Consider the following 43,856-nt stretch of genomic DNA (forward strand, 5'->3'; position numbering starts at 1 on the left):
CGTCGGCGACCCGGTTCAGCTCCGGCGAGGCGCCGAGCAGGTACACATCCTGCGGCGCGTCCGGGTGGGCGCGCAGGTTCGCCATCAATGCGGCCGTCGCATCCCCGCCCGCGGCGCCCGCCAGCGGCTGGGTGGCCAGCACCGTCGGCGGCGCCTCCGGATCGCCGTCGGCCGCACCCACCAGCGACAACGTCGCGGTCGCGTCGTCCATCACCAGTGCCGCCCCGGGGCGGCCGGCCGCGCGCATCAGGGCGGCCACCGCCTGCGATTCCGAGAGCACCGCGACGTTGTGCACGCCGGAATCTTCCAGCGCCCGCCGCAGTTGGTCGGCGGCGGGATGGTCGGTCCAGCACAGCCGGGTGCCGACCAGCCGGTGGTTCTCGTCGGCCAACAGCCGATTGGTGCCGACCACGGTCTCGGTCAGTGTCCCGATCGGATTGTCGGCGAGGTCGACGACGGATTGGTCGATCACGTCGGTCCCCTGCGCGCCCACCCGGACGCGCCGCAGGATGTGTACCTGCTCGGCGCCTCGCCGGAGCTGAACCGGGTCGCCGACGAGCTTCGCGACGCCTCGACCATGCGGGTGCGGGTCGCCGAGGACCCCACCTTTGCGCTCGCCCGCGGCGCCGCGATAGCCGCCGCCGTGCCGGCGGCGGCGCTGGCTGCCGGAGACGCGACGGCCATGGCCCCCGCGGTCGGACTGACCGGCGATGCGACGGCCATGGCGCCGGCGGCCGGGGACGCCACCGCGATGGCCCCGGCGTTCGGGGATGCCACCGCGATGGCACCTGCGGCCGGAATGACCGGGGACGAGACGACGGTCGTGCCGGCCTCGGAGTTCGCGGATCCGCACGCCGAGGACCAACAGCTGGCCTATTCGATGGCCGACGAGGGCGAGGCGTATCCGGGCGAATTCGACGACTACGACGGCGAATTGGACGACTACGAATACGGCGACGTCGACGAGGCCGAGCCGGCCAAGCTGTCCCGGCGCTCGTTGGTGATCGGCAACGCCGTCATTGCGTTCGCGGTCGTCGGATTGGCGTCGCTGGCAACCGCGATCGCGGTCGCCGTTGAGCCGACCGCCAGCCGGCAGCCGGTGGTGGGAGTCCAGAACGGCACCCCGGGCAAGTTCATGCCGATCTTGCCCAGCCAACAACAGGCGCCGCTGCCCCCGCCGCCAGCCGATGCGCCCACCGCCGGATTCCAGGGCGGCACGGTTCCGGCCCCCAACAACGTCCCGGTGCCCGAGCAGGTCGCACCGCCGTCGGGAGGCGGCGTGCCGGCCGCACCCGTGCCCGAGGTCCCGGGTAACCCCGGTGTCCTGCCCAACCCCGCTCCGGGCTGGGCGCCTCGACCGAATCCTATTGTGCCCGTTCCTATTCCGATTCCCCTTCCGATCCCCGGGTGGGGACCGAACTACCCGCCCTACCACCCGCCGTACAACCCGCCCTTCACCCCGCCGTACAACCCGCCCTACACGCCGCCGAGCACCACGCCGTATACACCGCCGAGCACCACGCATGAGCCGCCGACGACGACGTATTCACCGCCGAGCACCACGCACGAGCCGCCGTCGACCACGCACGAGCCGCCGTCGACGACGTATTCGCCGCCGAACACCACCCACGCACCGCCGAGCACCACGTATGAGCCGCCGAGCACCAAGGCCACCCAGGCGCCGATGCCGACGCAAACCCAGCAGACGGTGCCGCCGACACATCAGCAGCCGCAGTACCCACAACAGCCGCAGCAGCCGCAGCACCCACAACAGCCGCAGCAGCCGCAGTACCCGCACCCCCGCCACGGGTTCTGAGCGTGCCCACCGCCGACGGTCTGGTCACGGTGGTGTTGCCCTGTCTCAACGAAGAGGAGTCGCTGCCGGCGGTGTTGGCGGCCATTCCCGCCGGCTACCGGGCGCTGGTGGTCGACAACAACAGCACCGATGACACCGCCGGGGTCGCCAGGCGGCACGGCGCCCACGTCGTCACCGAACCGCGGGCCGGGTACGGGTCGGCCGTTCACGCCGGTGTGGTGGCCGCGACGACGCCGATCGTGGCGGTGATCGACGCCGATGGCTCGATGGACGGCGGCGATCTGCCGCGGCTGGTCACCGCGCTCGAACAGGGCGCCGACCTGGTGACCGGCCGCCGCCGGGCGGTGCCCGGGCTGCGCTGGCCGTGGGTGGCCCGGGTGGGCACCGTCGTGATGAGCTGGCGGCTGCGTACCCGGCACGGTCTGCCGGTGCACGACATCGCGCCGATGCGGGTGGCCCGGCGCGACGCGCTGCTGCAGCTGGGTGTCGCCGACCGGCGATCGGGTTACCCGCTGGAATTGCTGGTGCGTGCCGCGGCCGCCGGATGGCGGGTCGTCGAACTCGATGTCAGCTACGGACCGCGCACCGGCGGCAAATCGAAGGTCAGCGGTTCGCTGCGGGGCAGTATCACCGCGATCCTCGATTTTTGGAAAGTCATCTCGTGAGTGTGCTGCCGGTGACTCTGCTGGTGGTCGCCAAAGCGCCCGAGCCGGGCCGGGCCAAGACGCGGCTGGCGGCGACAGTCGGCGACCGGGTGGCCGCCGAAGTCGCCGCCGCCGCACTGCTGGACACTCTCGACGCGGTGGCCGCCGCGCCGGTGGCGGCGCGAGTGGTGGCGCTGGCCGGAGACCTGGACGGCGCCGCGAACGCTTCCGAACTTCGCCAACGGCTGGCGTCCTTCACGGTGATCCCGCAGCGCGGTGACGATTTCGCCGCACGGCTCTCCAACGCACACGCCGACGCGGGCGCATCATCCGGCCCGGTGCTGCAGCTCGGGATGGACACTCCGCAGGTGAGCGCCGATCTGTTGGCCGGTTGCGCGCGCCGGCTGCTCGAGGCGCCGGCCGTGCTCGGATTGGCCCGCGACGGCGGCTGGTGGGTGCTCGGCGTAGCGGAGCCTGCCATGGCGGAGTGCCTGCGCACCGTTCCGATGTCCATCCCCGACACCGGTGAACTGACATTGAAGGCGTTGCGCGACAACGGGATCGACGTATCGACCGTCCAGGTACTCGCCGACGTGGACGTCATCGACGACGTCGCGGAGGTGCGCGACGCCTGCGCGCCGGACAGCCGGTTCGCGCGCGTCACCCGCGCCGCCGGCCTCTAGCGGCCGCTACCAGTTGGTCAAGATGATCGTGTTGAGCGCCAGCGCGCCGACGGCGTTGAGCGCCAGCCAGATTCGGTGTGTCCGCACCGGCAGTAGCGCGGCCGCCGCGGTCAGCCAGATGGTGAACGGCAGCCAAATGCGTTCCACCTCGGCCTTGCTGAGCATGCTCAGGTCCGCAAACACGATGGCGGCCAGCATCGCCAGCAGCAGCAGGTGAAAACCGGAGCGGCGGCGGATGGCGGGCCAGTCGAACACCCTGCTGATTCCGGCGACGCCACCCAGTCCGATCGCGCATACCACGCACGCGAGATTGGCCCAGCTCCAATATTGGAATGGCCGGTCTTTGGCGATGCCCTGCCAATAGCGTTGCTGCACCAAGGTATAGCCGTCGAACCAGAAGAACCCCGCGACGGCGAAGGTTACCGCGACCGCGATCGCGGCCAGCGCGGCCGGGCCGAGCGCCCGCAGGATCGCTCGCCAGTGCGCCAAGCCACTGGCCGGCTTTTGGGCGGCGGCCAGCACCGCCAACGCCGGCAATCCCATCAACATCAGGCCGTAGTTGCAGAACACCCCCCAGCCCAGCAGCAGACCCGCGCCGGCGGCCGTCAGCGCAAGGAATCGCACCGGGCGGTGCACCGCCAGGGCCAACAGTGCGATGCCCCATGCCGCCACCCCGGCGAAGTAACCGTCGGCGGAGACCGCGACCCAGATGGCCGTCGGCGCCAGGGCGACAAACGGCGCCGCCCGTCGCGCGGTCGCCTCGTCGGCCAGTGCGCGAACGGCGATCACCACCGCGGCCGCCGCGCTCGATCCGACCAGCAGGCACAGCAGTCCGGCCCAGGCGCCGCCGTGCAGGCCGAGCCGGTCCAGCCAGACGAACGTCAGCAGCGCGCCGGGCGGATGCCCGGACACGTGGGTGGTCCACGAGTTGGGCTGGTAGTCGACGATCCGGCTGGCGAATGTGCGCAGCGTTGCCCCGATGTCGGTGATGCCCCCCACCTGCGACAGGTATTCGTCGCGAGTGGTCAGCCGGCCGGCGAAGCCGCGCTGCCAGCCGTCGATCATCGCCAACGCGAACGCCCACCCGCACGCGGTCGCCCAGCTGCCCAGCGTCAGTGTCCGCCACGAAAGGCGTTGCGCCAGTGTCGGTCCCCACGCGACGATGGCGATGGCGATGGCGATCGCCGGACCGGTTCCCCAGCCGGCGTGGATCAGCCATTCGCCGAAGATCGGCGCGGCGCCGGCGTGGGTGGCGAACTCCTCACGGCCGACGTCAAGACGCGGACGCACACCTGCGTTCAGCCGCGGCAGCACGAACGCCGCCGCTACCAGAACCACTCCGACCGCCACCGCTACCGCTTGGGCCACGGCCTCCCGTCGCGCGATCCTCACGGACGAACAGCTTATTGATCGCTCGCCCCGCCGAACCGGCGCACCAACGCCGGCCGGTCGACCTTGCCGATGCCGCGGCGCGGCAACGCGTCCACGATGTGCAGTTCGCGCGGCGCAGCGGTGGCATCCAGGGTGCGAGCCAGGTGCGCGCGCAGCGCGTCCAGGCTCGGCGCGGTGGATCCGTCACGCAGCACGATGGCGGCGACCACCCGCTGGCCCAACCGGTCGTCGGCCAGTCCGAACACCGCGCAGTCGCTGACGGCCGGATGGGTGCACAGCGCCGCCTCGACCGGTTGCGGCAGCACGGTCAGCCCGCCCGTGCTGATCGCGTCGTCGACGCGGCCCAGCACGGTCAGTCCGCCCGCATCGTCGATGACGCCGACATCGTCGGTCTTGAACCAGCCCGGCTCGGCGAAGGGATCCGGGTCGACCGGGTTGCGGTAGCCCTTGGCCACCGTCGCGCCCCCGATGACGATCCGCCCGTCGGCCACTCGTAGCCGCACCCCGTTCAGTGCAACGCCGTCGTACACGCAGCCCCCGGCGGTCTCGCTCATCCCGTAGGTGCGCACCACCGTGATGCCCGCCGCGGCCGCGGCGTCGAGGACAGGCCGCGGCGCGGGTCCGCCGCCGAGCAGCACGGCGTCCAGTTCGGCGAGGGCGGCCGCGGCCTCCGGGTGGTCAAGCGCCTTGGCCAACTGCGCGGCGACCAGCGAGGTGTATCGCCGTCCGGGGTCCAAAGCCCCTATCGCACCGGGTAATTCGGCGGCGTCGAACCCCGCGGAGACATCCATCTCGACCGGCGCCGAGCCGGCGAGCACGCTGCGCACCAACACCTGGATCCCGGCGATGTGGTGGGGTGGCAAGGCGAGCAGCCAACTGCCCGGGCCGCCGAGGCGGTCATGGGTGGCAGCCGCGCTGGCGGTCAGGGCGGCGGCGGTCAGCAAGGCACCCTTGGGTACACCGGTGGTTCCCGACGTCGCGGCGACCAGCGCCACGTCGTCGTCGATGGCCTCCCCGACGCGCAACCCCGCCCGCAGTGCTTCCGATTCGCGAAAGTCGTTGGGGTTCAACGCGACCAGTGCGGGGTCACGCCCGGCGAGCACCCGTTCCAGGGCCGGCAACAGCGACGAGGCCGCCGAGCCCGGCGGGACGTGCAGTGCGCGCAGTACGGCTATGCCGGATCCTCGGCTTCGTCGACGTCGTCGATGTCGTCGATGTCGTCGATGTCGTCGGCCTCGTCGACCTCGTCGAACGGCCAACCCTGGGCCGCCAACCGGACCCGTACCCGCTCGACGTCGGCGGGCGACGGCAGTTCGTCGGTGATCTGGGTGATCAGCACCCCGATGTCGACATCGTCGAACTCGCCGCGGCGGACCAGCTCACAGGCAACGTCCCTGACTTCGTCGCAGGATAACCGGCGTGCCAGCAACGCGAGCACCGGGAAGGTATCGGTCGGTGGCACGCCTTCGGGATATCCTGCCCGCAGCCAGGAGACGATCGAATTCAGGAATCCGTTCACGCTTTGACAACACCCCCCGGTGTTTGGCTGAGCAACTCCGTGGGCACCAATCGATGCTACTTGGCTTTGGCTCCGAGGAACGGGTAGCCAGTGTGGTGGGCGATGAAGTCGCGGGAGATGTACAGCAGAGCCAAGGCGATCACCAGGACTACCAGCGCATAGATCGCAAAGGCGACTGCCAGCAGCGCAGGGTTCTTGTGTGGTGTGCTGCCATCCGTGCTGACCTGTCCGGTGCCTACCGCGTGGACTCGAAGCCCCAGCGCGAACAGTCCCGGCAATGCGGCACCGGCCAGCATGGCAAAGACCAGGATCTTCAGGGAGGCCTGGTAGTTGAACCAGTCACTGAAGTGGCTCATCAAGCGCTCGCCTTCATCGTGGGGTCGTCGGAGTCGTGCCGGCGAGATGTTGTGCGGCCGGCATCCGAGGGCGGGTGCTGATGGTCGGCCCCTTCGAGCCCGCTGGTCAGGTCGCCCTTCCATTCGGCGTTGACGTTCTTGTGGTCGACCTTGACCTTGCGCGACCGGATGTAGATGGTGGCCGACACCGCGATCAGCAGCGCGAAGCCGACGATAGCGCCCGGGTAGCCGCCGATCATGTGCACGATCCAATACGTGACCGCACCGACCAACCCGGCCAACGGGAGCGTCACCAGCCATGCGACACCCATCCGGCCGGCGACCCCCCAGCGGACCTCACCGCCGGGCTTGCCCAACCCACTGCCCAGCACCGAGCCCGTGGCGACCTGGGTGGTCGACAGCGCGTAGCCGAAGTGTGCGGAGAGCAAAATTACCGCGGCCGAGGAGGATTCGGCCGCCATGCCTTGCGGTGACTGGATTTCGACCAGCCCCTTGCCCAGGGTGCGAATGATCCGCCAGCCGCCCAGGTAGGTGCCGAGCGCCATCGATACCGCGCAACCGACGATGACCCAAAGCGGCGGCATCGCGGCGGTTTTGCTGACTGAGCCGTAGGACATCAGCGCCAGGAAGATGATGCCCATCGTCTTCTGGGCGTCGTTGGTGCCGTGTGCCAGTGAGACCAGCGACGCCGAGCCCCACTGGCCGTACCGGAAGCCGGCTTGGGTGCGCTCGGTCGGGATGCCGCGAGTGATGCGGTAGACCAGCCAGGTCGCGACCGCGCCGATCACGATGGCCAGGATCGCCGACACCACCGCCGGGATGATGGCCTTGGACACCACGCCCTTCCAGATCACCCCGTGCGCGCCCACCGCGGCGATGGTGGCGCCGACGATGCCACCGATCAGGGCGTGCGACGAACTCGAGGGGATACCGAGTAGCCAGGTCAGCAGGTTCCACACGATGCCGCCGACGAGGCCGGCGAATACCAGCTCCAACGTCACGATGTGTCCGTCGATCAAGCCTTTGGCGATCGTCGCGGCGACTGCGGTGGACATGAACGCACCCACGAGATTCAGCACCGCCGACAGCGCGACCGCTGCTTTGGGCTTGAGCGCCCCACTGGCGATCGAGGTCGCCATTGCGTTGCCGGTGTCGTGGAAGCCGTTCGTGAAATCGAAAGCCAATGCCGTGATTACGACAATGATTAGGAGGAACAATTGGATGTTCACAGCGCCTGATTCTGGTGGTAGGGGGATTCCATTGTCGAATGCTGAGGCGGCCGAATCGCGGGTGTACCTTGAACCGTCGCCAGATGTTACCTCTCAGTTAACCGGAATTTCCCTGTCGTTCACCTCGAGTGTCGCGCCGTAGCGGGTGCTCCGGCGGCACCTCGACGAAAATGAGCGTCAAGCCATCCGGATCGGTCACATGCATCTCTTTCAAGCCCCATGGTTCCTGGCGAGCCTCGCGAGCGATCGCCACCCCGCGGCCTGCCAATTCAGCTTGGGTGGCCTCGATGTCGCGGACCTGGAGCCACAACGCACCCGGGAAGGCGGCCTGCGAGGCGTCGGGCGCACCATGACCTGCCAGCTCCAGCAAGGACTGGCCCGCGAAAAAGACTGTGCCAGCGCCGTAATCGCGCCAAATCGCCAGCCGAATCTCGTCGCGGTAGAAGGCTAGCGACCGCTGATAGTCCGACGGCCGCAGCAGCATCCGGCTGGCCAGGATCTCCATGGAATCGTGTCTACCACGTGGCCGAGTCAGCCATCGGTGTTGCGGTTGGGCTGAATGCTCTGGCGCGACATGAGGGCGTTGACCCAGCGCGGGCCGAAGATGTCCAGCGCCCTGCCGGCGATCGCGATCCGCGGCGCGATGCGCACCGGACGGGTGCGGGCCGCGGTGAGCATCCACTCGCCGGCCTCCTCTGAGGTCAGCGCGGCGACTCCCTCGTAGGCTTTCGTGGGCGCGATCATCGGGGTGGCCACCAGGGGGTAGTACAGCGTCGTCGAATGCACACCCTTGCTGCCCCATTCGGTTTCGATGACCCGGCTCACCGTCGACAGCGCGGCCTTCGAGGCGTTGTACACCGAGAACAGCGGCGAGGCCTCTGACATCACTCCCCAGGTCGAGACGTTGATGATGTGGCCGTCGCCGCGCTCGAGCATGCCGGGCGCCAGCCCCCGCACCAGCCGCAGCGGCGCGTAGTAGTTGAGCACCATGGTCCGCTCGACGTCGTGCCAGCGTTCCAGCGATTCGGCCAGCGGCCGGCGGATGGAACGGCCGGCATTGTTGATCAGAATGTCGACTCCACCCAGCCGCTTCTCGACGTCGGCGACCAGCTCATCGCACGCGTCCATGTCGGAAACGTCGCACGGGATCGCTATGGCCTCACCGCCCGCGGTGGTGATCCGCTCGGCCAGTGCGTCCAGCAGCTCATGGCGGCGCGCGACGACGACCACCGTGGCGCCCGCCCGGGCGAACTGTTCGGCCGCGGCTTCGCCGATCCCGGAAGATGCCCCCGTCAGCAGGATGCGCTTGCCGGCCAGCTCGATCGGCTTGATAAGCGGGCGGTTGACCAGTACTTGCGGCGCCATGGGTGGTCGCATGATGGTCAGGGACATCTGGTCGGCGAACCGGCGGAGGGGACTCTTACTCACGTGACGCGAGTCTAGGTGGGCGCCCGACCTCAGAAATACCGGGGAAACCGGCTCCAGTCCGGGTCGCGCTTTTCCAGGAAGGCGTCGCGGCCCTCGACGGCTTCGTCGGTCATGTACGCCAGCCGGGTGGCCTCGCCGGCGAACAGCTGCTGACCGACCAGGCCGTCGTCGAGCAGGTTGAATGCGAATTTCAGCATGCGTTGTGCCTGAGGGGATTTGGCGTTGATCTCGCGCGCCCACTGGACGCCGACGCGTTCCAGGTCGGCATGGTCGACGACCTCGTTGACCGCGCCCATCTGGTGCATCTGCTCGGCGGTGTAGGAACGGCCGAGGAAGAAGATCTCGCGGGCGAACTTCTGGCCGACCTGACGGGCCAGGTATGCGCTGCCGTAGCCGCCATCGAAGCTGCCGACGTCGGCGTCGGTCTGCTTGAAGCGGGCATGCTCGCGGCTGGCCAGGGTGAGGTCGCAGACCACGTGCAGGCTGTGTCCGCCGCCGGCCGCCCACCCGTTGACCAGGCAGATGACCACCTTGGGCATGAACCGGATCAGCCGCTGGACCTCGAGGATGTGCAGCCGGCCGGCGCGGGCGGTGTCGACGGTGTCGGCGGTTTCGCCGCTCGCGTACTGATAGCCGCTGCGGCCACGGATGCGCTGATCCCCGCCGGAACAGAATGCCCAGCCGCCGTCCTTGGGCGACGGCCCGTTGCTGGTCAGCAACACCACCCCGACGTCGGGAGACATCCGGGCATGGTCGAGCACCCGGTAGAGCTCGTCGACGGTGTGCGGCCGAAACGCGTTGCGCACCTCGGGCCGGTTAAACGCCACCCGCACCGTGGCGTCGTCGACGTGCCGGTGATAGGTGATGTCGGTCAGGTCGCCGAACCCGTCTACCGGGCGCCAGGCCTGCGCATCAAAGGGGTTGTCGCTCAATCTGTTTGAACTCCTATGCCGGGTCCAACCGGAATACCGGACACACGCCGGCCAGCGCCTCGAACTCCTCGGGGCGACCGTCGGTGACCAGCCCCAAGCGCTTCATGAAGCCGACACCGGTGGGCACCTCGGTGGGGAACGCCCGCAGGAATGGCCGCGCCGCGTCGGCGGGTAACTCCACCATCTGCACCCGCTCGGAGTGCCGGCCGCGGGCCAGCGTCGCGTACTTCGCGGCGCGGACGTTGCGGATCCAGTCCGCACCCGGAAATCCGCCCACCACATAACGTTTGCCGTCCACCGTCATCGGTGTCACCGGCGTCGAGCGGGGCGTTCCGGACTTGCGACCGGGCACGGTCAGCACCACCGGGCTTTCGCCGCCGAAGCTGAGGCCCAGCCGCGACAGTTGGATGAAGACCTTGTTCGCCGGCTTCAGCCACCAAGGTGGTTTGAGCCCGTCGGGCGTACCCATGCCTGACACAGTAGTCAGGTCTGCGGCGCCTCCAAGAAGGGCTCGACGCCCTGCGCCCAGGGGTCGGCGCCGGGCGTGGCGACGGCGTCCAGCCGGGCGAGCGCCTCGGGGCTCAGCGTGACGTCGGCCGCGCCCATGTTCTCCTCGAGGTGCGCGATCGATCGGGTGCCCGGAATCAGCAACGTGTTCGACGCATGCACCAAGATCCAGGCCAGCCCGACCTGTGCCGGTGCGACGCCGAGTTCGCCGGCGATGTCGATGACCACGGGGTTGTCGGTGGCCTTGGGGAAGCCCGGGAACGCCGACCCCAGCGGGAAGTATGGAACCCAGGCGATGCCCTCGTCCGCGCAGACATCGACCATGTCTTCCTGCGAGCGGTCCAGCAGGCTGTAGGCGTTCTGCACGCACACGATCCCGGCGGGCAGCGCGTGCCGCAGCACGTCGAGCGGCACGCTGCTGATCCCGATCGCGCCGATCTTGCCCTCGTCGCGCAGCGCGATCATCTCGGCCAGCTGGTCGTCCAGGCCGACGATCTGGTCGCCCTCGGCGGCCATACCGATCCCGGCGTCGAGCCGCCGCAGGTTGACCACCGGGATGCGGTCGAGCCCGAGTTGAGTCAGGTCGTCTTCGACGGCGGCACGCAGCTCGGCGGGCCGCTGCGCTGGAGCCAGCGGGATCGGTTGTTCGCCGGTGTATCGCGCGCCGACCTTGCTGACGATGACGAGGTCGTCCGGGAAGGGTGCCAGCGCCGCGCGGATGCGCCGGTTCACCTCGCCGGGGCCGTAAAACGATGCGGTGTCGATGTGGTTGACGCCGAGTTCGACGGCGCGGCGCAGCACCGCGGCCGCGTTCTCCGGCGACGTGTCGAACAGTTGCATGGCGCCGTAACCGACGCGGGCGACCGCCGCCGTGCCGAGGCTGCCGATACCGCCGGGCTGTGGTTTGTTGGTCATCATGCTCCTTGGCTCGTGCCACACTGGAGGAAAATGCGGAGGAGCCTCCGCTTCGGTCAGCGTAGCAGAAACGGAGGAGTCTCCGCTTTGGTCGGACGGTCGGATGCGCGTCGCAATCGGCAACGGCTGCTCGAAGCGGCCACCGCGGCGTTCACCGCGCAGGGCGGAGCGGTGTCGCTCGAGTCGATCGCCCGCGACGCCGGCGTCGGAATCGGCACGCTCTACCGCCATTTCCCGACCCGTGAAGCCCTGGTCGAGGCGGTCTACCGCGCCGAGCTCGCCGAGGTGGCCGCGGCCGCCGGGCAGCTGCTGAAGCGCCACCCACCCAAGGCCGCGCTGCGACGCTGGATGGATCGGTACGCGGGCTTCGTCGCCGCCAAGCGCGGAATGGCCGAATCCCTGCAGGCGATTTTCGCTTCCGGCGCCATGGAACCCACCCAGACGCGCGACAGCATCGTCGGCGCCGTCCAGCTGCTCTTGCAGGCTGGTGCCGACAACGCGACGATGCGCGCCGACGTGCAGGCCGACGACGTGGTGTCCAGCCTGATCGGCATCTTCCTGGCCAGCGGTTCGCCGGAGCAGACCGGCCGCATGCTCGACCTGCTTGTCGCCGGCGTAAGCGCGCCCCGAACGTGAAGCTCGTTCACGCTCGGGCGCGAGCGCGAACTTAATTTCACGCTCGGCGCTGAAGACTTAGCCCACGGAGCGCGCGGCGCCCTCCCAGAACTGCGCGCGCACGGCCTTCTTGTCCGGCTTGCCCAGCGCGGTCACCGGCACCGACTCGACGACGATCACCTGTTTGGGCGACTGCACCGAACCCTTGCGCTCCTTGACCGCGGCCTGGATCTCGGCGGTGACCTTGGCCACCGCCTCCTCGTCGGAGGGATGGTCGGGTCGCAGCACGATCACGGCGGTGACGGCTTCGCCCCACTTCTCGTCCGGCGTGCCGATCACGCACACCTGCGCGACGGCCGGGTGCTCGGCGACGACGTCTTCGACCTCGCGCGGGAACACGTTGAACCCACCGGTGACGATCATGTCCTTGACCCGGTCGACGATGAACCAGAAGCCGTCCTCGTCCTCACGGGCCATGTCGCCGGTGTGCAGCCAGCCGTCCTTGAACGTCTTGGCCGTCTCCTCCGGCAGGTTCCAATAGCCGCCGGAAAGCAGCGGCCCGGACACGCAGATCTCGCCGACCTCGCCCTGCGGCACCGGGTTGCCGTCGGCGTCCAGCAGCGCAGTGCGGGCGAACAGGGTGGGCCGCCCGCAGGAGGTGAGCCGCTTCTCGTCGTGGTCCTTCTTGGCCAGGTACGAGATCACCATCGGGGCTTCGGACTGCCCGTAGTACTGGGCGAAGATCGGCCCGAAGCGGCGGATGGCCTCGGCCAGCCGGACCGGGTTCATCGCCGAGGCGCCGTAGTAGACCGTCTCGAGCGACGACAGGTCACGGGTGTGCGAATCCGGATGGTCCATCAGCGCGTAGATCATCGACGGCACCAGCATGGTGGCGGTGATCTTCTGCTCCTCGATCACCCGCAGCACTTCGGCCGGGTCGAACTTGGTCAGCACCACCAGCTCGCCGCCCTTGATGATGGTCGGCACGAAGAACGCCGCCCCGGCGTGCGACAGCGGGGTGCACATCAAGAACCGCGGGTTGTCCGGCCACTCCCACTCGGCGAGCTGGATCGTGGTCATCGTGGTGATCGACTGCGCGGTGCCCAGCACGCCCTTGGGCTTGCCGGTGGTGCCGCCGGTGTAGGCCATCCCGCCGATGTGATCGGGCGGAAGGTCGGCCGCCACCAACGGCTTCGGCGAATACTTCGCGGCTTCGGCCACCAGGTCCACCGCGGAATCACCCAGCGCTTCGGGCACCGGGCCGATGGTCAGCACCTGCTTGAGGCCGGGCACCTTCTCCAGCAGGCCCAGCGCCCGCTCCACGAACATCGGGTTCGGGTCGATGATCAGCGACGTCACGCCGGCGTCGCCCAGCACATACGCGTGGTCGTCCAGCGAGCCGAGGGGGTGTAACGCCACGCGCCGGTAACCCTGGGTCTGTCCGGCGCCGATGATCATCAGCACCTCGGGCCGGTTCAGCGACAGCAGCCCGACGGTGGCGCCGGTGCCCGCACCGAGTGCCTCGAACGCCTGAATGTATTGGCTGATGCGCTCGGCGAGCTGACCACCGGTCAGCGTGGTGTCACCGAGGTACAACACCGGCTTGTTCTTGTTGCGCTTGAGCGCACCGACGGTCAGGTGTCCGGAATGAATGGGATGGCGCAACAGATCGTCACTCATGTGGCCAGACTAGAACGTGTTGCAATTCCAGTCAGCCACCCCCTCGCGGACACCATCAATCAGTACGATTCCTCCCTATGGCGCAGGCAGATCTCGTCGTCACCGGAACCATCCTGACCGTCGACGACGCCCGGCCCACCGCCGAGGCGCTCGCCGTGGCCGACGGCCGCATCGTCGCCGTCGGAACCCGAACTGAGGTAGCCGAATTCACCGGCCCCGACACCCAGACCCTCGACGTCGGCGACGGCTGCGTCATGCCGGGTTTCGTTGAGGCACATGGGCATCCGCTGATGGAGGCGGTCGCGCTTTCGGACCGCATCGTTGACATCCGCCCGGTCACCATGCGTAGCGCCGACGACGTCGTCGCGGCGATCCACTCCGAGGTGGCCCGACGCGGATCCGACGGCGCCTACCTCAACGGCTGGGATCCGCTGCTGCAGCGCGGTCTTCCGCAACCCACGCTGAGCTGGCTCGACGACATCGCGCCGGACAGCCCGCTGGTCATCCTGCACAACTCCGGACACAAGGCCTTTTTCAACTCGCGCGCCGCCAAGCTGCACGGCCTCAACCGCGACACCCCGGATCCCAAGGGCGCCAAGTACGGCCGCGACGCCAACGGGGAGCTCGACGGCACCGCCGAGGAGACTGGCGCGGTGTTCCCGCTGCTGAGCGGGGCCATCGACTTCGCCGACTACCCGCAGATGCTGCTCGCCGAGTGCGCCCGGCTCAACCGCGCCGGCCTGACCACCTGCTCCGAGATGGCCTTCGATCCCAACTTCCGCCCGGTGGTCGAGCAGCTGCGCAACCGGCTCACGGTGCGGCTGCGCACCTACGAGATCTCCAACCCGCAGATGACCACCGCCGCCACCCCCGGCCAGGGCGACGACATGCTGCGCCAGGTCGGCATCAAGATCTGGGTCGACGGCTCGCCCTGGATCGGCAATATCGACCTCTCGTTTCCCTACCTGGACACCGAAGCCACCCGCATCATCGGCGTCGTGCCGGGTTCGTGCGGATGCGCCAACTACACCGCCGAGCAGTTGCGCGAGATCGTCGGCGCCTACTTCCCGCAAGGCTGGCCGATGGCCTGCCACGTGCAGGGCGACGCCGGCGTGGACACCATCCTCGACGTGTACGAGGAAGCCTTACGGCGCCATCCGCGCGACGATCACCGGCTGCGTCTCGAGCACGTCGGCGCGATCCGGCCCGAGCAGCTGCAGCGCGCCCACGACCTCGGCCTGACCTGCAGCATCTTCGTCGACCAGATCCACTACTGGGGCGACGTGATCGTCGACGGGCTGTTCGGCGAGGAACGTGGAACCCGTTGGATGCCAGCGGGATCCGCGGTAGCGACCGGAATGCGCATCTCGCTGCACAACGATCCGCCGGTCACGCCCGAGGAGCCGCTGCGCAACATCAGCGTCGCCGCCACCCGCACGGCACCCAGCGGCCGGGTGCTGGCGCCCGAGGAGCGGTTGACGGTCGACCAGGCGATTCGCGCGCAGACAATCGATGCGGCCTGGCAGCTGTTCGCCGACGACGTGATCGGCTCGCTGGAGGTGGGCAAATACGCCGACCTCGTGGTGCTGTCGGCCGATCCGCGCGCGGTGCCGCCCGAGCAGATCGCCGACCTGCAGGTGCGGGCGACCTATCTGGCCGGCCGCCAGGTGTACCGCGCGTGACGCCGACACTCGAGGACCTACTGCAGCGCCTGCACGTGGTGGCGCTGCCGATGCGGGTGCGGTTTCGCGGCATCACCACCCGCGAAGTCGCGCTGATCGACGGCCCGGCCGGCTGGGGCGAGTTCGGGGCGTTCGTCGAATACGGCCCGCGCGAGGCCGCGCACTGGCTGGCCTCCGGCATCGCGGCGGCTTATCGCCCGCCGCCGCCCATCCGCCGCGACCTCGTCCCGATCAACGCCACCGTGCCGGCCGTGCCGGCCGCACAGGTGGGCGAGGTGCTCGCCCGCTTCCCCGGCTCCAGCACGGCCAAGGTGAAGGTCGCCGAACCCGGGCAGACGCTTGCCGACGATGTCGCCCGGGTGAACGCCGTGCGCGAACTGGTGCCAACCGTGCGGGTGGACGCCAACGGCGGCTGGAGCGTCGAGCAGGCGAGCGCAGCGGCGGCCGCATTGACCGCCGACGGCCCGCTGGAATACCTGGAGCAGCCCTGCGCGACGGTCGCCGAACTCGCGGCGCTGCGCCGACGTGTCGACGTGCCGATCGCCGCCGACGAAAGCATCCGCAAGGCCGACGACCCGCTGGCCGTGGTCCGCGCCGGCGCCGCCGACATCGCAGTGCTCAAAGTTGCTCCGCTAGGCGGGATTTCGGCCATGCTCGAGATCGCCGCGCAGATCGACATCCCGGTAGTGGTCTCCAGCGCGCTGGATTCGGCGGTGGGCATCGCTGCCGGCCTGACCGCCGCCGCGGCCCTGCCGCAGCTTCGCCACGCCTGCGGGCTCGGCACCGGCGGGCTGTTCGTGGAAGACGTCGCCGAGACCGCCGCGCCCGTCGACGGCAACCTGGCGGTGGGGCCGGTGACGCCCGATCCGGAGCGGCTGCACGCCCTGCGGGCGGCACCGGAGCGGCGGCAGTGGTGGATCGACCGGGTCAAGGTGTGCCATCGGTTGCTTGTACCGTCGACCGGGTGATTAACCTGGCTTACGACGACCGCGGCTCCGGTGAGCCCGTGGTTTTTATCGCCGGCCACGGCGGCGCCGGACGAACCTGGCACCCCTATCAAGTACCGGCGTTTCTGGCGGCCGGATACCGCGTCATCACCTTCGACAATCGCGGAGTCGGCGCCACCGAGAACGCCAACGGCTTCTCGACGCAAACCATGGTCGCCGACACCGCGGCGCTGATCGAGGGCCTGAACGCGGCGCCGGCCCGCATCGTCGGAATGTCGATGGGTGCGTTCATCGCCCAGGAACTCATGCTGGCCCGCCCCGAGCTGGTCAGCTCGGCGGTGCTGATGGGCACCCGCGGCCGGATGGACCGGGCGCGGCAGTTCTTCCGCGACGCCGAGGCCGAGCTGGCCGACACCGGCGTCGCGCTGCCGGCCGCCTACGAGGCGAAAATCCGTCTGCTGGAAAACTTTTCGCGCAAGACGCTCAACGATGACACCGCGATCGCCGACTGGATCGCGATGTTTTCCACCTGGCCCGTCAAGTCCACCCCGGGGATGCGGGCGCAGCTGGACGTCGCGCCCACCACCAGCCGGTTGACCGCCTACCGCCGCATCGCCACCCCGGTGCTGGTGATCGGCTTCTCCGACGACGTGCTCACCCCGCCGTACTTGGGCCGCGAGGTCGCCGACGCGCTGCCCAACGGGCGGTATGTGCAGATACCCGACACCGGTCACCTCGGCTTCTTCGAGCGGCCGGACGCCGTCAACGCCGCCATGCTCAAGTTCTTCGGCGACGCCAAGGGCTGATTGCCCGCTTCCTCACCAGCCCACTGCGTGGGCTGCATCGTCAGCGGGCTGTGGTCCGATTGCCCGCTTCCTCACCAGCCCACTGCGTGGGCTGCATCGTCAGCGGGCTGTGACACCCTGTAGGAGTGAACCCCTCGACGACCCAGGCTCGCGTCGTCGTTGACGAGCTGATTCGCGGCGGTGTCCGCGACGTGGTGCTCTGTCCCGGTTCGCGCAACGCCCCGCTGGCCTTCGCGCTGCAGGACGCCGACCGGTCCGGCCGGATCCGGCTGCACGTCCGCATCGACGAGCGCACCGCGGGCTATCTGGCCATCGGCCTGGCCATCGCCGCCGGCGCGCCGGTATGCGTCGCCATGACGTCGGGCACCGCGGTGGCCAATCTCGGCCCGGCCGTGGTGGAGGCCAACTACGCGCGGGTACCGCTGATCGTGCTGTCGGCCAACCGGCCCTACGAACTGCTGGGCACCGGCGCCAACCAGACCATGGAGCAGCTGGGCTACTTCGGCACCCAGGTGCGGGCCACCATCAGCCTGGGCCTGGCCGAGGACGCCCCCGAGCGGCTGGATGCCCTCAACGCCACCTGGCGATCGGCCACCTGCCGGGTGCTCACGGCGGCCACCGGATCGCGTACCGCCAACGCCGGCCCGGTGCAGTTCGACATCCCGCTGCGCGAGCCCCTGGTGCCTGACCCCGAGCCTCAAGCGGCGACTCCGCAGGGCCGCCCGGGTGGCCGGCCGTGGACCTACACGCCGCCGGTCAGCTTCGACCAGCCGCTGGACATCGACCTGGCACCCGACACGGTCGTCATCGCCGGACACGGCGCGGGGCCGCAGCCCAACCTGGCCCAGCTGCCGACCGTCGCCGAGCCGACGGCCCCGGCCCCGGCCAACCCGCTGCACCCGCTGGCACTGCCCCTGCTGCGGCCCAAGCAGGTGATCATGCTCGGCCGCCCCACTCTGCACCGGCCGGTGTCGGCGTTGCTGGCCGACCCGCATGTGCCGGTATTCGCGCTGACCACCGGGCCGCGCTGGCCGGACGTCTCGGGCAACTCGCAGGCCACCGGGACGCGAGCAGTCGTGACCGGCGAACCGAGCGGGGCGTGGTTGCAGCGCTGTGCGGAGACCAACCGGCACGCGCTTGCCGCCGTGCGCAGCCAGCTCGCGGCGCACCCGCTGACCACCGGCCTGCATGTTGCGGCGGCCGTGGCCGACGCGCTGCGGCCCGGCGATCAGCTGGTGCTCGGGGCGTCCAACCCGGTCCGCGACGCGGCACTGGTCGGCCTGGACACCCACGGCATCCGGGTGCGGTCCAACCGGGGAGTCGCCGGCATCGACGGGACGGTCTCCACGGCGATCGGGGCGGCGCTGGCGCACGAAGAGCAGGGCGGCCCGGACGGCCCGCCGCGCACCGTAGCGCTGATCGGTGATCTGACGTTCGTGCACGACAGCTCCGGGCTGCTGATCGGCCCCACCGAGCCCATTCCCCGCCGGCTGACCATCGTGGTCTCCAACGACAACGGCGGCGGCATCTTCGAACTGCTCGAACAGGGCGATCCCCGGTTCTCCGATGTGTCGTCCCGGATCTTCGGCACACCGCATGACGTCGATGTCGGGGCGCTGTGTCGCGCGTACCACGTCGAGAGCCGGCAGATCGAGGTCGGCGAATTGCAGGCCGCCCTCGACGAACCCGGACCGGGGATGCGAGTGCTGGAGGTCAAGGCCGACCGGTCATCGCTGCGGCAGCTGCACGCCGCAATCAAGGCGGCCCTGTGAGGCGCACCTAGATGGCAGTTGATCCAAAAGCCCTGCTGCGCATACTGCTTCATGGACGCAGTGACGAACGGCCGAAGACGCGCGCCAGAATCGCGTTGCGGTGGGCCAGGATTGCGGTACTGATCGTGACCGGCCTGGTCACGTTGCAGTCCGTGCTACTGGTGGCCGGCGCGTGGCGCAACGACATCGCCATTACCCACAACATGGGTGTGGCACAGGCAGAGGTGCTCAGTGCCGGGCCGCGGCGCTCCACCATCGAATTCGTCACTCCCGAGCGGGTCACCTATCGACCCGAGCTCGGTGTGCTCTATCCGTCCCATTTGGCCACCGGGATGCGGATCTATGTCGAGTACAACAAGAACGACCCGAATCTGGTTCGCGTGCAACATCGCAATGCCGGGCTGGCGATCATCCCGGCCGGATCCATCGCCGTGGTGGGCTGGCTGACTGCGGCGGCCCTCCTGATCATGCTTGCGCTGCTGGACAAGTGGCTGGACCGTCGCGACGGACCGGATGACCCGGTCGCCGAAAGTGCCGGACCTGCAACATTCGCGTGACGTATACATACAGGCAACCTTGTCGACAGCCGACGCTGACACCGTGATGGTGTGCGCGTTGCCATCGTCGCGGAATCCTTCCTCCCGGAAGTCAACGGTGTCAGCAACTCGGTGATCCGGGTACTCGAGCATCTGCGCCGGACGGGCCACGAAGCCCTCGTCATCGCTCCCGACGCGCCTCCGGGTCAACCCCGGGCGGATCGCATCCACGACGGTATCCGTGTTCACCGGGTGCCATCGCGGATGTTCCCGAAGGTGACCACCCTGCCGCTCGGCGTGCCGACACCCCGGCTGGTGAAGGTGCTGCGTGGATTTGATCCGCATGTCGTGCATCTGGCGTCACCGGCACTGCTGGGCTATGGCGGGGTGCGTGCGGCCCGGTGGCTGGGAGTGCCGACGGTCGCGGTGTATCAAACCGACGTTCCGGGTTTCGCGGCGAGCTACGGCATTCCGATGACCACGCGGGCCGCGTGGGCCTGGTTCCGTCATCTGCACGGGCTTGCCGACCGCACCCTGGCGCCATCCAGTGTGACAATGGAATCACTTGTCGCTCATCGCTTTCCGCGAGTGCATCGATGGGCGCGCGGCGTCGACTTGCTGCGGTTCGCGCCGTCCGCGCGCAGCGACGCGCTGCGGCAGCAGTGGTCGCCACAGGGCAAGCCGATCGTCGGGTTCGTGGGCCGGCTCGCGCCTGAGAAACACGTGGAGCGACTCATCGGGCTGGCCGCCGATGGTGCGGTTCAACTCGTCATCGTGGGCGACGGCGTCGACCGCAACAAGTTGCAATCGGCAATGCCGACAGCGGTTTTCACGGGTGCGTTGTACCGCGACGAACTCGCCGCAGCGTACGCCAGTATGGACGTGTTCGTGCATCCCGGTGAGCACGAGACGTTTTGTCAGGTCGTGCAAGAAGCGCTGGCGTCGGGGTTGCCGGTGATCGCCCCCGACGCCGGCGGCCCACGTGACCTCGTCACCTCGTGGCGCACTGGTCTGTTGTTGGCCGTCAACGAGTTCGAGTCCCGACTGCCCGACGCGGTCGCACACCTGACTTCCGAACGGCCGCGCTACGCCGTGGCCGCCCGGCGCAGTGTGGTCGGCCGGAGTTGGCCGGTCATCTGCGACGAACTGCTGGGCCACTACGAGGCGGTGCTGTCACCATTTACCCGGCGGCAACTCATCGCGACGCGTTACGCGCAGGGCGAATGATCGGTCACGGCCCGTGCGCCCGATTCACCTCTGAGTTCCCACGGGACACCCGGGCGTGAATCGGACCGGCATCGAGTGAATGCCGTTGATCAACGTCGATGCCATCCGCTCGACAGGCCCGGCCGGCTCCAGGTTCTTCATCCGCATCAACACCTCAGCTATCAGCGCGGATGACTCCACTCTGGCCAAGTTCGCGCCCAGGCAGAAGTGCGTACCGCCCGCGCCAAATGCACAGTGATGATTGGGATTCCGAGCTAGATCGAGTCGGTCGGGGTCGGCGAAGTGTGCCTCGTCCCGGTTAGCCGACGGGTAGAACATCGCCACCCGGTCGCCCTTCTTCACCGGTGTCCCGCGCAATTCGGTGTCCTTCATGGCGGTTCTGGCGAACGCTATCACCGGGCTGACGTAGCGCAATAGCTCCTCAACCGCCGTAGGCAGCAGCGACGAGTCGGCATCCAACATCGTTCGCTGCTCGGGGTTCTTCATCAACGCACATATGGCGCCGGCGACCAGGTTGCGGGTCGTGTCGCCGCCCGCGTTGATGAGCAACATGAAAAAGGAGTTGAATTCCAAGTCGGTGAGGCGCTGGCCGTCGACTTCGGCATGCAGCAGCGACGTTGCGATGTCATCGTCGGGATACGCGCGTTTACGGGCCATGAGTTCGGTGGAGTAAGCCATCATCTCCATCGCCGCCTGTGTGGCGTGCTGATCGCCGAGCACGCCGGTGTTCATGATCTCGGTCAGCTCGTAAAGCCGGTAGCCGTCTTTCAGCGGAATGCCGAGAAGTTCGGCGATCACGTAGGAGGGCAACGCCCCCGCTACTTCCGTGACGAAATCGCACTCACCCCGTTCGATGACGGTGTCGACCACTTCTCGAGCCATCTCCGTAATGCGCTCATTGAGCTTGGTAACCTGCCGCGGCGTGAAGCCCCTGCTGACCAGGCCCCGCAGCGCGGTATGCCGCGGGGGGTCCATCGTGATCATCATGATGCCCCGCATATCGAACAGGTCGTCTGGACCGGGCGTTTCAAACCACACCGCGGTGGCCTCCGACGACCACGTGGCGCTGTCGCGCGAGACGGCAAAAACCTCGTCATAGCCGGTCAGCGCGAGGAATCCCGGGCCGTCTTTATATGGGTGCCATGCCACCGGCATGCGTTGCCGCAGCGTGCGATAGGCCTCGTGCGGTACGCCTTGCGCATAGGTGTGTGGATCGGCGAGATCGACTCCACCAATGCTGATTGCGTCTTCGGTCACGGTTTACCTCCGACTGGTGATCACCCTTTGGCGCTGGAAATGCCTTGCGCATCAAGCGGACCGCAACGGATTTGGAATCGCTCCCGGACGGTGTCGAGAACATGGCGCTGGCGCTCGCATTCCCGGCGGTGCGTGAGCACGAACCGGGCCAGGCCCGGCAAGCGACGCGGTAGCGGGTACCACCTATCGAAATCGAGGCCGTTCTCGCTGAACACGCGACTGGGAACGTTGTCGTAGATCAGGCTGAGGTTGTGCTGCAGCAGTGCGAAGAGCACGTACGGGAATGCCAGCGGAGCCTTTTGCCGAAGTTCCTGCCAGTCGACTTCGTACAGCGGGATCTCTCGCAGCTTGTCCAACAACAGCAAGTGGCCCAGGAAATATCCCATGAACGCAGGAAGGTGCAGCATGGCCGACCGCACGTTGACGGAAACGATTGCGCCACTTGGCGAAACGTATGGCTCGTAGGGGTAATCGTCGCGGATTTTGACGTATCCCGTGCAGTTGACGATCCAGCTGCCCGGTTGAATCGTCTTCGTCGATCCGCTCCGGAACCTCAACTCGGTGGTGCCATTCTGATCGACCGCATCCTCGAAATAATCCATGACGACGTCGTTCAGCCCGGCCGAGATCGTCCGGTTCTCGGCCTCAGACAGCACCCCGAACACGAAGTTGTCCGCTTGCGGGGTCAAGAACGTTCCATAGGTGGCGCGGAACCATTCTTGGACTTCCGCTTCGTTCGTGCCGTCGTACCGGCGACTCATCTGTGCGGCGACGGCGTTCAGCGGTGTGCCCTTCCACCAGCGGCCCACGCCGCTGGGTAACAGGTTGTCGCGGTTGGAGAAGAACGTTCCGTGGCCGGCGACCAGGTTGACCGGCCGACCGGGGTATGCGGTGATCAGTGCGTGTGCGGTGTCCATCGCGGTCTTTCCGCCGCCGATAATCCACACCGGCGCATCGCTTTCGCTGATGTCACCCGCCCGGACGTCGCAGTAGTCGGGCGATACCGAATGGATGCGGCTGCTGGAGACCTCGAGCGGTTGGTTGGGCGCGACTGCCAGCCCATAGGCTTTGATCAGGCGCTTGGTGTCGATGACGAGCACCCGGCCGTCGGCAGCCCTACAGGTGACCCGTACAACGCCGTTCCCTTCTTCTTCGGACTCGAAGTTCCAGCCGAAGTAGTCGTCGACCTGGACCCGCTCCTTTATCACCTCGACACAGTGTTGGAAGTGGTCGAGCACCTCTGACTTGGTCGCCAGGTAGCTGGGTTCCTTGCCGAGTGTCCACGGGATGTTGCCCGCCGTGAACATCGGGTGCGGTTGGTGCAGGCGCACGTAGGGGTAGGCATCGACCCACATGCCGCCGACGCGCGCCCGGCGATCGATCAGGATCACCTTTTGATCGCGCGACAGGTATCTGCTAGCTGCGAACAGGGCGTTCAGCCCGGCGATGCCGGCTCCGACGATGCAGATCTCGCAGGTTTCCACTGGCGGGCCCTGGGGTGCGGACATCGGACCACCTTTCCTCGCAGAGGTGATAAGTATGTGTCCGCACCCGCCGTCGGGCATGAGTAATCGACTACTTAACTTTCGGCGAGTCACCTCTCCAAAAGTTTGCTGGGTGTCCGCAGGGCGCCCGCCTTCTCAGTGGCGCCGAATAGGCCGCGGCTCCGATCAACCCTGCGCCAGCTCCGCGACGGGCTGCCATTCCTCCCAGTTCTTCAGCCGGCTCTGGTAGTCCGCCTTCGCGGTTTCCAACGGAGAAGCGCCGAAAAACACTCGCAGCGGCGGCTTTTCGGCATCGACCACTTTCAGTAGCGCGGCCGCGGACGCCGACGGGTTACCCGGGCTGGCCCACCGGCGGCTTCGCTCGGCCTGGACGGCGGCGCGAACCTCGTCGTAGGCCGGAATCTGATCCGCATGCTTGGCCGAGTCGCCGGCCCAGTCGGTGTCGAAACCGCCCGGCTCGATGAGGGTGACGTGCACACCGAACGGCGCAACCTCCTGCGCCAGCGCCTGCGAGAAGCCCTCCAGTGCCCATTTCGACGCGTGGTAGATGCCGACCAAGGGGAATGCGGTGATTCCGCCGATCGAGGACACCTGAATGATGTGGCCGCTGCCCTGCTCGCGCAGATATGGCAGCGCGGCCTGGGTAATCCACAGTGCCCCAAAAACATTGGTCTCGATCTGATCGCGTGCGTCTTGCTCGGAGAGCTCCTCGACGAATCCGAATTGCCCGTATCCGGCGTTGTTCACCACGATGTCGAGCCGGCCGAAGTGGTCGTGCGCCTGCTTGACCGCCGCGAAGTCCGCTGCCCGGTCGGTGACGTCAAGACGAATCGGCAGTAGCGCGTCGCGGTACTGCTGCGCCAGGTCGTCTAGCGACTCCGTGTTGCGTGCCGTGGCAGCGACCTTGTCGCCCCGCTCCAGCGCCGCAATTGTCCAGGCCCGACCAAAACCTCGCGAAGTACCGGTGATAAACCAAACTTTTTCAGTCACGCCCCCCTACAACGCCGACTGCGCCACCTCATTCCCCGAACAGGTAGCGTTTGTCGCGTGAGTCGCGCGGAATTGGACAAGGATCCCCGGGATGTCGCGTCGATGTTCGACGGCGTCGCCCGCCGGTACGACCTGACCAATACCGTGCTGTCGATGGGCCAGGATCGCTACTGGCGGAAGGCGACCCGGTCGGCGCTGGCCATCGGGGCGGGGGAGAAGGTGCTGGACCTCGCCGCGGGCACCGCGGTGTCCACCGTGGAGCTGAAGAAGTCCGGGGCGTGGTGCGTCGCCGCCGATTTCTCGGTCGGCATGCTCGCGGCCGGCGCCGCGCGCAATGTTCCCAAAGTCGCCGGTGATGCCACCAAGCTGCCGTTCGCCGATGGTGTATTCGACGCTGTGACAATCAGTTTCGGGCTGCGCAACGTCGTCGACACCCAGGCCGCGCTACGCGAGATGGCCCGCGTCACGCGCCCGGGCGGCCGGTTGGTGGTGTGCGAGTTCTCCACGCCCACCAATGGGCTGTTCGCCACCGTCTACAAGGAGTACTTGATGCGGGCGCTGCCGCGGGTGGCGCGGGCGGTGTCCAGCAATCCCGAGGCCTACGTGTACCTCGCGGAATCGATCAGGGCGTGGCCCGATCAGGCGGCGCTGGCGCAGCAGATAACCCAGGCCGGCTGGTCGGGGGTGCGCTGGCGCAATCTGACCGGCGGCATCGTCGCCCTACACGCGGGTCACAAGCCCCTGCGCTGAGACGGTTCTAGTGGTTGCCGGCGGCTTGCACGAAGCCGACCTGGTCGGGGCAGTAGTGGTCGACCGCGGCGCCGAGGAACTGGAATGCCTGGCCCTGAGTGGTGCCACGCGGCAGGTTGCGCTGGATGAAAGTCGCCGACTTGTATGCGTCGCCGTCTACGCCCCTGCCAATCCGTTCGCAGGTGATCTTGCCCAGCCACGCCAACTGGTCCTGCGGCTGGTAGATGCCGAAGCCATTGACGGTGTTCTTGAACGGCGCGTCATAGTCGCTCGGCGGCGACGGCGTCCGTGGGGTGGGAAATGGCGCAGTCGGCGGCGGATCCGCCTGCGCCGGCGCGGAGAGGTGCGCCGGCCCGGCCAGCGCAATAGCAGCAGCAGCGGCGGCAGCAGCGGCTCCGATAGTAGCCAGCCTCGTTCCCTTCATTAGCTGGACTATACACGCCTCGCTTCGGGTGCGCGGCCGAAAGTCAATCGCCGATCGACGGCCCCGGCCAGCAATGTGAAGCTCGCCGACCTGCGGCGATGCGCCGTCCGCGGTCAGCTGAAAGGCGGTCGGCGATCGAGCAGCCGCGACAGCCGGCCGCCACCGCGCCAGGCGCGCGCCACCCAGTCCGCATCGTCGTCGGTGACCAGGTTGGCCATCACCCGCACGGCAATGGTCATCAGCGACGCCGAGCGCATCGCGATCGGTCCGGTCGAGGGCAGGAACCGCTGGAAGGTCAGCAGCAATGCCAGCCTGCGCGCCACCGAGAACCCGCGCCCGTAGTGCTGCTGCAGCAGCGACGGCCACACCCGCGACAGGTCGGGGCAATCCAGCAGCGCCGCGGCCAGCCGCCCGGTCTCCAGCCCGTAGTCGATGCCTTCGCCGTTGAGCGGGTTCACACAGGCCGCGGCGTCGCCGATCAGCATCCAATTGGCGCCCGCCACCCCCGACACCGCGCCGCCCATCGGCAGCAGCGCCGAGGCCACCGCGCGCGGGTGGCCGGTAAAGCCCCACTCGTCGCGGCGCAGATCGGTGTAGTAGTCGATCAGCGGCCGCAGCGCCAGATCGGCGGGCCGTTTCGACGTCGACAATGCTCCGACGCCGATGTTCACCTCGCCGTTGCCCAGCGGGAAAATCCAACCGTAGCCGGGCAGCACTTTGTCTGTGGAGCCGTCGGGTCCGCGTAGTTCCAGGTGCGAGGTCAACCAGGGGTCATCGGCGCGCGCGGTGGTCAGATACCCGCGGGCCGCTACGCCGTACACCGTTTCCTGGTGCCAGCGCCGGCCTAACTTTCGCCCCAAAGACGAACGGGCCCCGTCGGCCACGATCAGCTGACGGCAGCCGACCTCGGTGCCGTCGGCCAACATCACCGAAGTCACCCTGCCTGATGAATCATGTTGCACGGCAACGACTTTGGTACCGAGTAGCATCCGCGCCCCGGAATCTTCGGCGACTTTGCGGATCCGGTCATCCAGCTCGAAGCGGGCCACCGCGCTACCGGTCGACGGGAATGACGGGCCGGGCCAATCGACTTCCACCTCGCCGCCGAATCCGCTCATCCGCAATCCCCGGTGCCGGATGCGGGTGTCCAGCCAGTCGCCCAGCCCCAACCGTTCCAGCTCGGCGACCGCGCGCGGGGTCAGCCCGTCACCGCATGCTTTGTCGCGGGGAAAGCTCGCCGAATCGATGACCAGTACCTCGTTGCCGGCGCGGGCGGCCCAGGCTGCCGCCGCCGAGCCGGCGGGTCCGGCACCCACGACCACCACTTGAGCCTTGAGGGCTCGGGTCGCTCCCGTCTTCATGCACACCAGTATGTTTGGTCCCGTGAGTACTCCGGCGACTGTGGTGGCGGGCGTTGACTTCGGTGACCCCGGTTTCGCGGCGACGGTACGGGACGGTGTCGGACGGATCGAGCAGCTCATGGACACCGAGCTGCGCAGCGCCGACGACATCATGACCGAGTCGCTGACGCACCTGTTCAAGGCCGGCGGCAAGCGATTCCGGCCGCTGTTCACCGTGCTGTCGGCGCAGATCGGACCCGACCCCGACCACACGGACGTCACCATCGCCGGCGCCGTCATCGAGCTGGTGCACCTGGCCACGCTCTACCACGACGACGTCATGGATGAGGCGGAGGTTCGTCGCGGCACCCCCACCGCCAACGTGCGCTGGGGCAACAACGTCGCGATCCTGGCCGGCGATTATCTGTTTGCCACGGCCTCCCGGTTGGTTTCCCGGCTGGGGCCCGAGGCGGTGCGGCTGATCGCCGAGACGTTCGCCCAGTTGGTGACGGGGCAGATGCGCGAGACTCGCGGCCTGCAGCAAGAGGCGCAGGGAGCCGACCCGATCAAGCACTACCTGAAAGTGGTGTACGAGAAGACCGCGTGCCTGATCGCGGCGGCGGGCCGGTTCGGTGCGATGTTCTCGGGTGCCGACCCCGATCAGGTGGAGCGGCTGAGTCGCCTCGGCGGCATCGTGGGGACCGCGTTCCAGATCTCGGACGACATCATCGACATCGACAGTGACTCCCACGAGTCCGGCAAGCTGCCCGGCACCGACGTGCGCGAAGGCGTGCACACCTTGCCGATGGTCTATGCGCTGCGCGAACCCGGACCCGAAGCGGCGCGACTGCGCGAGCTGCTGGTCGGGCCGATCGACGATGACGAGGCGGTGGCCGAGGCGCTGGCGTTGCTGCGGGCGTCGCCGGGTATGGCCAAGGCCAAGCGCTCGCTACAGGAGTACGCCCAGCAGGCACGTCAAGAGCTGGCTTTATTGCCCGACGTCCCCGGCCGGCATGCCTTGCAAACGCTGGTCGACTACACCATCAGCCGGCACGGCTGAGGCCGCCTGCGGCGTCCCTGCGGAACCAATGGGGCCATCTCGGGCGTTCAATGAGCGGTAGTCGCATTAGCGGGGCCCGAGCTTGCAAGGAGGACACTGATGACTTGGCATCCGCATCACAACACGTTCAAGACGTTCGCGTTGTTGGTCGGCATGTCGGCGTTGATCGTGTTCGTCGGTTCGTTGTTCGGCAGAACCGCGATGTTCCTCGCGGTGCTCTTCGCCATCGGCATGAACGTCTACACCTACTACAACAGCGACAAGCTGGCGTTGCGGGCGATGCGCGCGCAGCCGGTATCCGAGTTGCAGGCCCCGGCGATGTATCGCATCGTGCGTGAGCTGGCCACCGCCGCGCACCAGCCGATGCCGCGGCTGTACATCAGTGACACCAACGCGCCCAACGCATTCGCGACCGGGCGCAACCCCCGCAACGCCGCGGTCTGCTGTACCACCGGCATTCTGGACATCCTCACCGAGCGTGAGCTGCGCGCCGTGCTGGGACACGAGCTTTCGCACGTCTACAACCGCGACATCCTGATCTCGTGCATCGCCGGTGCGCTGGCGTCGGTGATCACCGCGCTGGCCAACATGGCGATGTTCGCCGGCATGTTCGGCGGTAACAACCGCGATGGTGAGAATCCCTTTGCGCTGCTGCTGGTTTCGTTGCTGGGACCGATCGCCGCGACCGTGGTGCGGTTGGCGGTATCGCGGTCACGCGAATATCAGGCAGACGAATCCGGCGCGGTGCTGACCGGTGACCCGCTGGCGTTGGCGTCGGCCCTGCGCAAGATCTCCGGCGGGGTTCAGGCGGCCCCGCTGCCGCCGGAGCCCCAGCTGGCCAGCCAGGCGCACCTGATGATCGCCAACCCGTTCCGCGCGGGTGAGCGGATCGGGTCGCTGTTCTCGACGCACCCGCCGATCGAGGACCGTATCCGCCGGCTGGAGTCGATGGCCGGGCGGTAGGCGGAGATCGCAAGTAGCATCGGATTTGGATGTGATTGCGATGCCGGACTCTGACTCGATGGATATTCACGAAGCCGGGCTGGCACTGGATTTGCCCGATTTGATCTTCGAAACACGGGCCGGTGCCGGAATGAACCAGGGTCAACTGGCCGAGGCGCTGGGTACCACCCGGGAAGCCGTTGCCGCGTGGGAGAGCGGTGCCGAAATGCCGCGCGTCGACGTGCTGCAACGCCTGGCGCAGGTCTGCGGCAAGCGACTGCATATCAGCATCGACGTCGACTGACCGACCGGGCAGGTGGATAGCCCTGTTTCCGTGAGGATGTGTCAGTTACAAATCCGCTAGCACATGCGCTAGCGGATTCGATGCAACCCACATGATCCACAGAGCCGCGCGGACGTCCCCAGGCTGGCCATCGCAATTATGCTGCGGCGCCAGGCCTTTCGGCTTCGACCAGCGGCTCGTGCGGGTCGCGGTGCCCGGTCTTGACCACGCCCTGGATGTGAACCGTCCCGCCCGTCGCCTCATGCTGTTGCTGCCAGTCGGTAATCGTCTGGTGGGCCGCGTGATCGAGGTAATGGACCGCTATGGCCAGTGTCACCGTCGCGCCCTGCGGAACCGCTGCCAGCACCCGCGTCAGCCTCGGCAGTGCCAGGAAAGTGCAAGCCGCGCCCTCGATGCTGATCCGCCATTCGTCGTCCACCGGCTCGGCTTCGATCTTGACTCGGATCACTCGCCATCCGGTCAACGCGATGGCCAGCGCGAGCCCGATCATCACCCCGTGCAGCAGGTTGAGGAAGATCACGCAGACGGCCGTCACCACATACACCGCGAGATCGCCACTCTTCATGGCGGTTTCGATGTGGGCCGGCTTCAGCAGCTGCATCCCGATGACGATGAGTAGGCCGGCAAGGGCGGCGGTGGGAATCTCTTCGACCAACCCGGCGAACGGGATGGTGAACAGCAAAACCCAGAAGCCGTGCATTATCGACGAGGCACGAGATTTGGCGCCCGCGATGACATTTGTCGAGCTGCGGACGATGACGCCGGTCACCGGCAGCCCGCCGATGCCGCCCGACACGATGTTGGCGGCTCCCTGACCCACCAGCTCGCGGTTGAAGTCGGTACGTGGTCCGTTGTGCATCCGGTCAACCGACACCGCCGACAGCAGGCTTTCCACGCTGGCGATGAGCGCCACGGTGATCACCCCGATGGCGAACGCGCCCCAGTTGCCGTGGGGAAGTTCGGGCAACTGCAGCGCGTCCAGCGGTGACCCCTCAAGGTTGATCCGGCGCACGTGGAACGGAAAGACCACCGAAATCACCGTCACCGCGACGATGGCGACCAGGGGACCGGGAATGCGGCGCACCTTGGCCGGAACCCATCGCCAGCCGACCAGAATGACGATCACCAGCACCCCCAGGATCACCCCGGGCCGGTGCGCACCGATGATCTGGCCCGGTAGCCCGATCAGGTTGTGCCAGGCGGTGCTCTTCGATTTCCCGCCGAGCAGCACATGGGTCTGTTGCAGGGCGATGGTGAGGCCGATGCCGGCCAGCATCGCGTGCACGACGACCGGTGAGATCGCCAGGGCGGCACGCGCAACACGGCTGAGTCCCAACAAAACCTGCACGACCCCGGCCGCAACGGTGATCAAGCACGTTATGCCCCAACCGAATTCGGAAACGAGGTCGGCGACAACCACCGTCAGCCCGGCCGCCGGGCCACTGACCTGCAGTGGAGAGCCACCCAGCGAGCCGACGATGATGCCGCCGACGACCGCGGCAATTAACCCGGCAAGCACCGGGGCGTTAGAAGCGATCGCGATCCCCAACGACAGGGGCAGCGCGACCAGGAAGACCACCAGCGATGATGGCAAGTCGTGCCGGATGACGGCGCGCAACCGATCGATACGCGCTTCGGTCCGGCGTTGCACACCGGCCTGACCATCCGACTGTTCAACGTTGTGCATCGGTCGCGTCCCTCGTTAGGTGTTAGCGGGGGATGTGCGATACCCGCCCCAAGTCCCGTTTGGTTACCTCTTCGTAACCTATTGGCGTACAGGCGGTTACGGCCGGGCGACTCGCATCATCGCGCCCGGAAACCCTGGCTGCCTGGAACGACGGTATTTTGCTGGCGAAGCGCCGGTCAAGCCGACGGGCCTTGCCCATAGAGAATGCAAAGATTTGAATTCGCTAGCGGTGAAACGCCCAGGTCAGAAGCCGGAGCCGTGCACCTCATGGCCGGGGACCTCGGCGATCAGGCCTCGGTAGGCCTGCTCCACGGACGAGCCGTGGTTGATCACAGCGTCGACTTCACGGGCGATCGGCATAGTGAGGCCGAATTCGTTGGCAAACTCCATGATCACGCTGGCGGCCTTGACGCCCTCGGCGACCTGGTTCATCGAGGCGATGATCTCGTCGATCGGCTTGCCCGCCCCCAGTTGTTCACCGACGTGCCGGTTACGGCTGCGCTGGCTGGTGCAGGTGACGATGAGGTCACCCAGGCCGGCCAGGCCGGGGAAGGTGTCGGGGTTGCCGCCCATGGCGACGCCGAGCTTGGTCATCTCGCGCAGCGCGCGGGCGATCACCAGCGCCCGGGTGTTTTCCCCGATGCCCAGTGAGTAGCCCATGCCGACCGAGATGGCGTAGACGTTCTTCAGCGCCCCGGCCATCTCCACCCCGATGACGTCGTCGCTGGTGTACACGCGGAAGCGCCGGGTGCGGAACAGGCCCGATAGCCGGGTGGCCAGATGCTGATCGGGCATCGCCAGCACCGCCGCGGCGGCGTAGCCCTCGCCGACCTCGCGGGCGATGTTCGGTCCGGCCAGGATGCCCGCCGGGTGGCCGGGCAGGGTCTCCTCGATGATCTGCGACATCCGCATGTTGGTGCCCTGTTCGAGTCCCTTGACCAGCGACACCACCGGTACCCACGGTCGTAGCTCCTTGGCCAGCTCACTCAGCACGCCTCGAAAGCCGTGCGAGGGAACGCCCATCACGACGACGTCGGCCGAGTTCGCCGCCTCGGCGAAGTCGGTAGTGGCGCGCAGGGTGTCGCTCAGCACGACGTCGTTGCCCAGGTACCGACTATTGCGGTGGTGCTCATTGATGTCGGAGGCGGTTTCCGCGGAGCGCACCCATTGCAGCGTCGGCCCGCGGCGCGCACAGATTGATGCCACGGTGGTGCCCCAGGAACCGCCACCGAGGACAACGACTTTGGGTTCGCGCTTCTCAGATGCCATGGCGATCAGCGTATTGCCGACACCTGGGATTTAGTAGCAGTTCACGAACACCCGTCCGGGCCGATCCGGCTACCCCGCCAATGCTGCCCGATCCTCGACCCGGCCGAACACCATCGCCTCTTCGATCCGGTCGAAGCGGTAGTCGATGGCGTCGGCGAGATAGTTCTGCCGCACGTTCCACGGCCGCTTGGTGCCCGACTTCGGCAGCGCATGCAGCGACCGCAGCACGTAGCCGGCATTGATGTCCCAGGACGGCTTCTCGGTCATCGGCTCGTTGCCGCGATGCGGCGCGGCGTGGGTATAGCCGTGAGAAGCCATGTGCTCCATCAGTTTCGCCGTGGCCCGCGCGGTGATGTCGGCCCGCAGCGTCCACGACGCGTTGGTGTAGCCCACACACCAGAACAGGTTCGGCACGTCTTCGAGCATGTGCGCCTTGTAGACGAAACGGTCGCTGGTCTTGATTTCGTTGCCGTCCAGGCTGATCACCGCGCCGCCCAGTGCCTGCAACTGCAGCCCGGTGGCGGTGACGATGATGTCGGCGTCGAGGTGCCCACCGGATTTGAGCGCGATGCCGGTCGCGTCGAATTTGTCGATTTGGTCGGTGACCACCTCGGCGTCTCCCGCGGTGATGGCGTTGTACAGATCGGCGTCCGGAATCAGGCACATCCGCTGGTCCCACGGGTTGTAACGCGGCTTGAAGTGGGTGTCGACGTCATACCCGGCCGGCAAGCTGCTGATCGCCTTGCGCCGCAGCAGCCACCGCACAAACCCCGGTGCCTTGCGGGACAACGCAAAGAACACCGCCTCGGTCAAGGCGCTGTACATGCGGACGACGAGATGAGCCAGCTTGCGGGGCAGCAGCTTTCGGGAGATCGCGGCGACCCTGCCGTACTTGGATGCCGATATGAGATAGGTCGGCGAGCGCTGCAGCATGGTGACTTTGGCGGCGCGGTCCGACAACGACGGCAGCAGCGTCACCGCGGTCGCCCCGCTGCCGATCACCACGACCTTCTTGCCGGCGTAGTCCAGGTCTTCGGGCCAGTGCTGCGGATGCACCACGGTGCCGGTGAACTCCTCGATGCCGGGGAAGTCGGGCGTGTAGCCCTCGTCGTAGTTGTAGTAGCCACTGCCGAAGAACAGGAAGCGGCCGCAGTACAGCTTGCGAGCCCCGTCCTGCTCGACGGTGACCGTCCAGGTGTCGGTCGAAGAGTCCCAGTCCGCTGAGCGCACGTAGCTGTTGAATCGGATGTGGCGGTCGATGCCGTATTTGCGCGCGGTGGCGACCAGGTACTCGCGGATGTGCACGCCGTCGGCCACGCCCTCTCTGCGGGTCCACGGCTCGAAGGGGAACGACAGCGTGAAGATGCTGCTGTCCGAGCGCACGCCGGGATAGCGGAAAAGGTCCCATGTCCCGCCGATCTGGGCGCGCCGCTCCAGCACGGTGTACGTCAGCTGTGGATTGCGCTCGGTGATCCGATAGGCCGCGTCGATGCCGGAGATGCCGGCTCCGACGATGATCACGTCGGAGTATTCGGCCTCGGTCGCACCGTTATCGGCGGCCTCCTTGGGAGTCACGGACATCGTCAACCTCGCTCACATTGTGGGACTCGTCAACAGCCTAGAGACCCACCGGTTGGTTGGGCCAGAAACCGGCGAATCCTCGCCGCAGGGTCAGCGGTAGTTGACGAACTGCAGCGCGACGTCGAGGTCGGCCTGCTTGAGCATCGCGATCACGGCCTGCAGATCGTCACGCTTTTTGCTGGTGACCCGGATTTCGTCGCCCTGGATCTGGGTCTTGACGGTTTTGGGCCCGTCGTCGCGGATCAGCTTGGTGATCTTCTTGGCGTTCTCGCTGCTGATGCCCTGCTTGAGGGTGCCGTTGATCTTGTAGGTCTTGCCGGATGCCTGGGGTTCGCCGGCGTCGAAGGCCTTCATCGAGATGTCGCGGCGAATCAGCTTCTCCTTGAAGACGTCGACGGCCGCCTTGACGCGTTCCTCGGTGGACGACGTCAGCTCAATTGCCTCGTCGCCCTTCCAGGCGATTGTGGTGTCGGTACCGCGGAAGTCGAAGCGGGTGGCCAGCTCCTTCGCGGCCTGGTTGAGCGCGTTGTCGACCTCTTGGCGATCCACTTTGCTGACGATGTCGAACGATGAGTCCGCCATGCAATCCGTTCCTTCCTCCTGTGACAGCCGTTTGTGCTTTGTCTACTCGCTCGTTGTAACCTGTCTGGCGGCAGGTTGCCCGAGCGGCCAATGGGAGCGGACTGTAAATCCGTCGCGAAAGCTTCACAGGTTCGAATCCTGTACCTGCCACCACAGGTCAGCGGCTGTTTCCCCGGAAGCTACGGGTCTGAGCCGCCGGCCGCGGCGCAACCGGCTCACTGCTCCGGTGCAGGCGGCGGTGGTTCCCCACAATCGGTGAGTCGCGGCGGGGAAAACGTCACTGACCCCACACCGCCGAGGGTCATACCGTTGTCCGCGAGTGTCATCGTGGTCGTGTACGGGCAGGTCTGGATTCCGGTCAGCCCGGTCAAGAACTGGACCTCGTACGCATACAGGAACGAACGCACGAGCTGATCTGCATTCCACGGCACATCCAGGGCGAAACCGAGGGATGACGCGGACCGCGCCCCGAGAACCCGCGGCCCTGCCTCGCCTATCCCGGGTGTCAGCCGGAACGGCGTTCCGTCCGTCTTGGTACCGGACACACTGTCGCTGCGGATGCGGTAACCGGTGGCGCCCGAAGGTACCAGTGGGCCTTTGGAGATCTTTGTGCTGAACAAAATGGAGTAGTTCGAACCGCCTGCGATGGCAGTGGTGCTGAAACTGGTCGAGCTGAATTGCTGAGGTAGCTGCACCGCGCAGTTACCGACCATGCCCGATGGATCGCCGCACTCCGAAGGCTCCGCCAGCGCGGCGGGTGCCACGAAGGCGGCGCCGAGGACGGACCCCGACAACGCGACACCCCGGATGAATGCACGGCGCGACAAAGCGTCCTTGATGGCATCGGTCAATGCGACCGCTCCCTTGACACAGCCTCAACCTACGCCGCATGGATGCGTGACTGAACCCTGCTTCATCGGCGCGCTGCCTTCCCTGACATACGATTGGCCTTCCGCTGAATTGATTGCCGGTTCTGCGGCGGTAACCTTTTTCCAGCGCGGAAGGGGTGGCGATGCTTGCCGGTCTGGGGAGTAGCTGACGATTCCATGCAACTTCGCTACCTCAGCATCCCGGCGCTGATCGCCGCGGCCGGTGGTGACCCGTGGGCGATCAATCAAAGCCTGCAGGCGGGCAGCCCGCTGCAGATCTCCAACCTCGCGGAGTCCTTCCACAAAGCGGGGCGATGCACGACGGAGACCAACGACGCGTTCCAGCAGGCCCGCACCCGCTTCGAGGCCGCTTGGAACCACCAGGACGGCGGTCATCCGATCAACGACTCCGAGGAAGTGCAGCGGGTGACCAAATCCCTTGGGGCGCAATCCTTGCAACTGCCCAAGATCGGTTCGGATCTGGAAGGCATCGCCGCGGCGCTGGCCGAGGCGCAGAAGACCGCCGCCGGACAGATCGCGTCGCTGGAAGCTGCGCTGCAGGAACTCGACGATCTGATCGGTGAAGCCGACGAGATGGAAGACGACGACGGCCTCTCCGCGGCCGACATCGATGCGCTCGAAGCGTTCATCGCCAAGTGTGAAGACGATGCCATTCGCGACACGAAAGCCGCACTGGCCCAGCTAGAAGCGACGCGCGACGGTTACTCGAACACGTTGCAGAACGCGTTGGGAAGCCTGCATGCCGACGGATATGACATCGCAGGCATCCGAGCGGTGGAGGGGCCACTATCGCAACTGCCTGCGCTGCCGGACGATCCGAAGCAGTTTGCGCAGGTGTGGAATACGCTCACCCCCGAGCAGAAAGATGCTGAGTACCACCACAATCCCTACATCGGCAACCATAACGGGATGCCCGCGGTGGACCGGGATCACTACAACCGGCTCACCCTCGCCGACGAGTTGAAGAACGCGCAGACCGCCGCCGCGCAAGCCGACGCGCTGAAGGCCCAGCATCCAGATTGGGCGCAGGGCAAGAACATTCCGCACCCCAACGAACCTGGCGCAATCTTCGACGACCGCCTCGCCTATGAGGCGTGGCAGCGCCAATACGACGCCGCCCGAAACGGGGCCAAGTACCTGCCCGACCTTCAAGCCGTCGACAAGACCGTGCGGGCCAGCCCGGATCGCAAACTCATGCTGCTGGACACCAAAACCGGCAAGCAGGCCCGCGCCGCTGTCGCGGTCGGGGACCCCGACACCGCCACCCATGTGTCGGTCACCGCTCCCGGCCTCAACACCACGGTGCACGGCGCCATCGAGAGCATGGCCAACGAGGGCACTCACGTCAGGGACGAGGCCCTGCGGCAGTTGCAAAGCACGCCCGGCCATGCCCATGACACCGTGTCGGCGATCGCCTGGATCGGTTATGACCCGCCCCAGGTGCCGGGTTTCGACGACCCCGGCAAATCGCTGACCGGTGGATGGGGCGTCAGCCACGACGACATCGCCAGGGCAGGTGCGCATGACCTGGCCGGCTTTTACGACGGGATCCAAGCCGCACACCATGGCGGCCCGGCCGATCTGACGGCGATCGGGCATTCCTATGGCTCGCTGACCACCGGACTGGCGCTGCAGGAGCCCGGCGACCACGGGGTGTCCCGGGCGCTGTTCTACGGATCCCCGGGAATCGAAGCGTCCACGCCGCAACAACTTCACCTGCAACCGGGCAACGTGTTCACCATGGAAACGCCCGACGACCCGATCCAGTGGACCTACGACGGCCCCGCCATCGCCCACTCGGTGGCCCCATTTCTGCCACCGCCGTTGAACATGGTCTCCGAAAGCGTGTTGGGCGCCGCCGACGCCAGCGGTGCCGGCCACTTCGGCCCGAATCCGGCCACCAACCCCAACTTCACCCACCTCGCCACCGCTCCCGCCACGGTGCCCGATGGCCACGGTGGCACCCTCAATCTCGAAGGCGCACATGGCCACAGCGACTACCCCCGCTTTCCCGACGACGGCGGGACCAGGACGACCAACTACAACATCGCTGCCGTCCTCGCCGGACTAGGAGACAAGGCGGTTCCCACCAAGTGAGCAATGACCAGACGACAAGCAGCCGGAGTCGGCGGCGTCACGGGATGCTGTGCACCGCCGTGGCCGCAATCGCACTAGCCGCAACAGGATGTCACGTGAATCAGCCCCATGAGCCCATCCCGTCCACCGACCCCGCCAAGGCCGCCGAAGTGCTGAAATCTCTGCCCTCATTCGAGGACACCCAAGCTCAGGTGCAGGCCGCGATCGATGAAATCAAAGCGGCCGCAAGCCAACTCATCCCGTCGATCGCTTGGGAGACACCCAGCGAGGGCTCCGGCGGAACCTGCCTGCGGCCCTATGAGCAAACGGATGGGAAAGACTACTTCCTGCCGCATCAGGTAGCAGAGAATGTCGATGTGTCAGAACAGGATTGGGCCAAACTGCAGGAGGCGACCAAGGCCTCGGCCGCCAAGGTCGACGCCACCCAGATGCAGACGATGAAAGACCAGCCCCGAAACCACGACGTGGGCTTCTACGGCCCCACCGGGCTGTTCATCAAACTCTCCTACCAGGGCAACCTGGTTATTTCGGGCTACACCGGCTGCCGCTTGCCGCAAGATAAAAAATGATCGCCCGCGCTCACTCGGGGTGATCGCGCCCGCCCGGCCGGCCGCCGCCCGCTCCCGCGGATGCCAGCATGGCTTCATCGCGGCCGCCGGCGACAGTTAAGTGCTCGTCCGGGACCTCGCTGTTGTCGATCGCCTGAGTGCGGCCGAGCGCGATGGTGGCCGCGACCATCGCCAGCACCGCGACGAGAAGGACCAGTGCCGCCGCGCCGCCGACCGCCAGGTGCTCACCGAGCACGACGACCCCCAGCAAGACTGCAACGATCGGTTCGCCCACCAGCATGATCGGGACCGACGCCTGCAGCGCGCCGGCATGAAAGGCGGAGTTCTGCACCACGGTCACCGTCACTGCCAGCGCCACCAGCACATACGGAGCGGGGACGGCCATCAGTGCATGCCATCCGCCGATCGAGTAGCGGTGGGTGCAAACCTTCGTGACAACCGCGATCATGCCGAGCAGGACCGCCACCGCGACCCCGAGCAGCATCGCCCGGGTCCGGCCGGCGGCGCGATGGGCAGCGATGACACAGGCGATTACTGAAGGCACGGTGATCGCCAGGGCCAGCGTCCACGCGGGAATCGGCGGACGGTTATGCCCCTCGTGTGGCTGGCCCACCAGCAGGAAGACCGCCAATGCGGCCGTCAGCAGCATCGCCCAGGCCCATTGGACCCGACTGATGCGCTGACGGCACAGCGCCGCGCTCAGCGGCAACGCGAACAGCAGCGAGGACACCAACAACGGCTGCACGAGTAGCAGCGATCCGTGCGCCAGCGCCATCGCCTGAAACACGTAACCGGCGATCGCGGCAAAGGTTCCCGCCCACCACAGCGGCTGCCGCACCAGTGTCGTCGCCATCGCCGCCGACATGGCCTCATCACCCGGAACGCCCTGAGTTGCTCGTTGCCGAACGACGATTCCCACGGCAGCCCAGAACGCGGAGAGCAAAGCCGAGAAGACCGCAACCGCATGTGCCGTCACCCACCCCATACCCGGATGGGTACCCGTGACGTCGCCGCGTTTAACTCGCTCTGTCGGAGCCGGTTCGTCCGCGGTGCGCAGCCAGGTTCGGGAGTTCGACCCGGCCCCCTTACCCTGGGTGAGCCGGCGAGAAGTTCGTCTTGATCGGCCGATCGAAAGGAAACATGCTGCGTAACAGGGTAATCACCATAGTGGCTGTCGTCGCGGCCATCGCGTCAGCGGCGCTGACACTTTTGTCATGGATCGACTTGAGCCGCTTCGGATTTCCCATCCGGTGGAATGGCCTGGGCATGTACGTCGGCGAGTACGGCGAGCAATACGGCGCCTTGCTCAACGGCATGGTGAGTGGCGCGCCTGGCTGGATCGTGCTGATCGCCTCGATCGCGGCCGGCGCCGCGTTGCTGGCCGCATCTCGAGTGCGACGGCTCGGAATCGTCGCGTGCGGTTGTGCGGTCACCGCCTTCGTCACCGCCGTCGTGTGTCTGGTGTACCCGGCGATACTCATTGGCGGTACCAAGCACGAGTTGGGAGCGTCCGGCCTGGCGGACCGGGACTTCGTCAACTCCGGCGCGCTGACCGCCGAAGTCGCGGCCACCGGCGTGCTGGTGCTCTGCACGGCCTTCCTCGCTGCCCGAGTGAAAAGCGGCACGCCCGAAGCCGATTGAGCGAGCGCGCTAGGCGGGGTGCAGGCTGACCGGGATGCCGGAGTAGCGCACCATGCCGGTCACCACGTCGATGTCATCCTTATTGGTCAGTCGGTTGACGTTGGCGTCGTGGTGGCCGTGCGGAATCGACACCGCTCCGCGCCGGATGGAATCGACGACCTTCGCGATGCCGGTCAGTTCTCCGTTGCTGCTGCGGACAGTCACCTTCTGGCCGTCGATGACTCCGGCGGCGGCACCGTCATCGGGATGGATGAGAATTTCGGCGGCCTCGCCGAGGAAGTCAAGCTGCCCGTTGAGCTTTCGGCGCTGCCGGCGCGGCACCATCACCAGGGGCGCTGGTGGTTTCAAACCCGCCAGCTGGTCGACCAGCAGCGGTGGCGCCAACCTCCAGCCGCCCATCCGCCCGATGTGCTCGTCGACCCATCGCGCCGGGAGCTCGCGCGGCGCTTCGGCCCACCCCACAGCCGCCACTTCGTCGAAACCCGTTCGGGCGCCGGCCAACAGGACCGAGAGCACGTCGTCGTCGGTGCTGCTATCGGGATCCCCGAGATTGCCGAGGTCGTAACCGAGCCGACGGCCGAGTTCGGCGAACACCCACCACATCGAGCGGCGCTCGCCGACCGGGGCCACGACGGCCGGGCTGTACTGCACTGACACCTGCGAACTCAGGATGTCGTGGATGGTGATGTCGGGCCGCTCCAACGGATCCTTGGTGGGCAGCACGTGGGTGGCCAGTTCCGTGGTCTCGTTGTTGATGATCTCGGTGGTGGCGAAGACCTCGAGATTCTGCAGGGCCGGAATCAACTTGCCGGTCTCGGGAAATGAGGTGACCAGGCTGCCGCCCACGTTGATCAACGCGCGGATGTGGCCGGCGGCGATTTCGTCAGGCAGCACCGCGCAGGGCCATTCGTTGATGAAGGCTTGCGCCTCGGGGCGGCTGCGCGGTCCGGGGCCGAAGGATCCCTCGATCGGCGTGACGGGCAGGAACTCACCGAAGGTTTCGAGCTGATAAGCGAATCCGGGGTGGAACCAGGTGCCACCGGGCCTGTTCATCGCCCCGGTGAGGATCATCAGCACCCATGCCAGCCACTGTGTGACATTGGCACGTTCGGCCGTCATCGTGACGCCGGTGCCGGTTTCGACCGCGACGCACTTCGCGGCGCGCACCGCTTCGCACAGCCGTGCCAGGTCCGCTTCGGCGACGTCGGCCAGACGTGCGGTGTGCTCGAGCGTGAACGGCTCCACCGCGGCCGCCAGCGCGTCGATGCCCTGCACCGGTACATCGGTTTTCATTCCGTCGCATAAGATTTCACGAACCAGATAGGCCAGCACCGCGTGGTCGGTGCTCGGCCGCGGCGCCAGATGGGCGGTGGCCAGCCGGGCGGTCTCGGTGCGGCGCGGGTCGATCACCCACACCTGCCCACGTCGCGCGATTTCGCGCACCGTGCCGGTCGGGTTGGGCATCGAGATCGCATGGCCATGCGACACAACGGGATTGACGCCGACGAGCAGAAGGAAGTCGGCGTTGTCCAGGTCGGTTCGGCCGGACAGGCCCATGAATCCGCCGACCAGATCCGAGACCAGGGGTTTGGCGGTGCCGTCGATGGTCAGCGGGCTGAATTTCGCCGGTGTGCCGATCGCGGCGTGCAGGGCCTCGGCCATCCGGAAGCCGGCGCTTTCCATGGTGGAGAAATAGAACGCGACGGATTCGGGTCCGTGCCGGTCGATGATGCCTTTCAACCGGGTGCCCAGGTCCGCCAGGCAGTCGTCCCAGCTAACGTCCTGCAGCCGACCGTCCACCCGCATCCGCGGATGTTCGAGCCGATCCGGATGATGGTGCAACTGCGGCAGCGCACGACCCTTCGGGCAGGTATAGCCGTGCGAGAACGGGTGGTCCTGATCGCCGCGGACACGGATCACCTGGTCGCCGTCGACGTCGACCAGGATGCCGCAGACAGAGGTGCAGACGCGGCAGAAACTACGCACCGTTTGCATATGGGTAACGTACTCTCGCTTTTCGAGAAGGCCTATCGCTTTTTCGAGAATGGCAGCCCATTTTTGAGAATGGCGCTCTCCGGAGGTTGCCCTGGTCAGGCGAGCGTCAGAACCAGGGTCCCGGGTAGTGGCCGTCCTGGTCTTGCACCATGACGATTTCCTTGCATTCGCCGTTGGCGCCCGGCGCGGTCTCGCCGCGGCACACCAGCGTCCATCCAGAGATCCGTTCGAACGGGCGTAACGCCCAGTTGGGGGAGACGGGATCGGTTGCAGGCAAGGCGATCACCGAAAAGTTCCCACCGGTGCCGGTGATGTAGAGGTGGTCTTGGAAAAACGCCGACTTGGAAATCGACATCTTCTGGGCGTCGTCTCGGCTTTTCTGGAAGTCCCACTGCTGGCTGCGCAAGTTCCACACGCCCAAGCCGAATTGCGAGGTATCTGAGCTGTGACCGTCGACGAACAGTTTTCCATCCGACAGCACCGCGGTCAGCCCGCCGCCGGAGATCCGGTCGGAGTCGCCGATCTTGATGATGGACTTGGCGTTGAGGTCATAAAACATGGTCGACAGCACCGGCGGGTTGTACGAATCCCAGTGCGTGATTTTCACCAGTTTGTTTGGGCCGTCGGTTAATTCGGCATCAACGGACTGGACGTCGTTGTCCTGGTAGATGGCTTCGCCGCTCGGCCGGCGCAACTCCGCGCCGGACGTCTTGGCGGGTTCGGTGTTGCGTTGGAACGCCAGCACGTCTTGCCAGACCCGGCCGGGCTGCGGATCGTTCCACATCATCGAAAGGTCGCCGCCGGAGAGGACGATCGTTCGAGGCGGCGACGGCGCGCCGTGGCCGTCGGTGAAGGCGTTCACCCAGGCCACGCCCGAGGCGGTCGAGGCTAGCCCCCATTCCTTCGGTGGGGTCAGCTTCAGTTCGGGGGCAGGCGGCTGCAATTCTTTGCTGGCCACCTGCTGGCCAGACGCGGAGTCGAACAGATAGGCGGTGGTCTTGGTGACTTCGGGGGCCGGGGCCTGAGCCGGCTTGACGGTCGTGGCGACGTACACGACCTTCATGTCTCCGGCGGTGCCGGTCAGCGCGCACATGCCCCCCGTCAGGTGCTCCCCGGCGGGAACCGCGGGAATGGCAGGCGCCACATATTGGCCCGATTTAGGGTCGAAGATCTTCGGCCGGATGTCCTCGAGCGCCGATTTGCTGGCCGAAAACTTCTCCGGACAACCGAAATACGCTGTACCGCCGTAACTTTTCCAGTCCTTTTCCAGCGGTCCGGTGATGGGTGCGGGCGGGGCGGCCGCGCGGGTGCTGGTTTTCGACGCCGACGTTGAGGTGGTTGCGGTGAGCGGGGGCGGCGACGCGGTTTCCGAACAGGACGCCAGGGCCAGGCAGGCGACCGACGCGACTGCGGCACGCCGGTAGCCGACCAGCGCGTGCCGCGCCGCGCACCCCCAGGCTGCACGCATGGAAAACCCCCGTGAAGTTCGTGTAACCATGCAGCGTAAGGCCGCCCCGAGACGACCGCGACTTCTGCGCACAGCGGTATTAGTCACATCGGCGGCGGCGATAGCCGGCCGAGGACTACCGGTCGAACTCGATCGGCAGGCTCTTTGGCCCACTCGCGGCGATGCTCAGTCCGCTGTGCGCAGCCGCACCATCCGTGTCGTCGACGTCTCGTCCAATTCGACGAGATCGGATCGCGAACGCAGGAAATCGCTGAATGACCGGAATCCCAAGGATCTTTCGCTGAACGACGGATCCATCCGCTTCATCTGTGCCTTCACCGCGGAGTTGTGCAGCCAGTCGACATCGTCTTTCTCCAGGCCGATCTGCAACGCACGCGTCAGCAAGGCGGTGGCGGCGCCTTGCGGGTCGGGCTGTTCCTCGGCCTCCTCGGGCTTGGCCGACTTGGTGCCACCGGTCTGCTTCTTCGGCTTGGCCGCCTCCGCATCGGCCGGCGCCGGTGCGGGGACGCCGGGCAGTGCGTCGTAGACGACGAACTCTTCGCAGGCCGCGGCCAGCGCCCGGCTCGACGCACCGGCCACCCCGATGCCCACCACGTACCGGCCCAGCCGCTTACAGCGCTGCGCCAACGGGATGTAGTCCGAGTCGCCGGCCACGATCACCACATGCGTCAGGTCTGGCAGCCGGAACATGTCCTCGACCGCGTCGACGGCCAACCGGATGTCGGCGCCGTTCTTCCCGTAGGCCGCCGCCGGAAACAACTGGACCAGATCGACCGCGCGGGCCACCAACTGCCCGCGATACCCGGCGTTGATCTAACC

At 67.1% G+C, this 43,856-nt stretch carries 41 protein-coding genes, 1 tRNA gene and 2 pseudogenes; 18 read left to right on the forward strand and 26 right to left on the reverse strand.

Translation table 11 applies throughout. From position 1 onward, the window contains the following. Positions 1 to 472, reverse strand: a pseudogene (locus tag A5625_RS24920) (hypothetical protein); the annotation flags it as partial. On the opposite strand from A5625_RS24920, the gene A5625_RS24925 reads away from it, so the two are divergent. The 3 genes from A5625_RS24925 to A5625_RS24935 are packed head-to-tail and all read left to right on the forward strand — an operon-like array spanning position 461 to position 3,143. Beyond that, on the forward strand, positions 461 to 1,816 hold the full coding sequence (locus A5625_RS24925; RefSeq protein WP_369830047.1) for a hypothetical protein: 1,356 nt from the start codon (positions 461 to 463) through the stop codon (positions 1,814 to 1,816). The pseudogene A5625_RS24920 and the gene A5625_RS24925 sit on opposite strands and share 12 nt — an antisense overlap. A 2-nt stretch (positions 1,817 to 1,818) precedes the next feature. Continuing rightward, the gene (locus A5625_RS24930) at positions 1,819 to 2,481 is read left to right on the forward strand and encodes a glycosyltransferase family 2 protein (RefSeq protein ID WP_067000578.1); all 663 of its coding nucleotides are present in this window, start codon (positions 1,819 to 1,821) and stop codon (positions 2,479 to 2,481) included. Next, a complete protein-coding gene (locus A5625_RS24935; protein ID WP_067000581.1) occupies positions 2,478 to 3,143 on the forward strand; it encodes a DUF2064 domain-containing protein in 666 nt (221 codons plus the stop codon). Before A5625_RS24930 ends, A5625_RS24935 begins: the two co-directional genes overlap by 4 nt. Positions 3,144 to 3,149: 6 nt before the next feature. On the opposite strand, the gene A5625_RS24940 is transcribed toward A5625_RS24935, so the two are convergent. The 10 genes from A5625_RS24940 to A5625_RS24985 form a co-directional block, all read right to left on the reverse strand. Further along, the gene (locus A5625_RS24940) at positions 3,150 to 4,535 is read right to left on the reverse strand and encodes a hypothetical protein (protein ID WP_067000584.1); all 1,386 of its coding nucleotides are present in this window, start codon (positions 4,533 to 4,535) and stop codon (positions 3,150 to 3,152) included. A gap of 11 nt (positions 4,536 to 4,546) precedes the next feature. Beyond that, on the reverse strand, positions 4,547 to 5,638 hold the full coding sequence (menE, locus tag A5625_RS24945) for an o-succinylbenzoate--CoA ligase (RefSeq protein WP_067000682.1): 1,092 nt from the start codon (positions 5,636 to 5,638) through the stop codon (positions 4,547 to 4,549). 68 nt (positions 5,639 to 5,706) lie between these two features. Next, complete coding sequence (locus A5625_RS24950) at positions 5,707 to 6,054, reverse strand: DUF3349 domain-containing protein (protein WP_067000587.1); 348 nt, start codon at positions 6,052 to 6,054, stop codon at positions 5,707 to 5,709. 56 nt (positions 6,055 to 6,110) lie between these two features. Then, positions 6,111 to 6,410, reverse strand: a complete 300-nt coding sequence (locus A5625_RS24955; RefSeq protein WP_067000590.1) for a hypothetical protein — start codon at positions 6,408 to 6,410, stop codon at positions 6,111 to 6,113. Beyond that, positions 6,410 to 7,639 (reverse strand): inorganic phosphate transporter, encoded by a 1,230-nt coding sequence (locus tag A5625_RS24960; RefSeq protein ID WP_067000593.1) that lies wholly within the window; start codon positions 7,637 to 7,639, stop codon positions 6,410 to 6,412. The genes A5625_RS24955 and A5625_RS24960 overlap by 1 nt, the downstream gene beginning before the upstream one ends. A gap of 97 nt (positions 7,640 to 7,736) precedes the next feature. Further along, the gene (locus A5625_RS24965; RefSeq protein WP_067000596.1) at positions 7,737 to 8,144 is read right to left on the reverse strand and encodes a VOC family protein; all 408 of its coding nucleotides are present in this window, start codon (positions 8,142 to 8,144) and stop codon (positions 7,737 to 7,739) included. 26 nt (positions 8,145 to 8,170) lie between these two features. Further along, a complete protein-coding gene (locus A5625_RS24970; protein WP_067000599.1) occupies positions 8,171 to 9,067 on the reverse strand; it encodes an SDR family oxidoreductase in 897 nt (298 codons plus the stop codon). A gap of 29 nt (positions 9,068 to 9,096) precedes the next feature. Further along, on the reverse strand, positions 9,097 to 9,999 hold the full coding sequence (locus tag A5625_RS24975; RefSeq protein ID WP_067000601.1) for a 1,4-dihydroxy-2-naphthoyl-CoA synthase: 903 nt from the start codon (positions 9,997 to 9,999) through the stop codon (positions 9,097 to 9,099). 13 nt (positions 10,000 to 10,012) lie between these two features. Continuing rightward, entirely contained in the window at positions 10,013 to 10,468 is a 456-nt protein-coding gene (locus A5625_RS24980) for a nitroreductase family deazaflavin-dependent oxidoreductase (protein ID WP_067000604.1), read from the reverse strand. Positions 10,469 to 10,482: 14 nt separating this feature from the next. Beyond that, on the reverse strand, positions 10,483 to 11,421 hold the full coding sequence (locus A5625_RS24985) for an aldo/keto reductase (protein ID WP_067000686.1): 939 nt from the start codon (positions 11,419 to 11,421) through the stop codon (positions 10,483 to 10,485). An 87-nt stretch (positions 11,422 to 11,508) separates the two neighbouring features. On the opposite strand from A5625_RS24985, the gene A5625_RS24990 reads away from it, so the two are divergent. Next, a complete protein-coding gene (locus A5625_RS24990; protein ID WP_067000607.1) occupies positions 11,509 to 12,057 on the forward strand; it encodes a TetR/AcrR family transcriptional regulator in 549 nt (182 codons plus the stop codon). A gap of 57 nt (positions 12,058 to 12,114) precedes the next feature. On the opposite strand, the gene fadD8 is transcribed toward A5625_RS24990, so the two are convergent. After that, positions 12,115 to 13,716 (reverse strand): fatty-acid--CoA ligase FadD8, encoded by a 1,602-nt coding sequence (fadD8, locus tag A5625_RS24995; protein WP_067000610.1) that lies wholly within the window; start codon positions 13,714 to 13,716, stop codon positions 12,115 to 12,117. A gap of 77 nt (positions 13,717 to 13,793) precedes the next feature. Between fadD8 and A5625_RS25000 the strand changes: the two genes are divergently transcribed. From A5625_RS25000 to A5625_RS25025, 6 genes are all read left to right on the forward strand, one after another. Beyond that, positions 13,794 to 15,398 carry an amidohydrolase gene (locus tag A5625_RS25000; RefSeq protein WP_067000613.1) on the forward strand — a complete coding sequence of 535 codons (1,605 nt, stop codon included), beginning with the start codon at positions 13,794 to 13,796 and terminating at the stop codon, positions 15,396 to 15,398. A 50-nt stretch (positions 15,399 to 15,448) separates the two neighbouring features. Next, positions 15,449 to 16,366 (forward strand): o-succinylbenzoate synthase, encoded by a 918-nt coding sequence (locus A5625_RS25005; protein ID WP_232003818.1) that lies wholly within the window; start codon positions 15,449 to 15,451, stop codon positions 16,364 to 16,366. Next, positions 16,363 to 17,151, forward strand: coding sequence for an alpha/beta fold hydrolase (locus tag A5625_RS25010; protein ID WP_067000619.1), 789 nt, complete (start codon positions 16,363 to 16,365; stop codon positions 17,149 to 17,151). The genes A5625_RS25005 and A5625_RS25010 overlap by 4 nt, the downstream gene beginning before the upstream one ends. A gap of 125 nt (positions 17,152 to 17,276) precedes the next feature. After that, the gene (gene menD, locus A5625_RS25015; RefSeq protein ID WP_067000622.1) at positions 17,277 to 18,923 is read left to right on the forward strand and encodes a 2-succinyl-5-enolpyruvyl-6-hydroxy-3-cyclohexene-1-carboxylic-acid synthase; all 1,647 of its coding nucleotides are present in this window, start codon (positions 17,277 to 17,279) and stop codon (positions 18,921 to 18,923) included. 11 nt (positions 18,924 to 18,934) lie between these two features. Beyond that, a complete protein-coding gene (locus tag A5625_RS25020) occupies positions 18,935 to 19,480 on the forward strand; it encodes a DUF3592 domain-containing protein (RefSeq protein WP_067000625.1) in 546 nt (181 codons plus the stop codon). Positions 19,481 to 19,531: 51 nt separating this feature from the next. Then, positions 19,532 to 20,686 carry a glycosyltransferase family 1 protein gene (locus A5625_RS25025; RefSeq protein ID WP_067000628.1) on the forward strand — a complete coding sequence of 385 codons (1,155 nt, stop codon included), beginning with the start codon at positions 19,532 to 19,534 and terminating at the stop codon, positions 20,684 to 20,686. A gap of 24 nt (positions 20,687 to 20,710) precedes the next feature. Here A5625_RS25025 and A5625_RS25030 read toward each other — a convergent pair whose 3' ends face one another. From A5625_RS25030 to A5625_RS25040, 3 genes are all read right to left on the reverse strand, one after another. Further along, positions 20,711 to 21,943: a cytochrome P450 gene (locus tag A5625_RS25030; RefSeq protein ID WP_082984547.1), complete on the reverse strand. Its 1,233-nt coding sequence runs from the start codon at positions 21,941 to 21,943 to the stop codon at positions 20,711 to 20,713. A gap of 20 nt (positions 21,944 to 21,963) precedes the next feature. Next, positions 21,964 to 23,451, reverse strand: coding sequence for an FAD-dependent oxidoreductase (locus tag A5625_RS25035; protein WP_067000631.1), 1,488 nt, complete (start codon positions 23,449 to 23,451; stop codon positions 21,964 to 21,966). Between the two features lie 162 nt (positions 23,452 to 23,613). After that, positions 23,614 to 24,438, reverse strand: coding sequence for an SDR family oxidoreductase (locus tag A5625_RS25040; RefSeq protein WP_067000634.1), 825 nt, complete (start codon positions 24,436 to 24,438; stop codon positions 23,614 to 23,616). Between the two features lie 57 nt (positions 24,439 to 24,495). Between A5625_RS25040 and A5625_RS25045 the strand changes: the two genes are divergently transcribed. After that, the gene (locus A5625_RS25045) at positions 24,496 to 25,188 is read left to right on the forward strand and encodes a demethylmenaquinone methyltransferase (RefSeq protein ID WP_067000637.1); all 693 of its coding nucleotides are present in this window, start codon (positions 24,496 to 24,498) and stop codon (positions 25,186 to 25,188) included. 7 nt (positions 25,189 to 25,195) lie between these two features. Here A5625_RS25045 and A5625_RS25050 read toward each other — a convergent pair whose 3' ends face one another. Further along, positions 25,196 to 25,612 carry a DUF732 domain-containing protein gene (locus A5625_RS25050; RefSeq protein ID WP_067000640.1) on the reverse strand — a complete coding sequence of 139 codons (417 nt, stop codon included), beginning with the start codon at positions 25,610 to 25,612 and terminating at the stop codon, positions 25,196 to 25,198. A 113-nt stretch (positions 25,613 to 25,725) separates the two neighbouring features. Beyond that, positions 25,726 to 26,973, reverse strand: a complete 1,248-nt coding sequence (gene menJ / locus A5625_RS25055) for a menaquinone reductase (protein WP_067000643.1) — start codon at positions 26,971 to 26,973, stop codon at positions 25,726 to 25,728. 22 nt (positions 26,974 to 26,995) lie between these two features. Between menJ and grcC1 the strand changes: the two genes are divergently transcribed. From grcC1 to A5625_RS25070, 3 genes are all read left to right on the forward strand, one after another. Further along, positions 26,996 to 28,012, forward strand: a complete 1,017-nt coding sequence (gene grcC1 / locus A5625_RS25060) for a nonaprenyl/(2E,6E)-farnesyl/geranylgeranyl diphosphat synthase (protein ID WP_067000692.1) — start codon at positions 26,996 to 26,998, stop codon at positions 28,010 to 28,012. Positions 28,013 to 28,111: 99 nt separating this feature from the next. Continuing rightward, positions 28,112 to 28,975 (forward strand): zinc metalloprotease HtpX, encoded by an 864-nt coding sequence (gene htpX / locus A5625_RS25065; RefSeq protein WP_067000645.1) that lies wholly within the window; start codon positions 28,112 to 28,114, stop codon positions 28,973 to 28,975. Between the two features lie 40 nt (positions 28,976 to 29,015). Continuing rightward, positions 29,016 to 29,258: a helix-turn-helix transcriptional regulator gene (locus A5625_RS25070; protein ID WP_369830048.1), complete on the forward strand. Its 243-nt coding sequence runs from the start codon at positions 29,016 to 29,018 to the stop codon at positions 29,256 to 29,258. 136 nt (positions 29,259 to 29,394) lie between these two features. Here the strand turns inward: A5625_RS25070 and A5625_RS25075 are convergent, their stop codons facing one another. The 4 genes from A5625_RS25075 to A5625_RS25090 all read right to left on the reverse strand — a co-directional run bounded on the left by A5625_RS25075 (position 29,395) and on the right by A5625_RS25090 (position 34,377). After that, entirely contained in the window at positions 29,395 to 30,945 is a 1,551-nt protein-coding gene (locus tag A5625_RS25075) for a SulP family inorganic anion transporter (RefSeq protein WP_067000651.1), read from the reverse strand. A gap of 243 nt (positions 30,946 to 31,188) precedes the next feature. Beyond that, a complete protein-coding gene (locus A5625_RS25080) occupies positions 31,189 to 32,214 on the reverse strand; it encodes an NAD(P)H-dependent glycerol-3-phosphate dehydrogenase (protein WP_067000655.1) in 1,026 nt (341 codons plus the stop codon). 69 nt (positions 32,215 to 32,283) lie between these two features. Continuing rightward, positions 32,284 to 33,795, reverse strand: a complete 1,512-nt coding sequence (locus tag A5625_RS25085) for an NAD(P)/FAD-dependent oxidoreductase (RefSeq protein ID WP_067000658.1) — start codon at positions 33,793 to 33,795, stop codon at positions 32,284 to 32,286. A 90-nt stretch (positions 33,796 to 33,885) separates the two neighbouring features. Then, entirely contained in the window at positions 33,886 to 34,377 is a 492-nt protein-coding gene (locus tag A5625_RS25090; RefSeq protein ID WP_067000660.1) for a YajQ family cyclic di-GMP-binding protein, read from the reverse strand. Positions 34,378 to 34,446: 69 nt separating this feature from the next. Here A5625_RS25090 and A5625_RS25095 point away from each other — a divergent pair. Further along, positions 34,447 to 34,530: transfer RNA gene (locus A5625_RS25095), tRNA-Tyr, on the forward strand. Positions 34,531 to 34,592: 62 nt separating this feature from the next. Here the strand turns inward: A5625_RS25095 and A5625_RS25100 are convergent. Further along, positions 34,593 to 35,228 (reverse strand): hypothetical protein, encoded by a 636-nt coding sequence (locus A5625_RS25100; RefSeq protein ID WP_067000663.1) that lies wholly within the window; start codon positions 35,226 to 35,228, stop codon positions 34,593 to 34,595. 195 nt (positions 35,229 to 35,423) lie between these two features. On the opposite strand from A5625_RS25100, the gene A5625_RS25105 reads away from it, so the two are divergent. Together A5625_RS25105 and A5625_RS25110 are read left to right on the forward strand one after the other, a co-directional pair. After that, entirely contained in the window at positions 35,424 to 37,364 is a 1,941-nt protein-coding gene (locus tag A5625_RS25105) for an alpha/beta hydrolase (RefSeq protein ID WP_067000666.1), read from the forward strand. A gap of 95 nt (positions 37,365 to 37,459) precedes the next feature. Then, on the forward strand, positions 37,460 to 37,933 hold the full coding sequence (locus A5625_RS25110) for an LppA family lipoprotein (RefSeq protein ID WP_067000667.1): 474 nt from the start codon (positions 37,460 to 37,462) through the stop codon (positions 37,931 to 37,933). Between the two features lie 10 nt (positions 37,934 to 37,943). Here A5625_RS25110 and A5625_RS25115 read toward each other — a convergent pair whose 3' ends face one another. Beyond that, positions 37,944 to 38,918, reverse strand: coding sequence for a DMT family transporter (locus tag A5625_RS25115; protein WP_067000671.1), 975 nt, complete (start codon positions 38,916 to 38,918; stop codon positions 37,944 to 37,946). Between the two features lie 155 nt (positions 38,919 to 39,073). Here A5625_RS25115 and A5625_RS25120 point away from each other — a divergent pair, with 155 nt between their 5' ends. After that, positions 39,074 to 39,574, forward strand: a complete 501-nt coding sequence (locus A5625_RS25120; RefSeq protein ID WP_067000674.1) for a hypothetical protein — start codon at positions 39,074 to 39,076, stop codon at positions 39,572 to 39,574. 9 nt (positions 39,575 to 39,583) lie between these two features. Here A5625_RS25120 and A5625_RS25125 read toward each other — a convergent pair whose 3' ends face one another. The 3 genes and pseudogenes from A5625_RS25125 to A5625_RS25135 form a co-directional block, all read right to left on the reverse strand. Beyond that, complete coding sequence (locus tag A5625_RS25125) at positions 39,584 to 41,569, reverse strand: molybdopterin-dependent oxidoreductase (protein WP_067000677.1); 1,986 nt, start codon at positions 41,567 to 41,569, stop codon at positions 39,584 to 39,586. 106 nt (positions 41,570 to 41,675) lie between these two features. Further along, a complete protein-coding gene (locus A5625_RS25130) occupies positions 41,676 to 43,037 on the reverse strand; it encodes a hypothetical protein (RefSeq protein ID WP_067000680.1) in 1,362 nt (453 codons plus the stop codon). A 165-nt stretch (positions 43,038 to 43,202) separates the two neighbouring features. Beyond that, positions 43,203 to 43,850, reverse strand: a pseudogene (locus tag A5625_RS25135) (NYN domain-containing protein); the annotation flags it as partial. Between the last annotated feature and the right edge of the window lie 6 nt (positions 43,851 to 43,856).

Origin of the sequence: Mycobacterium sp. 1465703.0, from assembly GCF_001672975.1 — a bacterium.
Classification (GTDB): Bacteria; Actinomycetota; Actinomycetes; order Mycobacteriales; family Mycobacteriaceae; genus Mycobacterium.

Excerpts from the sequence above, each read along its gene's own strand:
- A5625_RS24955 (WP_067000590.1), bottom strand. The coding sequence starts at position 6,410 with ATGAGCCACTTCAGTGACTGGTTCAACTACCAGGCCTCCCTGAAGATC.
- A5625_RS24965 (WP_067000596.1), bottom strand. The coding sequence starts at position 8,144 with ATGGAGATCCTGGCCAGCCGGATGCTGCTGCGGCCGTCGGACTATCAG.
- A5625_RS24980 (WP_067000604.1), bottom strand. The coding sequence starts at position 10,468 with ATGGGTACGCCCGACGGGCTCAAACCACCTTGGTGGCTGAAGCCGGCG.
- A5625_RS24985 (WP_067000686.1), bottom strand. The coding sequence starts at position 11,421 with ATGACCAACAAACCACAGCCCGGCGGTATCGGCAGCCTCGGCACGGCG.
- fadD8 (WP_067000610.1), bottom strand. The coding sequence starts at position 13,716 with ATGAGTGACGATCTGTTGCGCCATCCCATTCATTCCGGACACCTGACC.
- A5625_RS25000 (WP_067000613.1), top strand. The coding sequence starts at position 13,794 with ATGGCGCAGGCAGATCTCGTCGTCACCGGAACCATCCTGACCGTCGAC.
- A5625_RS25005 (WP_232003818.1), top strand. The coding sequence starts at position 15,449 with ATGCGGGTGCGGTTTCGCGGCATCACCACCCGCGAAGTCGCGCTGATC.
- A5625_RS25020 (WP_067000625.1), top strand. The coding sequence starts at position 18,935 with ATGGCAGTTGATCCAAAAGCCCTGCTGCGCATACTGCTTCATGGACGC.
- A5625_RS25035 (WP_067000631.1), bottom strand. The coding sequence starts at position 23,451 with ATGTCCGCACCCCAGGGCCCGCCAGTGGAAACCTGCGAGATCTGCATC.
- A5625_RS25050 (WP_067000640.1), bottom strand. The coding sequence starts at position 25,612 with ATGAAGGGAACGAGGCTGGCTACTATCGGAGCCGCTGCTGCCGCCGCT.
- menJ (WP_067000643.1), bottom strand. The coding sequence starts at position 26,973 with ATGAAGACGGGAGCGACCCGAGCCCTCAAGGCTCAAGTGGTGGTCGTG.
- htpX (WP_067000645.1), top strand. The coding sequence starts at position 28,112 with ATGACTTGGCATCCGCATCACAACACGTTCAAGACGTTCGCGTTGTTG.
- A5625_RS25070 (WP_369830048.1), top strand. The coding sequence starts at position 29,016 with ATGCCGGACTCTGACTCGATGGATATTCACGAAGCCGGGCTGGCACTG.
- A5625_RS25075 (WP_067000651.1), bottom strand. The coding sequence starts at position 30,945 with ATGCACAACGTTGAACAGTCGGATGGTCAGGCCGGTGTGCAACGCCGG.
- A5625_RS25080 (WP_067000655.1), bottom strand. The coding sequence starts at position 32,214 with ATGGCATCTGAGAAGCGCGAACCCAAAGTCGTTGTCCTCGGTGGCGGT.
- A5625_RS25085 (WP_067000658.1), bottom strand. The coding sequence starts at position 33,795 with ATGTCCGTGACTCCCAAGGAGGCCGCCGATAACGGTGCGACCGAGGCC.
- A5625_RS25090 (WP_067000660.1), bottom strand. The coding sequence starts at position 34,377 with ATGGCGGACTCATCGTTCGACATCGTCAGCAAAGTGGATCGCCAAGAG.
- A5625_RS25105 (WP_067000666.1), top strand. The coding sequence starts at position 35,424 with ATGCAACTTCGCTACCTCAGCATCCCGGCGCTGATCGCCGCGGCCGGT.
- A5625_RS25115 (WP_067000671.1), bottom strand. The coding sequence starts at position 38,918 with ATGGGGTGGGTGACGGCACATGCGGTTGCGGTCTTCTCGGCTTTGCTC.
- A5625_RS25120 (WP_067000674.1), top strand. The coding sequence starts at position 39,074 with ATGCTGCGTAACAGGGTAATCACCATAGTGGCTGTCGTCGCGGCCATC.
- A5625_RS25125 (WP_067000677.1), bottom strand. The coding sequence starts at position 41,569 with ATGCAAACGGTGCGTAGTTTCTGCCGCGTCTGCACCTCTGTCTGCGGC.
- A5625_RS25130 (WP_067000680.1), bottom strand. The coding sequence starts at position 43,037 with ATGCGTGCAGCCTGGGGGTGCGCGGCGCGGCACGCGCTGGTCGGCTAC.